47 protein-coding genes (2 of these 47 only partly in view) are annotated in these 57,671 nt (G+C 61.1%); 29 read left to right on the top strand and 18 right to left on the bottom strand.

Features of this window, described 5'->3' with window-relative positions:
* The 5 genes from ACA068_RS03365 to ACA068_RS03345 all read right to left on the bottom strand — a co-directional run.
* Window positions 1-152: the 5' end (the start) of a pilus assembly protein TadG-related protein gene (locus ACA068_RS03365; RefSeq protein WP_497307598.1), read on the bottom strand. 1,690 nt of this gene lie to the left of the window's left edge; the window shows 152 of its 1,842 coding nt (coding positions 1-152); the start codon lies at window positions 150-152; the stop codon falls past the left edge of the window.
* 165 nt (window positions 153-317) lie between these two features.
* Window positions 318-875 carry a DUF4136 domain-containing protein gene (locus tag ACA068_RS03360; protein ID WP_497307596.1) on the bottom strand — a complete coding sequence of 186 codons (558 nt, stop codon included), beginning with the start codon at window positions 873-875 and terminating at the stop codon, window positions 318-320.
* A 54-nt stretch (window positions 876-929) separates the two neighbouring features.
* Window positions 930-1,550 carry a DUF4136 domain-containing protein gene (locus ACA068_RS03355; protein ID WP_497307594.1) on the bottom strand — a complete coding sequence of 207 codons (621 nt, stop codon included), beginning with the start codon at window positions 1,548-1,550 and terminating at the stop codon, window positions 930-932.
* Between the two features lie 12 nt (window positions 1,551-1,562).
* Window positions 1,563-2,312: a methyltransferase domain-containing protein gene (locus tag ACA068_RS03350; protein WP_497307592.1), complete on the bottom strand. Its 750-nt coding sequence runs from the start codon at window positions 2,310-2,312 to the stop codon at window positions 1,563-1,565.
* Complete coding sequence (locus ACA068_RS03345; RefSeq protein ID WP_497307590.1) at window positions 2,312-2,614, bottom strand: MazG-like family protein; 303 nt, start codon at window positions 2,612-2,614, stop codon at window positions 2,312-2,314. The genes ACA068_RS03350 and ACA068_RS03345 overlap by 1 nt, the downstream gene beginning before the upstream one ends.
* Window positions 2,615-2,801: 187 nt before the next feature.
* Between ACA068_RS03345 and ACA068_RS03340 the strand changes: the two genes are divergently transcribed.
* A complete protein-coding gene (locus ACA068_RS03340; protein WP_010463857.1) occupies window positions 2,802-3,095 on the top strand; it encodes a hypothetical protein in 294 nt (97 codons plus the stop codon).
* Window positions 3,096-3,158: 63 nt separating this feature from the next.
* Window positions 3,159-4,508, top strand: coding sequence for an MATE family efflux transporter (locus tag ACA068_RS03335; protein ID WP_497307588.1), 1,350 nt, complete (start codon window positions 3,159-3,161; stop codon window positions 4,506-4,508).
* Here ACA068_RS03335 and ACA068_RS03330 read toward each other — a convergent pair.
* The 7 genes from ACA068_RS03330 to ACA068_RS03300 form a co-directional block, all read right to left on the bottom strand.
* Complete coding sequence (locus ACA068_RS03330) at window positions 4,502-5,377, bottom strand: alpha/beta hydrolase (protein WP_497307586.1); 876 nt, start codon at window positions 5,375-5,377, stop codon at window positions 4,502-4,504. The two genes, ACA068_RS03335 and ACA068_RS03330, sit on opposite strands and share 7 nt — an antisense overlap.
* 18 nt (window positions 5,378-5,395) lie before the next feature.
* The gene (locus ACA068_RS03325) at window positions 5,396-6,193 is read right to left on the bottom strand and encodes a DUF4123 domain-containing protein (RefSeq protein WP_497307584.1); all 798 of its coding nucleotides are present in this window, start codon (window positions 6,191-6,193) and stop codon (window positions 5,396-5,398) included.
* Window positions 6,190-7,512: a type VI secretion system Vgr family protein gene (locus tag ACA068_RS03320; protein ID WP_497307582.1), complete on the bottom strand. Its 1,323-nt coding sequence runs from the start codon at window positions 7,510-7,512 to the stop codon at window positions 6,190-6,192. The genes ACA068_RS03325 and ACA068_RS03320 overlap by 4 nt, the downstream gene beginning before the upstream one ends.
* 232 nt (window positions 7,513-7,744) lie before the next feature.
* On the bottom strand, window positions 7,745-9,658 hold the full coding sequence (gene speA, locus ACA068_RS03315) for an arginine decarboxylase (protein WP_219093800.1): 1,914 nt from the start codon (window positions 9,656-9,658) through the stop codon (window positions 7,745-7,747).
* 223 nt (window positions 9,659-9,881) lie between these two features.
* Window positions 9,882-10,253, bottom strand: a complete 372-nt coding sequence (locus ACA068_RS03310; protein ID WP_497307580.1) for a translation initiation factor Sui1 — start codon at window positions 10,251-10,253, stop codon at window positions 9,882-9,884.
* Window positions 10,254-10,545: 292 nt separating this feature from the next.
* The gene (locus ACA068_RS03305; RefSeq protein WP_497307578.1) at window positions 10,546-11,103 is read right to left on the bottom strand and encodes an NUDIX hydrolase; all 558 of its coding nucleotides are present in this window, start codon (window positions 11,101-11,103) and stop codon (window positions 10,546-10,548) included.
* Between the two features lie 3 nt (window positions 11,104-11,106).
* On the bottom strand, window positions 11,107-12,174 hold the full coding sequence (locus tag ACA068_RS03300; RefSeq protein WP_403102875.1) for a DUF2333 family protein: 1,068 nt from the start codon (window positions 12,172-12,174) through the stop codon (window positions 11,107-11,109).
* A gap of 408 nt (window positions 12,175-12,582) precedes the next feature.
* Here ACA068_RS03300 and gcbA point away from each other — a divergent pair, with 408 nt between their 5' ends.
* The 14 genes from gcbA to ACA068_RS03230 all read left to right on the top strand — a co-directional run bounded on the left by gcbA (window position 12,583) and on the right by ACA068_RS03230 (window position 31,318).
* Window positions 12,583-14,253, top strand: coding sequence for a diguanylate cyclase GcbA (gene gcbA, locus ACA068_RS03295; RefSeq protein WP_497307576.1), 1,671 nt, complete (start codon window positions 12,583-12,585; stop codon window positions 14,251-14,253).
* Between the two features lie 52 nt (window positions 14,254-14,305).
* A complete protein-coding gene (locus tag ACA068_RS03290) occupies window positions 14,306-16,252 on the top strand; it encodes a methyl-accepting chemotaxis protein (RefSeq protein ID WP_497307574.1) in 1,947 nt (648 codons plus the stop codon).
* Between the two features lie 168 nt (window positions 16,253-16,420).
* A complete protein-coding gene (locus tag ACA068_RS03285) occupies window positions 16,421-18,172 on the top strand; it encodes a protein-disulfide reductase DsbD (protein WP_497307572.1) in 1,752 nt (583 codons plus the stop codon).
* Window positions 18,173-18,303: 131 nt separating this feature from the next.
* Window positions 18,304-18,756: a type II 3-dehydroquinate dehydratase gene (gene aroQ, locus ACA068_RS03280; RefSeq protein WP_497307571.1), complete on the top strand. Its 453-nt coding sequence runs from the start codon at window positions 18,304-18,306 to the stop codon at window positions 18,754-18,756.
* Window positions 18,757-18,804: 48 nt separating this feature from the next.
* Window positions 18,805-19,263, top strand: a complete 459-nt coding sequence (accB, locus tag ACA068_RS03275; protein ID WP_497307569.1) for an acetyl-CoA carboxylase biotin carboxyl carrier protein — start codon at window positions 18,805-18,807, stop codon at window positions 19,261-19,263.
* Between the two features lie 17 nt (window positions 19,264-19,280).
* Entirely contained in the window at window positions 19,281-20,639 is a 1,359-nt protein-coding gene (gene accC / locus ACA068_RS03270) for an acetyl-CoA carboxylase biotin carboxylase subunit (RefSeq protein ID WP_008153754.1), read from the top strand.
* Between the two features lie 325 nt (window positions 20,640-20,964).
* On the top strand, window positions 20,965-21,843 hold the full coding sequence (gene prmA / locus ACA068_RS03265) for a 50S ribosomal protein L11 methyltransferase (protein WP_497307567.1): 879 nt from the start codon (window positions 20,965-20,967) through the stop codon (window positions 21,841-21,843).
* Window positions 21,844-21,873: 30 nt separating this feature from the next.
* Entirely contained in the window at window positions 21,874-23,091 is a 1,218-nt protein-coding gene (locus ACA068_RS03260) for a DUF3426 domain-containing protein (protein WP_497307566.1), read from the top strand.
* 185 nt (window positions 23,092-23,276) lie between these two features.
* On the top strand, window positions 23,277-24,287 hold the full coding sequence (gene dusB, locus ACA068_RS03255; protein WP_056746229.1) for a tRNA dihydrouridine synthase DusB: 1,011 nt from the start codon (window positions 23,277-23,279) through the stop codon (window positions 24,285-24,287).
* Complete coding sequence (fis, locus tag ACA068_RS03250) at window positions 24,284-24,604, top strand: DNA-binding transcriptional regulator Fis (RefSeq protein ID WP_007907419.1); 321 nt, start codon at window positions 24,284-24,286, stop codon at window positions 24,602-24,604. Before dusB ends, fis begins: the two co-directional genes overlap by 4 nt.
* Window positions 24,605-24,685: 81 nt before the next feature.
* A complete protein-coding gene (purH, locus tag ACA068_RS03245; RefSeq protein WP_497307565.1) occupies window positions 24,686-26,293 on the top strand; it encodes a bifunctional phosphoribosylaminoimidazolecarboxamide formyltransferase/IMP cyclohydrolase in 1,608 nt (535 codons plus the stop codon).
* 191 nt (window positions 26,294-26,484) lie between these two features.
* On the top strand, window positions 26,485-27,780 hold the full coding sequence (gene purD, locus ACA068_RS03240; protein ID WP_497307564.1) for a phosphoribosylamine--glycine ligase: 1,296 nt from the start codon (window positions 26,485-26,487) through the stop codon (window positions 27,778-27,780).
* Window positions 27,781-27,879: 99 nt separating this feature from the next.
* Window positions 27,880-30,657 carry a hybrid sensor histidine kinase/response regulator gene (locus ACA068_RS03235; RefSeq protein WP_497307563.1) on the top strand — a complete coding sequence of 926 codons (2,778 nt, stop codon included), beginning with the start codon at window positions 27,880-27,882 and terminating at the stop codon, window positions 30,655-30,657.
* Window positions 30,658-30,721: 64 nt separating this feature from the next.
* Window positions 30,722-31,318 carry a MarC family protein gene (locus tag ACA068_RS03230; RefSeq protein WP_007937197.1) on the top strand — a complete coding sequence of 199 codons (597 nt, stop codon included), beginning with the start codon at window positions 30,722-30,724 and terminating at the stop codon, window positions 31,316-31,318.
* Here ACA068_RS03230 and ACA068_RS03225 read toward each other — a convergent pair whose 3' ends face one another.
* The 5 genes from ACA068_RS03225 to cobG all read right to left on the bottom strand — a co-directional run bounded on the left by ACA068_RS03225 (window position 31,319) and on the right by cobG (window position 43,119).
* Window positions 31,319-38,266 (bottom strand): TcdA/TcdB pore-forming domain-containing protein, encoded by a 6,948-nt coding sequence (locus tag ACA068_RS03225; protein WP_497307562.1) that lies wholly within the window; start codon window positions 38,264-38,266, stop codon window positions 31,319-31,321.
* 492 nt (window positions 38,267-38,758) lie between these two features.
* Entirely contained in the window at window positions 38,759-40,462 is a 1,704-nt protein-coding gene (gene cobJ, locus ACA068_RS03220) for a precorrin-3B C(17)-methyltransferase (RefSeq protein ID WP_497307561.1), read from the bottom strand.
* Window positions 40,462-41,193, bottom strand: coding sequence for a precorrin-2 C(20)-methyltransferase (locus ACA068_RS03215; protein WP_219093862.1), 732 nt, complete (start codon window positions 41,191-41,193; stop codon window positions 40,462-40,464). Before ACA068_RS03215 ends, cobJ begins: the two co-directional genes overlap by 1 nt.
* Window positions 41,193-41,819 carry a precorrin-8X methylmutase gene (locus tag ACA068_RS03210; protein ID WP_497307559.1) on the bottom strand — a complete coding sequence of 209 codons (627 nt, stop codon included), beginning with the start codon at window positions 41,817-41,819 and terminating at the stop codon, window positions 41,193-41,195. The genes ACA068_RS03215 and ACA068_RS03210 overlap by 1 nt, the downstream gene beginning before the upstream one ends.
* Entirely contained in the window at window positions 41,812-43,119 is a 1,308-nt protein-coding gene (gene cobG, locus ACA068_RS03205; protein ID WP_497307557.1) for a precorrin-3B synthase, read from the bottom strand. The genes ACA068_RS03210 and cobG overlap by 8 nt, the downstream gene beginning before the upstream one ends.
* 143 nt (window positions 43,120-43,262) lie before the next feature.
* On the opposite strand from cobG, the gene cbiE reads away from it, so the two are divergent.
* From cbiE to ACA068_RS03140, 13 genes are all read left to right on the top strand, one after another.
* Complete coding sequence (gene cbiE, locus ACA068_RS03200) at window positions 43,263-44,474, top strand: precorrin-6y C5,15-methyltransferase (decarboxylating) subunit CbiE (RefSeq protein ID WP_497307555.1); 1,212 nt, start codon at window positions 43,263-43,265, stop codon at window positions 44,472-44,474.
* Window positions 44,467-45,564, top strand: a complete 1,098-nt coding sequence (locus ACA068_RS03195; RefSeq protein ID WP_497307553.1) for a cobalt-precorrin-5B (C(1))-methyltransferase — start codon at window positions 44,467-44,469, stop codon at window positions 45,562-45,564. The genes cbiE and ACA068_RS03195 overlap by 8 nt, the downstream gene beginning before the upstream one ends.
* Window positions 45,561-46,349, top strand: coding sequence for a cobalt-precorrin-6A reductase (locus ACA068_RS03190; RefSeq protein WP_497307551.1), 789 nt, complete (start codon window positions 45,561-45,563; stop codon window positions 46,347-46,349). Before ACA068_RS03195 ends, ACA068_RS03190 begins: the two co-directional genes overlap by 4 nt.
* A 64-nt stretch (window positions 46,350-46,413) precedes the next feature.
* A complete protein-coding gene (locus ACA068_RS03185) occupies window positions 46,414-46,725 on the top strand; it encodes a helix-turn-helix domain-containing transcriptional regulator (protein ID WP_497307549.1) in 312 nt (103 codons plus the stop codon).
* Window positions 46,726-46,773: 48 nt separating this feature from the next.
* Entirely contained in the window at window positions 46,774-47,172 is a 399-nt protein-coding gene (locus ACA068_RS03180; RefSeq protein ID WP_497307547.1) for a DUF2946 domain-containing protein, read from the top strand.
* A 48-nt stretch (window positions 47,173-47,220) separates the two neighbouring features.
* Window positions 47,221-47,700, top strand: coding sequence for a copper chaperone PCu(A)C (locus ACA068_RS03175; RefSeq protein WP_497307545.1), 480 nt, complete (start codon window positions 47,221-47,223; stop codon window positions 47,698-47,700).
* A 21-nt stretch (window positions 47,701-47,721) separates the two neighbouring features.
* On the top strand, window positions 47,722-48,171 hold the full coding sequence (locus tag ACA068_RS03170) for a DUF2946 domain-containing protein (protein ID WP_497307543.1): 450 nt from the start codon (window positions 47,722-47,724) through the stop codon (window positions 48,169-48,171).
* Between the two features lie 223 nt (window positions 48,172-48,394).
* On the top strand, window positions 48,395-50,512 hold the full coding sequence (locus tag ACA068_RS03165) for a TonB-dependent copper receptor (RefSeq protein WP_497307541.1): 2,118 nt from the start codon (window positions 48,395-48,397) through the stop codon (window positions 50,510-50,512).
* 155 nt (window positions 50,513-50,667) lie between these two features.
* On the top strand, window positions 50,668-52,047 hold the full coding sequence (locus tag ACA068_RS03160) for a PepSY-associated TM helix domain-containing protein (RefSeq protein ID WP_497307539.1): 1,380 nt from the start codon (window positions 50,668-50,670) through the stop codon (window positions 52,045-52,047).
* 150 nt (window positions 52,048-52,197) lie between these two features.
* The gene (locus ACA068_RS03155) at window positions 52,198-54,318 is read left to right on the top strand and encodes a TonB-dependent receptor (RefSeq protein ID WP_497307537.1); all 2,121 of its coding nucleotides are present in this window, start codon (window positions 52,198-52,200) and stop codon (window positions 54,316-54,318) included.
* A 125-nt stretch (window positions 54,319-54,443) separates the two neighbouring features.
* Window positions 54,444-55,232 (top strand): ABC transporter ATP-binding protein, encoded by a 789-nt coding sequence (locus ACA068_RS03150; RefSeq protein WP_497307535.1) that lies wholly within the window; start codon window positions 54,444-54,446, stop codon window positions 55,230-55,232.
* Window positions 55,229-56,176 (top strand): ABC transporter substrate-binding protein, encoded by a 948-nt coding sequence (locus tag ACA068_RS03145; protein WP_497307533.1) that lies wholly within the window; start codon window positions 55,229-55,231, stop codon window positions 56,174-56,176. Before ACA068_RS03150 ends, ACA068_RS03145 begins: the two co-directional genes overlap by 4 nt.
* Window positions 56,173-57,183, top strand: coding sequence for a FecCD family ABC transporter permease (locus ACA068_RS03140; RefSeq protein WP_497307531.1), 1,011 nt, complete (start codon window positions 56,173-56,175; stop codon window positions 57,181-57,183). The genes ACA068_RS03145 and ACA068_RS03140 overlap by 4 nt, the downstream gene beginning before the upstream one ends.
* A 58-nt stretch (window positions 57,184-57,241) precedes the next feature.
* Here the strand turns inward: ACA068_RS03140 and ACA068_RS03135 are convergent, their stop codons facing one another.
* A protein-coding gene (locus ACA068_RS03135) for a hypothetical protein (RefSeq protein ID WP_497307529.1) crosses the window boundary here: on the bottom strand, window positions 57,242-57,671 show its 3' end. The gene runs 4,058 nt beyond the window's last position; only the last 430 of its 4,488 coding nucleotides appear in the window; its start codon lies beyond the right edge, outside the window; its stop codon occupies window positions 57,242-57,244.

The raw sequence follows: 57,671 nt of genomic DNA, 5'->3' as shown, positions 1-57,671 counted from the left end.
ACGCGCTGCAGGTTGCGCTTTTCCAGGTAAAGCCGGCCGCTGTCGATCACCACCAGCAAGAACACCAGCGCCAACGCGAATGTCAGCGCCGCCATCAAGCCTATAGCCCCCCGTTGGCGGGACGGGCCGCAAAACTGCAAGCGTGGAGACATCACGCACTCCTTTGCCGGTGAACCGCCGGGGGTTACCTCCATGGGTAAAAAGCAGTGTAGACAAGGCTGGGCAAGACTGCTGGCGACAAGCCACAACGACACACATCAAATGTGGGAGCAGGCTTGCCCGCTCTCACAGAGTTTGTGGTTGGGGCTGGGTGATGGTTAGTGCGGTGGATAGTTGGCGAGGATTCGCCCGACGGTTTCGCGTATCGCATTGCTGCGATCAGAGGGGTTCGTCGTGCGGCTGAGCAGTTGCTCATCGCTGCCGCGCCACACCAGCTTGCCGTCATTGCCATCGAGCAAATCAATCTGGATGGTCGCCACTTTGTAACTGACGCTACGGGTTTCGTTGTACATCGGCGCGCCCCAGTAGCCGTTCCAGGGATTGCCCCAGCCGCCGCCATAGTTGGTGGTCACTTGTTGCTGGCGTTCTTCGATGATCAGGTAGGTCTGAACGTACAAGTTACCCTTGCTGCCGGCGGCGGCCGGGCGCAGGCCACGCTGATCCAGTTGATCGGCCACCGATTGGCGGATGCGCTGTTCGGTCAGGTCGCTCTTGATCCGAGGGTCATCGGGACGATATTGCAGGGCCGGTTCTTTCCAGCTCCAGCTGCGATAGGCGGCGAAGTCGCGGCTGGCATCGAAGTCATTATTGACCTGGTTGGCGGCGCAGGCACTGAGCAGCGCGGCCACAGCCAGTAAAGCGAAACGGCGGACCATGAGCATTCTCCGGTTGAAGACATGAACCTGTGACAGGCTTACCGACGACAGAAGCTAACTCGGAGGATACGCCGACATGGCCTTTTCCACAGCCTCCCGTATCGCATCGGCACGCTCACTCTGGCTGCCCCGATTGCCGGTTTCTGCGCTGGCGCTCCACACCGGTTGACCGCTTTGCGCGTCGAACATGTCCACCCGCACCACCACGACCTGTTCCTGATACGTGCGCACGATCGGCACCGTGTTGTACATCCCGTAGCCGTTGCCGTAGTGGTTGTATCCGCCGCCGTAGTAACCACCGCCGTAACCATAGTCGTCCCGAACCTGGCGCAAACGGGTTTCCAGATGCAGATTGGCGCTCACAAACAGGTCAGCCGGACGGGTGTTGTCGTGCAGCGGGCGCAGGCCGCGCTGATCGAGGGCGTTGCTGACCGCTTCGGCGACCTGGGCCGAGTCTGCCCAGGCGCTGCCCGGTGGCAGTTGCCCGTTGAGCCAGGCCCAGCTGCGATAGCGCCCATAGTCACGCGGCGGTGCCGGGTAGGCGCTGCGGTCGAAGGTATTGGCCGCCTGAGGCGGTGCAGGCGGCAAGGGGTTGGAGGTCGCCACATAAGGGTTGCTGCCCTGGCAGGCCGCCAACCCGAGACAGATCACCAGTAACCCTGAACGACTTTTCATGTTGCGCTCCGATCAGACTGGCCGACAGATCCAATGCAAATAGCGCCCAAGCCCGGCAAAACTTGGGTGACGACGGTGGGCCAGCTCCATTTCGAGCAGGTCCACGAGTTCGGCGCGGGCCTGGAATTCCACCGGCATGTAGTCGTGGAAAACCCGCACCCCACTCTGGGTTTCGACCTGCCACATGCCCTCAAGTTGCGCCGCCAGTTCACGTGGATCAAGGGGCTGCTGCGGGGTCAGGCTCTGCTTCTCGCCGGCCATGTCGTTCTTGCGCATCTTGCGGAAATGGCCTTTGAGCAAGTTGCGGTAGATCAGCGCATCGCGGTTGTAGAAGGCCAGGGAGAGCCAACCCTCCTGTTTGGTCAACTGATGCAGCACCGGCAAGATGGCATGGGGTTCGGCCAGCCATTCGAGGACGGCGTGGCAGAGCACCAGGTCGTAAGGCTCGGTGAGCTGGCCGAGCAAATCCTGCCACGGAGCCTGAATGAACGTGGCGGTCTGCCCGGCGTCGGCGAAACGCTGGCGGGCGCCGTCGAGCATCGGTTCGGCGGGTTCGGCCAGCGTGACGTCATGACCACGCTGGGCCAGCCACAACGACATGTGGCCCAGGCCCGCGCCGATATCCAGCACGCGCAGCGGCCGGTCCGGCAGGGTTTCGGCCAGGTCGGCCTGAAGCACCGCCAGGCGGATCGCACCTTTGGCCCCGCCGTAGATTTTTTCGGCAAACCGGGTCGCCAGTTGATCGAAATGACGATCGCTCATCAGCTGAACCTCCGTTCACTGTCCGCGAGTTTGCTGCGCACCACGTCATTCATGTCCAGCCCCAACTCGCTGCACAGCAGCAGTAGATAGAGCACGATGTCGCCAATTTCCTGGCCGGCGTGGGCCAGTTTGTCCGCCGGCAACTGGCGCGACTGGTCTTCGGTCAGCCACTGGAAAATCTCCACCAGCTCGGACATTTCCACGCTCGCGGCCATGGCCAGGTTTTTCGGGCTGTGAAATTGCCGCCAGTCATTGCGATCACGGATGGCGTGCAGGCGTTCGGTCAGTTCAACAAGGTTCATCGGGCTCTCCTGAAGGCGTATAGCTTCGGGGGGATGATCGGGGATGGCAAGTGGGTAGATTGAGTGTGGGTGCAAGCCCGCTCCCACAGGTGCGATGCAACGCTCTATGCTTGTGGGGAACTCGGCACCGTAATCCATGGCCCAAGTCCGGCAAGCACGCCACCACTTACATCAGGACGTTCACGACATGCAGGTAGAAAGTTTCTTCGAATGGCTCGGCCAGGCACTCGGTTCGGTCATCCGGTTTATCGTTGATGGCCTCAGCGGCTTGTTCAACCTGCTGAGCCATGCCGGCAGCAATTTTGTCGAAGGCTTGTCCAGGGCGCTGGGCATGGACACATCGATCATCAGCATCATTGCGCTGATCCTGGGGTTGATGCTGCTGTGGTCGGCGATCCGGGCGTTCATGAATGCGTCGATCATCATGGGGATCATCTGGTTGGTGCTGGGGCTTTGGTTGCTGAGCTGGATCATCCACTAACACTCCCGCTCCCACATTAGTACGACACCTCCCGCTACAATGCCCGCTCCTCAAGGAGCCTGCATGTCCAACCTGATTGCCGACTGGCGCGACCGCCCTACCCATCGTCGGGTCTGGGCGCTGGCCGCACCGATGATTCTTTCGAACATTTCCGTTCCGCTGGTGGCACTGGTCGACAGCACCGTCATCGGCCACCTGCCCCACGCCCATCAGTTGGGCGCCGTCGCGGTCGGGGCCAGCCTGTATACCTTTCTGGCCTGGGGCATGGGTTTTTTGCGCATGGGCACGACCGGTTTCGCCGCACAGGCTGCCGGGCGCGGGGATGGCGCAGCGTTGCGGCAGATTTTGTTACAGGGTTTGTTGCTGGCGATGGGGCTGGCGATTGTCCTGGGCGCATTGGGCGTCCCGTTGAGCGGCGTCGCGTTGCACTTCATGCAACCCTCGACCGAGCTTGACCAACTCACCCGCGAATTTTTCCACACGCGGTTATTCGGCCTGCCGGCGGCGCTGGCCAGTTATGCATTGGTCGGCTGGTTCCTGGGCACCCAGAACGCCCGGGCGCCGCTGGCGATTCTGCTGAGCACCAACCTGGTGAACATCGCGCTGAACCTGTGGTTCGTGCTCGGGCTGGACTGGGGCGTGGTCGGTGCGGCCCGGGCGTCGGTGATCGCTGAATGGATCGGCGCCCTGATCGGCCTGCTGATGACTCGCAAAGCCCTGCGCGCCTATCCCGGCCACATCGCCTGGGCCGCGCTCGCGCTGTGGCAGAGCTGGCGGCCATTGCTGGCCGTCAACCGCGATATTTTCATCCGCAGCCTGGCGCTGCAATCGGTGTTTTTCCTGATCACCGTACAGGGCGCGCGACTCGGTGATGCCACCGTCGCGGCCAACGCACTGCTGCTCAACGGCTTGCTGCTGACCGCCCACGCGCTGGATGGTTTGGCCCATGCCGTGGAAGCCCTGTGCGGGCATGCCATCGGCGCGCGCGATCGAGAGGCGCTGCGTCGTTCATTGGTGGTGGCCTGCGGCTGGTCGTTGCTGGCGAGCCTGGGTTTTGCCGTGCTGTTTGCGTTCGCCGGGCATCTGTTCATCGAGATGCAGACCGACATCCAGAGTGTGCGCGACACCGCGTTTCTCTACCAGCCCTACCTCGCCGCCCTGCCGCTGATTGCGGTCTGGAGTTACCTGCTCGACGGGCTGTTCATCGGCGCCACGCGTGCCCGGGAAATGCGCAACGGCATGCTGTTGACGGTCATTCTGCTACTGCCGTTCGCTTGGGCGCTGCAAGGCCTGGGCAACCATGGGCTGTGGATAACGTTCTTGTTGTTCATGTTGCTGCGCAGCCTGACCCTCGGCGCTTTGGCCTGGTATTTACGCAAGATCGACGGCTGGTTCGCAGGCAAAGCTCACTGAGTCGGCGTGGATTTAACGAAGGACGTGACCTCATCCAGCACCGGCGCCAAACCCCGCATGGGCCGAGACAGCGCCGCCACCAGCGTGGCGTGGCCGGTGCGGGCAAAATAGAAGTCCTGAACCCGCACCCCGGCCTGGCGCAACTTCAGCGCCAGGCCACCAGTGTTACGCGTCGGGTTGACCACCTCATCGTCGCGCGAAGCCATCAACAAGGCCGGCGGCGCGCCTCGACTGACGTGGTTGATGGGCTGCGACTGGGGCGGTGAATCCGGCCAGTAGAATACCGGCCGCACATCCGGATTCTGGATAGGCAGAAAATCATAAGGCCCGGCCAGACCGATCCAGCCACTCAGATCGTGCGGCGACATCCCCACCGCTCCCAGCAAACCGGGGTCCAGCGCCAGCATGGCGACGTTATAAGCCCCGGAGCTATGACCCATCAGGTACAGCCGCTGCGGGTTACCGGAAAATTGCCGAATGTGTTCGTGAGTCCAGGCCACGGCTTTGGCGCCATCCTGGAGGAACAATGGATAGCGCACCTGTGGATACAGCCGATAGTCCGCCAGCACCGCAACGATCCCTCGCGACGCCAGTGCCTCGCCGACAAAACCGTAATCACTGCGTGAACCGCTGTTCCAGCTGCCGCCGTAGAAAAACACCACCACCGGAGCGCTCTCCAGAGAATGACGAGGCACATACACATCGAGTTTCTGCCGCGGATCATCGCCGTAGGCAATGCCCTCGGTCTTGTCGAACGTGCTGTCGGGGGTCAGGGCATTGAGCATTTTCAGCGGTGAACATGCCGTCACCATGGCCAGCAAAAAGACGCCCATGGTCAGGCCGAACAGCCAGCGGATTTTACTCGGCATCAATGTCGAACCTCGTGTTCAGGGTTGATCGTTCTGCCACAGGTTGCGCAGGCTATCGAGACGCTCCTGCTGAGTGATGCCCGGTAATGGCTGCACGGGCAAAGCGTCGGGATACTGCAAGCGTAGCCATAACCAGCCATCGAGCACCGGGCGTTCGCTGAAACCCAGCGCCAGCCCTTCCTGCACATGGGACCACAGGCTGTTGTAATCGGTCCCGGTGGCTCGGCTCCAATGCCAGATGTGCTGCTCAAGCAGGCAGGTTTGCAAGGTGTCCCGCTGACGAGGCGTCAGGTTTTCTTCGACGGCCAACGGACTGACGGCTAGCCCCGGATTGAACAACTGCTGCCAGCCCTGACTGCCGATGGCCCGGTCAGCCCAGGTTCCACCGAACCAGCGCAACTGGCTGATCGGCCCCAGCCAGCGACTCAGTTCCAGGGCATCGCAGGCATCGAAAAAATAGCTGGCGGTGTGTGGGTTGTAGTAACTCAACAACGCTCGGTGATGCAGGCCAAAGGTGACCGTCAGCATACGGCGCAAATGCTCGAGCAACTGCGACGGCGAAGCCTCACTGACCAGCAACAAACCGCTCCAATTGTGCGGCTCACGCAGGCACAGCTCGGCCAGCGCCGGGCATCCCTTGAGATCGACCAACACCGGACCGTGCTCGCGCAACGGCTGCAACTCGGTGCTATCGAACAGCCAGAACCGTCGGGCCTGCGCAAACTGCTGAATCAGCCTCGCGCCAGCCCGGGGCGTGCCCGGTACGTCGAGCAATAGCCATTGTGCGGTTGAGTCCGGCGCCTGGGCGACGATCATGCCGCACCGCTCTGGCCAAGCTGCGTCGCTGCCCGGCAGGCACAGAAGGATTGTGCACAATGGCTGAAACTGCCCCCGCCGGGCATCAGACACAGCAGCACGACCGGTTCGCTGGATTGCAACAAACGCAACAATCCGTCGACTGACCCATTGTCATCTGTCGTCGCGGTGGGTGGATGCTCGGGCAAACCTGTCGCCTGGGTGAAGGGGGGGCCGGGAAGAAACCCGGTGATTAACGGTTGATCCGGATCGCCTTCGATAAAGCTCACCAGCACCTGGGTGCCTTCATTCAACGGCGTGGCGTGCGCGTCGCCCAACTCCGGCGCCAGCGGCAGCCAGCAATGACTGGGCGCAGCGCCTTCGCCCTGATAGACCCAATCAAATTGCACGGCAACGGGCCTGGATGAATCGGGTTGCGACTCATCGACATCCACCACCCAGGCCCGCTGCAGGCCGTGCATACGGGGGCTCATGACTGAATGAGGCGCCGAGAGCGGTACCGCCCCGGCAACAGCGCGGATCTTGTTGCCATAGGCAAACCCCGGCGTCTGCCCACCCTGATGCTCGACATGGATCAGCAGCCAGAGACGATTCCAATCGGCGCACGGATGGCCGAGTAATGGGACACGCTGGCCACTGCGCAACGGAGTCAGGTTGGTTTGACCTTCGCCGATCTGCGCAGTGCCTTGAACTTTGAACTGCCGCACGCCGGGCTGTTCCGGGTCGGGTGCAAAGACCATCTCGACGCCCTGCTGAAAGGGCCCCTGCCTATCACCCACTACCAGACAGTGCCCGCGCCGGCGATGCTCGAAGTGGTAGTGAAGCCGCTCCTGTGCACACAGCCGCTGGAGGAACTGCAAATCCGATTCCCGGTACTGCGTACAGAAATCACGCGTCGGGTAATCGCCGCTCAAGTCAAAGCGCAGATCGTTGCCGACAATGCCATGCTCCTTGAGCACCTGAGCGAGGATTTCGGGCACTGAACGGTTGCTGAAGATGCGCTGGCTGAAACGCTGGGCCAGGCAGGCCAGTTTCGGCCTCAGACGCACACGACAAAGCCTGGGCGCAGCGCCATGACCTGCCTGGACGAGCTCATGCAACTGCCCGTGAAACCCGTCCCCCGGCGGCCCGAGATGCAAAAAGGCCGGGCGGTACAGCAGGCTTGCCAGGTCCAGTGTCGGGTCATCGATCAGCAGATCCACGTCAAACGCGAAGGGTTCGCTGATCGCTTCACTGCCGGTAAAGGCCAAGACCTCAACGGGGTCGGGCAGACCCTCTACATCCAGACGAAATGACGGCTCGTTGACTGGATCGAACATCGGCGATTCTCTACAGGAGGGGCGGCCGAGGATTCTCTCCGAGAGAGTTGGCCGAGTAGAGTGCCGAAGTACAACTTAGGAAATGACCTACGTGAAAAGAGGACCGCATCGCTTGGATAGCGGAGATGTGAGTCATTTCGCTTGAAATCAGGGAGGCGTCCCACCAGGTCATCTGAAATTTCCGCAGCACACGGAACATTTTCCGACAACCTGATGAGACCAGTGCCTTACCTCAAGAAGATAGGTAAGACGAACGGGTCAGGCCCAGGCGCAGAGCGTCGAGGAACTGGGTGCGCTCGGCAGCGGTGATGCGCGCACTCGCGCACTTGTCGCGGTAGTGGGTCATCAGTTCTTCCGGCGACAAGTGCACGTAACGCAGCATGTCTTCGATGGTGTCGTGGGTTTCGATACCGGCGTGGTACACGCTACCGTCGGCGTTCTGGTAGATGTTCACCGAGTCGGTGTCACCAAACAGGTTGTGCATGTCGCCGAGAATTTCCTGGTAGGCACCGACCAGGAAGATGCCCAGCAGATAGTCCTCGCCCTCGTTCAAACCGTGAACCGGCAGGCTGGTTTCAATACTCTGCTCGTCGACGTATTGCTTGATCTTGCCGTCGGAGTCGCAGGTCAGATCCTGTAGCACGGCACGGCGCAGCGGCTCTTCATCGAGGCGGTGCAACGGCAGGATCGGCAGGACCTGGCCGATGGCCCAGGTGTCCGGCAGGCTCTGGAAGACCGAGAAGTTGCAGATGTACTTGTCGGCCAGCTTGTCGTTGAGTTCGTCGAGCACCTGACGGTGCGAACGCTGACGCGCCTTCAACGAGTTGTGCAGGCGACGGCACACGGCGAAGTAGCATTGCTCGGCCAGGGCTTTCTCGGCCAGGGTCAACTTGCCATCGGCGTACTGGGTCGCGATGTCGCTCATGTAGTGAGTGGCGCGCCAGTAGGTTTCGGTGACCATCTCGATGTCGGTCGGGCCCAGCAGGTCAACCAGCCACTGTACGGTTTCCGGCAGCTCTTCCTTGTTGTCGATCTTCGGCACGTCGTCGTTGTGCTTCTCGACGTCGGTCACCTGCACCACCAGCATGGCGTGGTGAGCGGTCAGCGAGCGGCCGCTTTCGGAGAAGATGTTCGGGTGCGGCAGGCTCTGCGCGTCGCAGAATTCCTTGAGCATCCCGACAACGACACCGGCGTAATCGTCCATGTCGTAGTTGATCGAGCTGGCATTGCGCGAGTGCGTACCGTCGTAGTCGACGCCCAGACCGCCACCGACGTCGATGTGGTCAACCGGCAAGCCGAGGTTGCGCAGTTCGCCGTAGTACCGAATCGCTTCCTTGAAGCCGTGCTGGTAGTCCGCCAGGTTGGCGATCTGCGAGCCCATGTGGAAGTGCAGCAGGCGAATGCCCTGATCCAGGCCGGCCGCGCGAAAGCGCTCGACCACCGACAGCAGCTGCGCCGCCGACAGACCGAACTTGGATTTCTCGCCGCCGGTGTCGGCCCACTTCGACGAAGCGAGGGACGACAGGCGCACGCGCAGGCCGACCTGAGGCTTGACCTTCAGCGAGGCGGCTTCTTCGATCACCAGCTCAACTTCGGATTCTTTCTCGATCACGATGAACACGTTGTGACCAAGCTTCTGGCCCATCAGCGCCAGACGGATGAACTCGCGGTCCTTGTAACCGTTGCAAACGATGGTGCCGCCCTTCGGTGCCAGGGCCAAAACGGCCAGCAGCTCAGGCTTGGAGCCGGCCTCCAGGCCGATGGACACGTCCTGGGTAGCGATGATGTTTTCGATCACCGCTTCCTGCTGGTTCACCTTGATCGGGTAAAGCGCGGTGTACTTGCTCTGGTACTCCAGGCGCTCGATGTTGGCGTCGAAGGCGCCGGTCAGCTGACGCACGCGGTCTTGCAGAATGTCAGGAAAACGTACCAGCAACGGCAAGGACAGGCCGCTTTTACGCAGCTGGTCGACTTGCTCGAAGAGGTCAATAGGCGAACTGGTCGGACCGTTCGGACGAACTTCGACGCGACCGGCGTCATTGATCGCGAAATACCCGGCCCCCCAATGGCGAATCCCGTAAACACTGCGGCTGTCCGCAACTGTCCATTGGCTGCCATCGTCTTTGCGTGTGCGTCTTACGGACATTGAAGTCCCCTATAAAGAAGTCATAGAGCGTCGCCTGGGTTCAGGCCGGCGCAGTCTAAAGAATGAAAATGACGATTAGCCTGCATGCAAGGGCCATAGACCTCACATTCAGCACTGAGTTTAGAAACCGGTCAGAACAGGCTCTGTGAAAACCATGTAGACGACGCCAGGCCAGAGTTGAATCGGGACTGGATCAAGCCGAGGGTGGTTTTCACAGAGGCTGCTAGCCGCCGGACTTCTTCGCTTTGAAACCCAGCTTGATCAGTTCAGCCAAGAGTAGCTCGACATGATCGCCCTGGATTTCGATGATTCCGTCTTTCAACGCTCCCCCGGTACCACAGCGTTTCTTCAACGTGGTGGCCAGGTCCTTGAGCGCTTCTTCCGCCAACGGCACGCCGGTGATGGTGGTCACCGTCTTGCCGCCACGCCCCTTGCTTTCGCGACGTACGCGAGCGATGCCGTCGCCGGCAGGGATAACGGTCTGTTTGCAGATGCAGGAGTCCACCGGTTGACTGCAATCCGGGCAATGACGACCTGCGTCGGTGGAAAATACCAAGCCACCAAGGGCGGCGAAGGATGCGGCTTTTTTGGCCACCGGCAATCCTCTTGGGAGGACAAAGACTGGTCGCGGCAACTTGGGAAGCTGCCATCGACCGCGAAGCCCCACTCAGGCAGGGGCAGCGCTACTGAACCGGTACAGACTTGTAGGAGCGAAGCGTGCTCGCGAAGAACGCAAGGACGATGCATACAATCTGGATGCACGCGTTTTCGTTAACGTCCTTCGCGAGCACGCTTCGCTCCTACAGAGAGCAATGCTGGTTCAGTTTGAAAAGGTCGCGCAGTGTAACGGCAAAAAGCCGACTTGCTAAGAGCCAATCGGCGCCAATTTACAGCTCTTTTGCGACGTCCTCGCCACAGGCACGCAGATAGCGCTTCAACGCGGCCAGGGAGTCCGGGCAATAAGGCTTTTGCTGGATTTCCAGCATGACTTGATCGACGGGGATGAAACGCGCTTCCAGCACTTCTTCCGGTTGCAGGATCAACGGGCCGTCCCACACCGCCGAAAACGCCGAACACCAGAGGCGATTGCCGGTGTCCTCGAAGAAGAAGTGATCGTGGGCGGTCAACTCCACGCCGCTCACGCCCAGCTCTTCTTCCAGTTCACGTGCAGCCGATTCGGCATACGTCTCGGTGGCGAGCACCATGCCGCCCGCCGCCACATCCCAGTAACCGGGGTAAATGGCCTTGCTCAGGGTTCGACGATGAACGCACAGTTCACCGGCCGAGTTGAACAGCATGATGTAGGTGCCACGCCCGATCAGCCCGCGTTCGCGCAGGTCGGAGCGGACCAGGGCGCCGAGCAGGTTGTCCTGCTCGTCGACCCAGGCGATGTGTTCGGCATCCGAGGCCGCGCGATGGGCGGCCTCTTTGGCGTTATCCCCCATGACTCAGCCCTGATTGAGCAATTGACGCAGATCAATCACTGCGGCGTTGGCCCGGGAGATGTAATTGGCCATGACCAGCGAGTGGTTGGCCAGCACACCGAAGCCGCTGCCATTGAGGATCATCGGGCTCCAGACCGGCTCTTGCGAAGCTTCCAGCTCACGAATGATCTGACGCACGCTGACCGTGGCGTTCTTCTTGGCCAGCACATCGGCGAAGTCGACTTCGATGGCGCGCAGCAAGTGCGATAACGCCCAGGCCTGGCCGCGGGCTTCATAGAACACGTTGTCGATCTGCATCCACGGGGTTTCGACGATTTCTTCATCGACCTGCGGCACCTGACCCGGGGCCAGGACTTCGGTTTTCAGTGCGGTATTGAGCTTGACACGGCCGACGCTGGCCGACAGCCGTTGCGACAGCGAACCCAAACGGGTGCCGACATCGCCCAGCCAGTTGTTCAGGTTGTCGGCGCGGGCATAGAACAGTGCGCTTTTTTGACTCGGATCGGACAGACGCGCCTGATAACGGCTCAGGGAATTGATGCCTTCCTGGTATTCGGACTCACTGGAGGGCAGCACCCAGCTCTTGTTGTCGAAGTTGAAACGCGGCTCGGCCTTGGCCAGGTCGGCGTCTTCGGTGGACTGCGACTGGGAACGCGCGAAGTCTTTACGCATTGCACGACTCAGGTCGCGAACCTGGACCAATACGCCATATTCCCAGCTCGGCGTGTTGTCCATCCACAGGCCCGGCGGGAAACGGTCGTTGGAAATATAGCCACCTGGTTTGCTCAGCAACGTACCGGCAACGGTCTTGAGGGTTTCCACCGTGGTGTACCCGATGACCATCTGCTTGCCTTCTTTCTCGGCCGCCACTTGAGCATTCTGTTGAACCGGGAACAGCGCAGGCTCCTGGCTCCAATACCAACCCAGCCCTATCGTCACCAGCAGGTAAAGGCCAATCAACGTGGCCAGCGCCCGGCTGAACAACAGGCCGCCGACGTAACTGCGGGTGGCCGATTTCGGTTCAGCGGCACGTTCAGGCGCGCTGCCCGCGCGATTCTTCCAGTCCAGCATGGCGATATCCTTTCAATCACTTGAGTTCATCGGTTCGACCACAACCCTACGCCATCGTGCCTCGTTTGCCGCGTATTAATCGGGTCGAGGCGCCACTATAAATGAAGCACACACCTTTGTAGCAGCTGGCGTAGCCTGCGTTCGGCTGCGCAGCCGTCGTGAAATCAGGCAATGTGGTGTTTCAGGAATACCTCGCGCTCAGGTTTTACGACTGCTTCGCAGCCGAACGCAGGCTGCGCCAGCTGCTACATGATTGCGCACAGTGGCGAGCCTTTGCGACCAACCAGTCAGGAACTGAATGAGGCCGCTTTGCAGATTATTGACACACGACGCTCATGGGATTGAAAAGAGGTGCTAGCATAGAGCCACCAGTCGATCTCAGCATGCACCCTAACTAGTAGTCAGGATATGACCGAGCCAGAAGACCCCAGCCGTGAGCGCCTCAAGCACCACTTTGCCCAGCGGGTAATTCATCAGGCACGTCAGATTCTTGAGATATGGCAGCGCCTGCAACGCAGCGAGTGGTCCGCCACCGACTTGTCGGAACTGAGCGAGGCCAACCTGCGCCTGCTGCGGTTTGCCGAGCGTTTCGAACAACCGGAGCACACCCAACTGTCGCGCCACATAGGCCTGTCGCTGGAAGCTGTCGACGCCAATCGCGGACGCCTGAGCAGCGGACTGATCACTGACCTCAATCGCTTGATGCAGCGTCTGTCGCGCACTGGCCTGCGTCACGGCGATCAGCTCGAACAGACTTTCCTGCCACCGCTGCGCAAGCCGATCTACGTGATGCTGCAGGATCACGACCGCGCCGAGCGCCTGGCCAAGCAGCTGGAATTTTTCGGGCTCAGCGCCCAATCCCTGGACAGCGTCGCTGCGTTTCGCTCCTCGATGATCGAGCGCCTGCCCGCGGCGATCGTCATGGACGTGGACTTCAGTGGCACCGGTATCGGCCTGAAACTGGCCGCCGAAGCCCAGGTCGGACTGGACGAACCTTTACCGCTGCTGTTCTTCAGCCTGAACGAAACCGACACCCCGACCCGCCTCGCCGCCGTGCGCGCCGGTGGCCAGGAATTTCTCACCGGCACCCTCGAAGCCTCGAGCCTGTTGGAGAAGATCGAAGTCCTGACCTGTGTCGCCCAGTACGAACCTTATAAAGTGCTGATCATCGACGACTCCCGCGCCCAGGCCTTGCACACCGAGCGCCTGCTGAACAGCGCCGGCATTGTCACGCGCACCTTGATCGACCCGATTCAGGCCATGGCCGAACTGGCGGACTTTCAGCCGGACCTGATCATCCTCGACATGTACATGCCGACCTGCACCGGCACGGAACTGGCCAAGGTGATCCGTCACAACGACCGTTACGTCAGCGTGCCGATCATTTACCTGTCGGCCGAAGATGACCTGGACAAGCAACTCGACGCCATGAGCGAAGGCGGCGATGACTTCCTGACCAAACCGATCAAGCCTCGACACCTGATTACCACCGTGCGCAACCGCGCGGCGCGGGCACGCAATCTGAAAGCGCGGATGGTGCGCGACAGCCTGACCGGTTTGTACAACCACACCCACATCCTGCAATTGCTCGAAGACTGCAGCTTCCGCGCCCGCCGCGAGAGCAAGCCGTTGAGTTTTGCGATGCTCGACATCGACCACTTCAAACGGGTCAACGACAGCCACGGCCATCCCATGGGCGACCGGGTGATCAAGAGCCTGGCGCTGTTCCTCAAGCAGCGGCTGCGCAAGACCGATTTCATCGGCCGCTATGGCGGCGAAGAATTCGCCATTGTCATGCCGGACACCGATCTCGAAGCGGCCCACAAAGTGCTCGATGAGATCCGTCAGCGCTTTGCCGAAATCCACTACCCGGCCCAACCCCAGGACCTTTGGTGCACGTTCAGCGCCGGGGTGGTGGAGCTGTGCGAACACTCCGACAGCCTGATGATGGCCAGCCAGGCCGACGAAGCGCTGTACCGCGCCAAGGACGGTGGACGTAACCGCGTGCAGGCCGCGCGGACGTCAAAGCAAAGTGCCACTTTTTCATCGGAATGGACCCATTCGGTCATAACCCTGTAACAGAAACGCAATAACTTCAGGCACTTACCATTCTGCCGTTGGTACACCCGCGATGCGCCTGAAGCTGCTGACCAATCTCAACACCCTCCTTTTAGTCGCCGTGTGCGTGGCCCTTGGCGCGACGCTCTGGTGGTCACAAAAAGCCCTCGAACGCCCTTATCTGCTGATGGAGCGTTACCTCGGTTTGTCTCAGCAATTTCAAAATGAAGTGGCGCGCAACGTCGAGGATTACCTCGCCAGCGGCGATGCCCTGCGCCTGAGCAGCGCCAGCCAGGCTGTCGACGGCCTGCAAAAGGAACTCGCTGAGTTGCCGCCGGCCCTGGCCGACACCTTGCGTCCGAGCCTGTCGAACCTGAGTGAATTCAGCAAAACCGACCTGCTGGCTGCCGGAAAACTCGCCGGTGATCCTCAGGCGCTGCTGCTGCAAGCCGAACGCGAACTCGGCGCCAGCCTCGACCAGTTGAGCCAATACGCCAGCGGTAACGCGGCCTACCTCGCGCCCTTGCTCGCTGCGTCCCAGCACTTGGGCAAACTGTCGCTGGCCCGGGACAAACTGGTCAGCAGCGGCCGCAGTGAACTGGCCGCCGATGTCGAGCGCGAAGTCGCCAGCATCCGCGCGCAGGCTGACCTGATCGGCGCCTTGCCGCTGCTCGGGGTGGCCGCCAGCAGCGAATCCGGCACGGATGATTTCGCCGCAATGATGGGGCTGGAGAACACCGAAAAAGCCGTCGCCGAAGATGCCGGGGTCGGTCTCAAACGGGAACTCAACAGCCTGCTGACGCGTTACCCCGCTGAACTGGCGCGCACTCGCGAGCAGATCCAGAAACGCACCGACCTCAGCGCCGCGACACACCTGAAAATCGCCGACGTGCAGCAGGCCATTGCAGGCCTGGAGCCAGTGGTCCGCGCCCAGCACGGGCAGATCCAGGGCGAAGTGCGCTTGATGCAAGGCGTGATGATCGGCCTGATTCTGCTGATTGCCTTGTTGATCGACACCTTGCAACGGAAACTGGCCCGGACACTGACCAACCTCGCCCCAGCCCTTTCGACCTGGGCCGAAGGCGACTTCAGCCAGGACATTCAATTGGGCAAAACCAATCGCGAACTGCACGACATTGAAGCCTCGCTCAATCGCTTGCGCGCCTATCTGGTGGACCTGGTGGGGACCATTCGCCTCAATGCCGAGCAGGTGGCCTGCAGCAGCCGCACCCTGGCCGAGTTGAGCAACGACTTGCACAGCGGTGCCGAACACCAGGCGGGCGATACCGCGCTGATCCGTGATTCGCTGGGTGAACTGGAAGCAACGATTCAACAAGTTGCCGGCGATGCCAGCCAGGCCGCCGACGCCAGTCGTCACGCCGGATTGGCGGTCGAGCATGGTCAGCAAGTCATCGGCTTGAGCCTCACTGGCCTGCATGCGCTGGTAGGTGAAGTGCAAGGCAATGCGCAGATGATCGAGCACCTGGCTGAAGAGTCGGCGACCATCGGCGGCGTGCTGACGGTGATCCGCTCGATTGCCGACCAGACCAACCTGCTGGCCCTGAACGCAGCCATCGAAGCCGCCCGCGCCGGGGAGATGGGTCGTGGATTTGCGGTGGTGGCGGAGGAGGTTCGCTCACTGGCGCAACGCACCGCCGGGGCCACGGCAGAGATCCAGACCTTGATCGCCGGCCTGCAAGCCGCCGCGCGGCAATCGGTGGAAGGCATGCGCGCCCAGGTCGAACACGCCGAAGCCACGGCCAATCAAGCGCAAGCGGCCGACGGTGCCCTGGATAAAATCGTCGGGGCGATCCAGACCATTTCCGACACTGCCGTGCGCATTGCCGATGTCACTGCGCAGCAGAGTGGCGCCGTCAGTGAGATCCGCGATCACAGTGAGCGGATTCACCAGTTGGGTGGGGATAACTTGTTGCGCATCGGCGAGGGACGCGTGCAAGGGGAGAATTTGTTGGTGTTGGGTGGGCGACTGCATACAGCCGTTCAGGCCTTCCGCGTCTGACACACCCCAGCCCCCCGTAGGAGCGAGGCTTGCCCGCGAACCATACGATGCGGTCATTCGGACAAACCGCGTAATCGTTCTTCGCGGGCAAGCCTCGCTCCTACAGGGGCGGGGCAATCCGCGCGACTGTCCGCTATCATGCCCTCACTTTCGATACGCGAGATTGTCATGCGCCGCTTGCTCTGCCTGCTGCTTTTAGTGCTCGCCCTGCCGGCCACCGCCGCCGGGTTGCTGGAGAGTCGGCCCAGTTCCACCCTGGGCTCGATCAACAACAGCGCCGACTTCCTGCCGGTGCGCGAGGCGTTTCAGCTGCGTCTGGTCGACAGCACGCCGCAATCGATCAAGCTGCGGTTTGTCGCGACCGAGGGTTACTACCTCTATCGGCATCGCTTTCAGTTTCGCGCCGATCCTGCCGAAGTTGGCTTAGGCGCGGCGCAATTGCCCAAGGGCGAACAGAAGCACGATGAGTACTTTGGCGACGTCGAGGTCTATCACGGCGTGCTCGACGTCGAAGTGCCGCGCACCGATCCGCGCGCCTTCACGCTGGTCGTGACCTATCAGGGCTGCGCCGACAAAGGCCTGTGTTATCCGCCCGAAACCGAACGACTGAACATTGACGGCATTGGCGCACCGACGCCCGCCACCGCCCAGACCTGGACCTGGCGCGAGCTCGCCTTGTTCTTTCTTGCGGGTCTGGGGTTGACCTTCACCCCGTGCGTGTTGCCGATGCTGCCGATCCTCTCCGGCGTGGTATTGCGCGGCCAGGTCGGCGGGTTGCGCGGTTTCAATCTGTCGCTCGCTTACGTGCTGCCAATGGCTGCCTGTTTCGCCCTGCTGGGGGCATTGATGGGCCTGTTCGGCGCCCAGCTCAACCTTCAGGCGCGCCTGCAATCGGCGTGGGTGCTGGTGCCGTTCGCGATGTTTTTTGCGGTGTTTGCCCTCGCGATGTTCGGCGTGTTCGAACTCAAGTTGCCCCACGCCATCAGCAGTCGCCTGGACCGGATCGCCGGGCGCACCGAAGGCGGTTCGCTATGGGGCGCAGCGGTCCTGGGCGTGGTATCCAGCCTGCTGGTGTCGCCCTGCGTGTCGGCGCCGCTGGCCGGCGCGCTGCTTTACATCAGCGCCAGCGGCGATGCGCTGGGGGGTGGTTTGAAACTGTTCATGCTCGGCCTCGGCATGGGCGCGCCGCTGTTGCTTGTGGCCACCGGCGGCGCAGCCTGGCTGCCGAAAAGCGGGCCGTGGCTGGTCTATGTGAAAAATGCGATTGGCGTATTGCTGCTGGGGCTGGCGATCGGACTGGTCAGTCGCGTGTTGCCAGGGCAAATCACCTTGCTGCTGATCGGCTTGCTGGCCGGCGGCGTCGGCTTGTTCATGGGCGCGCTGGAGTTCGTCTACAAACCGCCGCGAAAACGCCTCGGCCAACTGCTCGGGATGTTCCTGCTGTTTTACGCACTGGCCTGTTGGTTCGGAGCGTTCAGCGGGCAGACCGACCCGCTCAACCCGATTGGCTCACCACGCATCATTGCCGGCAATGAACAGCCGCAAAACACCGGCGCCTGGCAAACCATCAGCACCCCGGCGGACCTGGATCGCGTCCTCGCCGACGCCCGATCCGCCGGCACCCCGCTGCTGCTCGACTGGTACGCCGACTGGTGCATCAGCTGCAAAGTCATCGAACGCGAAGTGCTCAACGACGCCACCGTCGTCGAACGACTGAAAGGCTATCGTCTCGTGCGCTTCGACATCACCGCCAGCAATGCCGAGCAACGCGCCTTGCTCGATCGCTACAAACTGTTCGGCCCTCCGGCCCTGATGTTTTTCGGCAAAGACGGTGTCGAACGGACCGATGTGCGAGTGATAGGCGAGATCAACGCGGCAGACTTCGCCGAACGTGTTGCGAAAGCAAATGACCGGATTTAACAAGCCGGTCACATATTTCGCGCAAACATCGGCTATCGTGCTGGCTATTGCATAGAACTGGACAGTCACAAAGGCTTTGCGGCATAGTCGCCGAGTTCTGACAACTGCACACAGATAACAAGGAACAGCAGATGGCGACGTTATTGGTTCTGCACGGCCCCAACCTGAACTTGCTCGGCACCCGCGAACCGGGTACCTACGGCGCTACGACACTGGCGCAGATCAACCAGGACCTGGAACGCCGTGCCCGTGAAGCCGGCCATCATTTGCTTTACCTGCAAAGCAACGCCGAGTACGAATTGATTGACCGCATCCACGCTGCCCGTGGCGAAGGTGTGGACTTCATTCTGATCAATCCAGCAGCTTTTACACACACAAGTGTCGCATTACGTGACGCGCTGCTGGCGGTGAGCATCCCATTCATCGAAGTGCATTTGTCTAACGTGCACAAACGCGAACCTTTCCGCCATCACTCTTACTTCTCCGACGTAGCGGTGGGAGTGATCTGCGGCCTTGGCGCCAGCGGTTATCGACTGGCCCTGGAGGCCGCACTAGAGCAGCTTGAAAGACAGGCAACGACTTGAACAACAAGCGTTAAACGCCCCTGACCGACCCTTGGGAGTTGATGATTCATGGATATCCGTAAAGTTAAGAAACTGATCGAACTGCTGGAAGAGTCCGGCATCGACGAGCTCGAGATCAAGGAAGGCGAAGAGTCCGTACGCATCAGCCGTCATAGCAAAACCCCGGCTCAGCAGTTCTACGCACCGGCTCCGATGCAACAGGCGCCTGCGCCAGTGGCTGCTGCTCCGGTCGCCGCTGCAGCGCCTGCTGCTCCGGCCGCGCCAGTGCTGAACGGCACCGTTGCCCGTTCGCCGATGGTCGGCACCTTCTATCGCAAATCTTCGCCAGGCTCGCCGTCCTTCGTTGAAGTCGGCCAGACCGTGAAGAAAGGCGACACTCTGTGCATCGTCGAAGCCATGAAGATGATGAACCACATCGAAGCTGAAACCAGCGGTGTGATCGAATCCATCCTCGTCGAAGACGGCCAGCCGGTTGAGTACGACCAACCGCTGTTCACCATCGTTTGAACCGCGGAGAGACTTTGATGACTGCGAAGTTGGAAAAAGTTCTGATCGCCAACCGCGGTGAGATCGCCCTGCGGATCCTGCGCGCCTGCAAAGAGATGGGCATCAAGACTGTCGCCGTTTACTCCAAGGCCGACAAAGAGCTGATGCACCTGGGCCTGGCAGACGAATCCGTCTGCATCGGTCCGGCCTCGGCCGCCCACTCTTACCTGCACATTCCGGCCATCATCGCCGCGGCTGAAGTGACCGGCGCCACCGCCATTCACCCAGGCTACGGTTTCCTTGCGGAAAACGCTGATTTCGCTGAACAGGTCGAGAACTCCGGCTTCGCGTTCATTGGCCCGAAAGCCGACACCATTCGCCTGATGGGCGACAAGGTATCGGCCAAGCACGCCATGATCGCGGCTGGCGTTCCAACTGTTCCGGGTTCCGACGGCCCACTGCCGGAAGACGAAGAAACCGCTCTGCGCATCGGTCGCGAAGTCGGTTACCCGGTGATCATCAAAGCCGCTGGCGGCGGTGGTGGTCGCGGCATGCGCGTTGTGCATAAAGAAGAAGACCTGATCTCCTTCGCCAAACTGACCCGCACCGAAGCAGGCGCTGCCTTTGGCAACCCGATGGTCTATCTGGAAAAATTCCTGACCAACCCACGTCACGTGGAAGTCCAGGTGCTTTCCGATGGCCAGGGCCACGCCATCCATCTGGGCGACCGCGATTGCTCACTGCAACGTCGTCACCAGAAGGTTCTCGAAGAAGCGCCAGCACCGGGCATCGACGAGAAGGCTCGTGCTGAAGTCCTCGCCCGCTGCGTCAAGGCGTGCATCGACATCAACTACCGTGGCGCGGGCACGTTCGAGTTCCTGTACGAGAACGGCGCGTTCTATTTCATCGAAATGAACACCCGCGTTCAGGTTGAACACCCGGTTTCGGAAATGGTCACCGGCATCGACATCGTCAAGGAGATGCTCAGCATCGCCGCTGGCAACAAGCTGTCGTACACCCAGGAAGACGTGGTTATCCGCGGTCATGCACTGGAATGCCGGATCAACGCCGAAGACCCGAAAACCTTCATGCCAAGCCCAGGCACGGTCAAGCATTTCCACGCTCCAGGCGGCAACGGCGTTCGCGTCGATTCGCACCTGTACAGCGGTTATGCCGTTCCGCCGAACTACGATTCGTTGATCGGCAAGCTGATCACCTACGGCGCAACCCGTGACGAAGCGTTGGCGCGCATGCGCAATGCGCTGGACGAAATCGTTGTCGACGGGATCAAGACCAACATCCCGCTGCACCGTGACCTGGTCCGCGATGAAGGCTTCTGCAAAGGTGGGATCAACATCCACTACCTGGAACACAAGCTGGCTGGCGAAAAGCACTAAGCTTTAGCCCGATCAACAAAGCCGCCCTAGGGCGGCTTTGTTGTTTCTGGAGATTGCTACGCACAGAAACCCTGTGGCGAGGGAGCTTGCTCCCGCTCGGCTGCGCAGCAACCGCAAACCATTCAACTTCGCTTTATCAGACTGATCCGACCTTGCCATTTTGGGAGCGCTTCGCGCTCCAGCGGGAGCAAGCTCCCTCGCCACAGGTGATTTGTTAACCGCTGAACCCTGGCAACCCGGTCGTCTTCTGTCGCGCGCTCGCGTAAACTTGCGCGCTTCTCGCAGCCCGCTAGGCTGCAATCAATATTTTTCAAAGGTGCCCGCCATGCCTTGGCTGCAAGTCCGTCTCGCCATCAGCCCAGAACAAGCCGAAACCTACGAAGACGCTTTCCTTGAAGTGGGCGCCGTATCGGTGACGTTCATGGACGCCGAAGACCAGCCGATCTTCGAGCCGGAACTCAATACCACGCCGCTGTGGTCGCACACGCACCTGCTGGCCCTGTTCGAAGGCGGCACCGAAGCGGCCAGCGTGCTGGCTCATCTTGAGTTGCTGACCGGCAGCCCGCTGCCCGAGCATCACAGCGAAGTCATCGAAGACCAGGACTGGGAACGCAGCTGGATGGACGATTTTCAGCCAATGCGCTTCGGCCAACGCCTGTGGATCGTTCCAAGCTGGCACGCTGCCCCTGAACCCGACGCCGTGAACATTCTGCTGGACCCGGGCCTGGCGTTCGGCACCGGCACCCACCCGACCACAGCACTGTGCCTGGAGTGGCTCGACGGTCAGGACCTCAAAGACTGCAACGTCCTCGACTTCGGTTGCGGTTCGGGGATTCTGGCGATTGCCGCCCTGCTGCTGGGTGCCAAGGAAGCCGTCGGCACCGACATCGACGTCCAGGCGCTGGAAGCTTCCCGCGACAACGCCGGGCGCAACAACATTGCCGACGCGCTCTTCCCGCTGTATCTGCCGGAAGATCTGCCACAGGTTCAGGCCGACGTGCTGGTGGCCAACATTCTGGCCGGACCGCTGGTTTCCCTGGCGCCGCAATTGTCCAGCCTGGTCAAGCCCGGTGGTCGTCTGGCGTTGTCGGGCATCCTCGCCGAGCAAGGCGAAGAAGTCGCCAAAGCCTACGCTCAAGACTTCGATCTGGACCCGATCGCCAATCGCGATGGCTGGGTGCGCATCACTGGCCGTCGGCGCTAGAATGAGCGCCTGCATAAACCGGATCGCCGCATGACCGACAGCTTCGTCACCCAGTGCCCGCATTGCCAAACCAGCTTCCGCGTCAACCATGCTCAATTGAGCGTGGCCCGTGGAGTGGTTCGTTGCGGCTCGTGCTTGCAGGTATTCAACGCCGCCAAGCAGCTGCTTGAGCAACGGGCCGGCAAGGAAGCGATCAAACCGGTCGCCCCGGCCATTGTCGAACCGCCAGCACAGCGTGCCATCAGCCAAAAGCAATGGACCGCTGCCGAAATGGATCTGGACAGCCTGGACCTGGACGAAGAACTCGCCCGGCTCGAACAACGGGAAATCCAGCCGACCACGGAATTCGGCCGGCACCGCGAAGACGGTCTCAGCGCTCGGCGCGACTCTGTGGAGCACGACGAAGAGCCCTGGTCAGACAGCCTCTTCAGCGAATCGGCGGCCGATCGCGCCCAGGCGGTCGAAGCCGACCAACGGGAAACGCAGACAGAACCGGGCAAGCACTCGCGCACTGAACCTTCGTTCTCGCTGGAACCGGTTGATCTGGACGACGAGCCCCAGGTGCCGCAACTGCGCCTGAATGATCCACTCGACGTGCCCCTGCACCATGATCGTCTATCGGCAACCGATGTACCTGACGACGACCGGCCCCCAATTGTCCCTTTGCGCAAGCGACACGAACGCAGCGAGTCGACCGAACGTGCCGACGCCTTGCAGGACTTGACCGACGACCCGCTGCAACTGGATTGGCAACAACGTCGCTCCCCCTGGGGCCGACGGCTTTTCTGGCTGCTGCTGGTCCTGCTCGGTACCGCCGCTCTCGCCGGCCAATACATCGCTTACCACTTCGACGAACTGGCGCGCCAGGATCAGTACCGTCCGTGGTTTCAGCAACTGTGCCCGCAAGTCGGCTGCACGGTGCCATCGAAAGTTGATATCGCGAAAATCAAAAGCAGCAACCTGGTGGTCCGCAGCCACCCTGAATTCAACGGTGCCTTGGTGGTCGATGCAATCATCTACAACCGTGCGCCCTTCTCCCAGCCCTTCCCGCTGCTGGAACTGCGTTTCGCCGACCTTAACGGCCACCTGATCGCCAGCCGTCGCTTCAAGCCCGGCGAGTACCTCAACGGCGACCTCGAAGGCCTGGCAGAGATGCCGCCGCAAACGCCGATCCACATCGCACTGGATATCCTCGATCCAGGCTCCAAAGCGGTGAATTACAGCCTGAGCTTCCACTCACCCGAGTGAAACGCTTCAGTGTTACCGCTTTGGCGGCATATTTCTGACTTTGACCGCTCAGCCCAAACCGCTGGCGATAACAGAATTACTGTTCAGATTTTGTTCAATTCAGCCTTTATCCAGTCATCGAGAGCGGGTATCATGCCAACCCTTTTTCGAACTCTCATGATCCGGCCCCACAACAGGGAAGTCCTATGTCGGCGGTACGCATCGGTCCATATACATTGCACAACGGCTTGATTCTCGCCCCCATGGCGGGCGTCACCGACCAGCCCTTTCGTCAGCTGTGCAAGCGACTGGGCGCAGGGCTTGTAGTCTCGGAAATGGTCACCAGCGACATGAGCTTGTGGAACACCCGCAAATCGCGGATGCGCATGATCCACGAAGGTGATCCCGAGCCCCGCTCGGTCCAGATCGCCGGTGGTGATGCACAGATGCTGGCGGATGCGGCCCGGGCCAACGTCGAACTGGGCGCACAGATTATTGACATCAACATGGGCTGTCCGGCGAAGAAGGTCTGCAACAAGGCCGCGGGTTCCGCCCTGTTGAAGGATGAGGCACTGGTGACCGAGATCCTGCAGGCCGTCGTGGCTGCGGTTGATGTGCCGGTCACCTTGAAGATCCGTACCGGCTGGGACCGGGACAACAAGAACGGTCTGACGGTGGCGAAGATCGCCGAGCAGGCAGGCATTACGGCGCTGGCGGTCCATGGTCGCACCCGTGCCGACCTGTACACCGGTGAAGCCGAGTACGACACCATTGCCGCGATCAAGCAGGCGGTGTCGATTCCGGTCTTTGCCAACGGCGATATCGATTCGCCCGAGAAGGCCCGGTACGTGCTCGACGCGACCGGTGCCGATGGCCTGCTGGTAGGCCGGGCCGCCCAGGGGCGGCCGTGGATTTTTCGTGAGATCGATCATTTCCTGCGTACCGGCGAAAAACTCCCGGCGCTGGAATTGATCGAGGTGGAACGCATTCTGCTAGAGCATCTGGCTGCGCTGCACGTCTTCTATGGAGACGTGATGGGCGTCCGTATCGCTCGAAAGCATGTGGGCTGGTATCTCGCAACCTTGCCGGGCGCCAGGGAGTTTCGCGCCCACTTCAATCGTTTGGAAGATACGGAAGCACAATGCGCCAACGTTCAGGGCTTCTTCGCCGAACGTTACAAGAGCCTGACAGGGGACGGAGAAGGGGTGGCCGCATGACGATGATGACCGAGACTTTAGTGAGTGGAACAACACCCGTGAGCGACAACGTGAATTTGAAACAGCACCTCAATACGCCGAGCGAAGAAGGTCAGACCCTTCGCGGGAGTGTCGAGAAGGCGCTGCACAATTATTTCGCCCACCTTGAGGGCGCTGCCGTCACGGATGTGTACAACCTGGTGCTCTCCGAAGTCGAGGCGCCCCTGCTCGAGTGCGTGATGAACTACGTCAAGGGCAACCAGACCAAGGCCAGCGAGCTGCTCGGTCTGAACCGAGGCACGCTGCGCAAGAAACTCAAGCAGTACGATTTGCTGTAAGCATTCAATCAAACCAGAAAGGCGCCCGCGTAAAAACGGTCGCCTTTTTTGCTGACTCCTTTGCTTTTGATGGAAATTGAAATGACCGACCAGACTACCCGCCTGCCGATCCGCCGCGCCTTGATCAGCGTTTCCGACAAGACCGGGATCCTCGAATTCGCCAAAGAGCTTGAAGCCCTGGGCGTCGAGATCCTCTCCACCGGCGGAACGTTCAAGCTGCTGCGCGACAACGGTGTTGCCGCAGTGGAAGTCGCGGATTACACCGGTTTCGCAGAAATGATGGACGGTCGGGTGAAAACCCTGCACCCGAAAATCCACGGCGGGATCCTCGGTCGTCGCGGTATCGATGACGCCATCATGAACGAGCACGGCATCAAGCCGATCGATCTGGTCGCGGTCAACCTGTACCCGTTCGAAGCCACCATCAACAAGCCAGGCTGCGACCTGCCGACCGCTGTCGAAAACATCGACATCGGCGGCCCGACCATGGTCCGTTCGGCAGCCAAAAACCATAAAGACGTGGCCATCGTGGTGAACGCCAGCGATTACGCCAACGTACTGGAAAGCCTGAAGGCCGGCGGCCTGACCTACGCTCAGCGTTTCGACCTGATGCTCAAGGCTTTCGAACACACCGCCGCCTATGACGGCATGATCGCCAACTACATGGGCACCGTGAACCAGGCCGCTGAGACCCTCAGCACCGAAGGTCGCAGCGAGTTCCCGCGCACCTTCAACAGCCAGTTCGTCAAGGCTCAGGAAATGCGCTACGGCGAGAACCCGCACCAGAGCGCGGCGTTCTACGTTGAAACCAAGCCTGCGGAAGTCGGTATCGCCACCGCGACCCAACTGCAAGGCAAAGAACTGTCATACAACAACGTGGCCGACACCGACGCCGCGCTGGAATGCGTGAAGAGCTTCGTCAAGCCAGCCTGCGTGATCGTCAAGCACGCCAACCCGTGCGGCGTGGCTGTGAGCCCGGACGCCGAAGGCGGCATCCGCCAGGCCTATGAACTGGCCTACGCCACCGACACCGAGTCGGCGTTCGGCGGCATCATCGCGTTCAACCGCGAGCTGGATGCTGAAACCGCCAAGGCCATCGTCGAGCGTCAGTTCGTCGAAGTGATCATCGCCCCAAGCGTCAGCGAAGAAGCCCGCGCCATCGTGGCGGCAAAAGCCAACGTGCGCCTGCTGGCCTGCGGCGAGTGGTCGGCTGATCGCGCCGCTGCCTGGGACTACAAACGCGTCAACGGTGGTCTGCTGGTGCAGAGCCGCGACATCGGCATGATCGGCGCCGATGACCTGAAAGTCGTGACCAAGCGCGCCCCGACCGAACAGGAAATCCACGACCTGATCTTCGCCTGGAAAGTTGCCAAGTACGTTAAGTCCAACGCCATCGTCTACGCCAAGAACCGTCAGACCATCGGTGTCGGCGCTGGCCAGATGAGCCGCGTGAACTCTGCGCGTATCGCCGCGATCAAGGCTGAACACGCCGGTTTGCAGGTGGCAGGCTCGGTGATGGCCTCCGACGCGTTCTTCCCGTTCCGCGACGGCTTGGATAACGCGGCCAAGGTTGGCATCACTGCGGTGATCCAGCCAGGCGGCTCGATGCGTGATGCGGAAGTGATTGCTGCTGCTGATGAAGCCGGCATAGCCATGGTATTCACCGGCATGCGCCACTTCCGTCACTGATTTTTGCTCTTTGCTTCTGTAGGAGCGAGGCTTGCCCGCGAAGAGGACGCTGCGGTGCAACTGCAATACCGAGGTGAGGCCTTCGCGGGCAAGCCTCGCTCCTACAGGTTCGGTGCACGGCGGATACCGCGCATCGTTAGCCAGGCAGCTGAGGCTGCTCCACAGAATTAGCGTCATCCGAGGTTTTTGAAATGAATGTTTTGATCATTGGCAGCGGTGGCCGTGAACACGCACTGGCCTGGAAAGTGGCTCAGGATCCGCGCGTGCAGAAAGTGTTCGTTGCCCCGGGCAACGCCGGCACCGCCATTGAAGCCAAGTGCGAGAACGTCGCTATCGACGTGCTGGCCCTTGAGCAACTGGCCGATTTTGCCGAGAAGAACGTCTCCCTGACCATCGTTGGCCCGGAAGTGCCTCTGGTCGCTGGCGTCGTCGATCTGTTCCGCTCCCGTGGCCTGGATTGCTTCGGTCCGACGGCCGGTGCGGCCCAGTTGGAAGGTTCAAAAGCCTTCACCAAGGACTTCCTGGCGCGCCACAAGATCCCGACAGCCGACTATCAGAACTTCACCGAGATCGAGCCGGCCCTGGCTTATCTGCGTGAAAAAGGTGCACCGATCGTGATCAAGGCCGATGGCCTGGCCGCCGGTAAAGGCGTGATCGTTGCCATGACCCTGGCCGAAGCCGAAGACGCCGTGCGCGACATGCTCGCGGGCAACGCATTCGGCGACGCCGGTTCGCGGGTCGTGATCGAAGAATTCCTGGATGGCGAAGAGGCCAGCTTCATCGTCATGGTCGACGGCAAGAACGTGCTGCCGATGGCTACCAGCCAGGACCACAAACGCGTCGGCGACGGCGACACCGGCCCGAACACCGGCGGCATGGGTGCCTACTCCCCTGCCCCGGTCGTGACCGCTGAAGTCCACAAGCGCGTCATGGACCTGGTGATCTGGCCGACCGTGCGCGGCATGGCCGATGAAGGTAACGTCTACACCGGTTTCCTGTATGCCGGCCTGATGATCGACAAGGCTGGTAACCCAAAAGTTATCGAGTTCAACTGCCGTTTCGGTGATCCTGAGACCCAACCGGTGATGCTGCGTTTGCAGTCGAGCCTGGTGTTGCTGGTCGAAGCGGCCCTGGCGCAAGCCCTGGACAAGGTCGAAGCGCAATGGGATCCACGTCCGAGCGTCGGTATCGTGCTGGCGGCTGGCGGTTATCCTGGCGACTACGCTAAAGGCGTCGCCATCAACGGCCTGGATGCAGCCTCCGCACTGGAAGGCAAAGTCTTCCACGCCGGCACTGCGCTCAAGGACGGTCAAGTGGTGACCGCCGGTGGTCGCGTGCTTTGCGCTACCGCCATGGGCGCCAGCGTTGATGCTGCCCAGCAACAGGCTTACAAACTGGCGGCAAAGATTGATTGGGAAGGCTGTTTCTATCGCAAGGACATTGGCTACCGTGCCATTGCCCGCGAGCGTGGCGAAAATCAGGAATAAGCGATCCGTTCGGCAGGGCTTGGGCTTCAAGCCCTTGCCGGACTGTTCCGACGCCGCGCATAGTTATAATCTGGCATCAACCTACGAAGGGATTTCGCCGTGCGCTGGCTCAGGATTGCCATAGGTTTTACTGTCACGCTGCTGACCTTGCTCTGCATGCTCCCGGCACAGGCCGCGCAAGGCAGTGGCTGGGCGGTATTGCTTGACGAACAGGGCGACCTGCAGCTGAGCGACATCCGTTCCGCGCGCTACACCAATCAATTCAGCCCCATCGAACTCGACCGCCTCACCGCGGCCGAGCCCGAAGGTGCATTGTGGCTACGCTTTCGGCTGGCGCCCGGCAAGCACGAACAATTGCTGCGAGTGTTCGCCCCCGACCTGTCGCGCCTCAATCTGTATGTGCTCGACGGCGACACGCTGATCGATCAACTGAACACCGGCACCGGGCAGCCCCAGGCTGACCGTCCCCTGCCCAGCAGCGATTTCATGTTGCCGCTGCCGCAAAGCGACAAACCTCTCGACGTCTACCTGCGGCTGGTGTCAGAACACCAGTTACGGCCGTACATCACCCTGCAATCGGCGATCATGACCGCGGCCAATCAGAACCAGATGCTGATTTACGGCCTGCTGTTCGGTTGCATCGGCATGCTGATCCTGCACAACCTCGTCCGCTATGCCTATACCCGCTCACGCAGCAGCCTCTGGCTGGCCGGATGCGAAGCGTTGTTGATGCTCAGCCTGTTGCTGTTACTGAATCTGGCAGGACCATGGCTACCCAACTGGCACGCGGTGCAGACGCCCGGCGCTTATCTCGCCTTGCTGCTGACGGCGCCGTGCGGCCTGATGTTCGCCTATCGTTTCTTCGCCCCGCTCGGGTCGCACCCGCTGAACAAGCTGCTGCTGGGGGACATTCTGTTCATCGTGGCCTGCGGCTTGCTGCTGTTGTTCGTCAACACGCTGCCGCTGAACATCATTACCTACGCCCTGGTCGCCCTGGCGGGCCTGAGCATGTTGTTCGTCGGTGCCTACCATTGGCAAAAAGGCTATCGCCCGGCGCGCCTGTTTGTGGCGGCGATGGTGGTGTTCAACATCGGCACGCTGATCATGTTGCCCGCCCTGTTGGGGCTGACGCTGGTCGCGCCGCAGGGCTTGATCATGACGCTGCTGGCGTTCATCTGCATCAGCGGCCTGTTGATGAGCATTGCGTTGGGCGAACGTCAGCGCAGCATCACCGAAGATCGTTTCAGCGTCAGCCGCGACCTGGCGGCCAGCAACGCCGAGATCAACGCCAAGGCCGAGTTCCTGGCGAAGATCAGCCACGAAATCCGTACCCCGATGAACGGCGTACTGGGCATGACCGAATTGCTGTTGGGGACGCCACTGTCGGTCAAGCAGCGTGACTATGTGCAGACCATCCATAGCGCCGGTAACGAACTGCTGACCCTGATCAACGAGATTCTCGACATCTCCAAGCTCGAGTCCGGGCAAATCGAACTGGACGACGTTCAATTCGATCTCAATGCCCTGATCGAAGACTGCCTGAGCATCTTCCGCGCCAAGGCCGAACAGCAGAACGTCGAGCTGATAAGCTTCATCCAGCCGCAAGTGCCGCGGGTCATCAGCGGTGACCCGACGCGTTTGCGCCAGACCTTGCTGAGCCTGCTGGAAAACGCCCTGAAGAAAACCGAAGAAGGCGAGATCCTGATCGTCGTCGCCCTCGATGAACGCAGCGCCAAACCGCGCCTGCGCATCGCCGTGCAAGACAGTGGCGTGCCGATGGAGGCCGAAGAACGCGACGCCCTGATGCACGCCGAACTGCACAGCAAGCACTTCCTCTCGGCGACCAGCCTGGGCGGCAACCTGGGGCTGGTGATTGCGCGTCAGTTGATCCGTTTGATGCAAGGGGAATTCGGCATCAAGAGCGGCGCCAATCAGGGCAGCACCTTGTGGCTGACCCTGCCCCTGGACCCTGATCGTCTCGAACACCCGACCTCAGACCTCGACGGACCGCTGCAAGGTGCGCGTGTGCTGGTTGTGGACGATAACGACACCTGTCGCAAAGTATTGGTGCAGCAGTGCAGCGCCTGGGGCCTGAATGTCAGCGCCGTGCCGTCCGGCAAAGAGGCACTGGCGTTGCTGCGCACCAAGGCTCACCTGCGCGATTATTTCGACGTGGTCCTGCTTGACCAGAACATGCCCGGCATGACCGGCATGCAACTGGCGGCCAAGATCAAGGAAGACCCGAGCCTGAACCACGACATTCTGCTGATCATGCTCACCGGTATCAGCAACGCGCCGAGCAAGATCATCGCGCGCAATTGCGGGATAAAACGCATCCTCGCCAAACCGGTGGCCGGCTACACCCTCAAGACCACTCTGGCGGACGAACTGAATCAGCGCAACAAGGGCCCGGCCGTCTCGCCGCACCTGCCCTCCGGTCCGACGCTTCCGGTCAAGGTCCCGAGTGATTTCCGCATTCTGGTGGCCGAAGATAACAACATCTCGACCAAGGTGATTCGCGGCATGCTCGGCAAACTCAACCTGCAACCGGACACCGCCAGCAATGGCGAAGAAGCCTTGCAGGCGATGAAAGCCCAGCGCTACGACCTGGTCCTGATGGATTGTGAGATGCCGATCCTCGATGGCTTCTCTGCTACCCAGCAGTTACGTGCCTGGGAAGTCGGCAACCAGCGGATTCGCACCCCGGTGGTGGCGTTGACCGCGCACATCCTTGCCGAGCACAAAGAGCGCGCGCGCCAGGCCGGCATGGACGGGCACATGGCCAAACCGGTCGAACTGTCGCAATTGCGCGATTTGATCGAGCATTGGGTTGCACAACGGGATCAGCAGAACCGGGCGACGGCACCGGCCTCTTGAGCCGACAGACCTTGTAACGCCTGATAGACTCCTCCTCGACCTTCCCAGACTGTGAGCCTGCACCATGCTCCATGTGTTATTCAGCGTTTACCTGAAGATGCTGGTGCTCTACAGCCCGTTCTTCGTGTTGTCCTGCTTCATCAGCCTGACCCGCGGTTATTCACGCAAGGAACAGCGTCGGTTGGCCTGGAAAGTGGCCACCGCGACGCTGGTGTCCAGCGTCTTGCTGTACTTGTTCGGACGGGTGATTTTCAGTGTCTTCGGCATCACCGTGGACGCGTTCCGCATCGGCGCCGGCAGCGTGCTGTTTATCTCGGCACTGGGCATGGCCCAAGGCAAGTCGGCGGTGCAAACCGACAATGTGCAGCAGGACGTGACGATCGTCCCGCTGACGATTCCATTGACGGTCGGCCCCGGCACCATCGGTGCCTTGTTGGTGATGGGCGTGAGCCAGCCGCATTGGGACGACAAACTCACGGCCATTCTCAGCATTGCCCTGGCCAGTTTTACGGTTGGCGTGGTCCTTTATTTGTCCAACCGCATCGAACGGATTCTCGGAGACCAGGGCTTGCAGATTGTCAGCCGGCTGATGGGATTGTTTGTGTGCGCACTGGCCGCACAGATTATCTTCACAGGCGTGAAAGGTTACCTGGTGCCCTGATCAGCCAGGGAGCGCAACGTCCTGAATAGCCGGTTCTGCGACCACCTCGACCTGAGAGGTCGACATCAGCTCCGCTAACGTTGCGCTGCCGGAAACGCCTTTTCGCCTCAGTAACTCGGTCACAATTTCCGAAACCGCACGTGATCGATAGCCATTGAGCGAAAGGAACACGTCACCTCGCAACGCCACATCCGCGGAGTAAACACCGCGAAAAATCAGGCTACGCCCGCTGTCCAGGCCGTTCATCACCAAGTGTTCATCGACCAGACTGACCCATAACTGATCCATGATTGAAGCGTCCAGAATCAGTTTCCCCGGAATCAACGGTGGGCGCTCAAGCGGATAACGACAATCGACGATGACCGAGTCAAGTTTCAACCAGGCCGCTCGGGTCAGTCGGCTTGTCGTGGCCCCCTGACCCATTTTGAGCACCAGAATGCTGACATCATCGGCAATCAACGGCAGAAGGTCATGGGTCGTCTTCGGCCCCTCGACCACCAGTACTTCGGCGTTTCGCTGGACATAGTCGAGCGGCCCGACCGTGCTTTTTTGCGGATAGGTGCGCAATAAACCATCTTCGCTTTCGTGCAACATCACGCTGGTTTGATCCCGGGTGCCCACCAGCGTGTAGTGCGCAGTAACGGTGGCTTTCGGAACCCGGATCAATCGACCGCTGCGGACCACATACCATTGAAGGTTGTCAGGGTCTTTGACGGACAGGAAATCGGCGCAGCGATATTCGTTCGCCAGCGCCGCCAGCGCCTCACTCAATGAACCTTCCAATGCTGCGACCCAGCGGCTGCCCACACCCGTTATCCGTACCGGGGCGTTGTGCTGTAAATCCACTTCCAGACCATCAAGCGTTGTTGCCCTCAGGCCAGCGCCCTCCACTTTCACGTCGGTAAAGGTCCAGGGCGCCCACTCCTGCATCGGAACGGGCAATGCTTCGGCTTGCAAAAGCCGGGTTCCCTGGCCGAATGCGGCGTTCAAGTGTGTCGTTTCGATAAAGCGCTGGCTGAAAATCTTGCCCGTTGAAAGATCGAATAACCAAGCGGCCTGATTGTCCGGAACAATACTCAGCAACCGCACTTCTTTGCCATGGCCAAGGTCCGCGAGCAACAGCCGATCTTCCAGGTACCAAGCGCACAAACCGGCGGCCCCCGTAAAGAGGGTCAACCCAAGGAGGGCGAAACTCGACACCGGATATTGCGTCGACACCGCCGGCAGTTCGGACCACCACTGGGCTCGATCCTTGAACCAGGTTTCGGTCAATCCGCCCAAGTGCAAATAGCCGTCCGACGTCAGATTGAAAAACAGGCCCGAGTCGGTCACAGCGAGATGACCCTGCTCAACCGCGACAACATTTTTCAGCCCTGTGGGGGCAATTTCTGTGGAAGACCATTGCACGCGCCCCTCGACCATCGATCTTTGCTGTCGCACGAGGCTTTGAATGTCCTTGTCATATGTAACGAAGACCTCGCCCTCGGCACCGTAGGGAGCGATAAGTAAAAGGGTGTTCAAGGCCTTGATCGAATCCTTCCAACCCCGCACATGGTGACGCCGGGCAGGTGCACGGATGATCAACCCGTCAACATCGCGGACCCAGACCAGATCACGGGACTTGTCTTCGCGCTGCCAACAGATCGAAGCCAGCGCACCAAGGCGCCAATCCACGGTATCGATGGACGCTGCCGGCACCACATAATTGCCCAGTACCTGTTTCCAGTCCGTCAGCGTGTCAGCCTCTAAAACAGCCTGCAGCGCTGGATCCTGACCAAGGGTGATCGAGCTGAGCAACACGGCTTGCCCATGGATCAGGAAAGTCAGTTCATCGCGCTGACCGTCCTTTGGAACGGACTGCTGCACAATTTGAATACCGCCGTTGGCCACGGCCTCACAGCGGGCAATGCTCAAGCCATCCTTGGCCAGCAGACGATAGCGCCGAATCAGCGTACCGGTGGTCGCGTCGACCTGCCAGATATCGAAACTCTCGGGGTGATAGAAATAGGCCGAACCCTCGACCACGGCGCCCAGCACGGCCTCATCGGCCAGCAGGACATTCGGGTCGCGGATATACAGAAAGCGATCCTGAGCCGAGTCGTAATACGCAGCCACCGTCCTCGGTTCGTCCGGCTTTTCAAACGGCACCACGAAGTTGTGAACCGGGGTGTACGGCATGGCCAGTCGATGTTCTCGGGCCAATGACTTGAAGTGATCCAGCAGCGCCTGCTCCCCGAGCGCCGGATCGGCCTCTTCCTCGACCACCTCCAATTTCAGGCCCACAAGATCAACGCGCACGATGGTGTTACCCGCAAGCTTGAGCAACACATCGTGAACGCCGCCGCCACTGAACTTCACACCCAACGTGCCCGAATCGAGCCTGCCGCCAGGTGCTATCCGCAGGTCTGCCTCCGCCAGCCAGGGAGCCTGCAGCACCCAGCGCATGGCCGTGTGACCGGGCGCCTCGAGGACAAGGTTCACCCCGGGGTTGAGCAGAACGGAACACTGGGCACCGGCACCTTCTATGCGATAGGAAACCAGGCCATGCCAGGCCTTCGGCAGGGCCGGCACCACCAGCGAGCGTTCGATGTTGTCGAGACGCACGTTGAATACCGTTGGCTTGTAGACAGGGTTCAGCCGGTTGACCACGTACTCGCCGGGAAACGAGTAAAACGAAAACAGAAACTGCCATTGCCCCTGCTCATTTTTTTTCTCCAGCCGACGGGCCGTATCGAAGCCACCGGCATGACGAAACGTGACAAACGGCAGCAACTTGTAGTCATAGCCGTACCAGGTTTTGGGTGTGCCGGGCAAAACGATCGACTGCCCGGGCTGCGGCGAGAAAGGCGCCGAGTCGGGTAACCCAAGGCCCCGGCGGATATCGATGGCGCGGACGTAATCGACATCGAAATCAGGTACCCCGAAATGGTCTCGAAGCGGGAACAGTTTCGGGCTGTCAAAACGGACCGTCGATGCGCGCAAATCAAGCTCGGCGAATACCGGCAAGGGATGCGCAATCCAGGCATTCGAGGCCTTGTCCAGATGATAGCCGCCCTGTAGATAAGCCTTTTCCAGCCCCTCAAAAAACAGGGCGACCTCCTTGGCTTCCTCGGCAATGGTGGCAAACCCTTCGGCCAGCGCAGCGACGCCCACCGCCAACCCGCCCAGAATCACCCCGGCACCGCCCAGCACCGCCGCCACGGTACCCGCCCCGGCCAATGCCGCACCCAGCCCGGCGGCGCCCAACACAGCGCTCGCGGAGTCGAACGCCAATTGCGTCCCGAACTGCGCCTTCTCAATGTCATTGGTGGCACGGCTCAACTGGTAAATATCAAACCCGACATTCACCATCCCCAGCACCGTACCGACGCCTTCATTGGCGACATGCCCCAACGCCTTTTGCACCAACGGCGCGCTGGTGCGGGCGATCAGCTTTTCATCGTCCAGTGCCTGACGCACCAGTGTCACAACGCCGACCACATCCACCACGTTGCCGTGGACCAATTGGGCGTAATTGACGTAGGCATGCAAGCGAATGGCCGTGGTCAGTGCCTTGTCACCCCCGCTGGCCGCGCCTTCGTGATGACGCAGTGCGTTCATCAAGGCTTGCACGGTGAAACCGGCATTGAGCGTATGGACGCTGCTGGCCTCCGTGGGGTCAGACAAGCTGGCCGAATCATGCGGTTGCGCTGCCAGCGTATGGAAGGTCTCCGAGAGGTAGTTCTTGATCCTCAGGAATCGCGGATCATCGGTGGTGACGCGCACAACGGTCCGCGCTGGATCGGTATCGACCAGGCTGATTTTGTACTCGCCTGCCGGGGTGATCTCCAGCGTATCGAACAACGCAACGGCGCCGGACGACAGCCCGTGTTGTGCCTGCAACTGCCGTGTCGCCTGCGCGATCTGTCTACCCCACCAGTGCGCGTCCAGCTCCAGTAACGAACTGCCCAGCACCCCATTGTTGACCAGAGACTGCCCTCGCGCGCTGGCCAGCCGCTGCCTGACCCGAGGCGCCTGTTCTGGCAGGCTGCCCGAATCGGAAAGACTCGACACCCGGACACCCGATGACAACACCTTTGCATTGAGGCGGCCAGCGTCGAGCTCAATCAAGTCAAAGGCTGGACGACTGGGTTCTCCATAAGCGGCGTATGGCACGGCCATCTCTTGGCTAACGAAAAAATGGGTCAGCGCTACGCTGAGCGCTGGCGCGGTATCGAACTCGAAAACACCAAAGTTCGGATCGTAGAAATGATAGGTACTGCGCTCGCCCGCAACACTTTTGGCCAGCAGCATCGAGTGGTTATCCGAGTTGAGCATCAACGTGCTGCTGCCGGTTTTCGCTTCAAGCGTCGCGATCACCTCTGCCAGATCCGAGCGCATCACCGGCCCGCCGAGGTCATGGACGTCAACGTCTCGAAGCTCTTCGATAACGTTCATGAATGCATTCGAATCGCTGGTACCGGGTTCAATGACCGCCAGGTAAAAACGCTCACGAAGGATGTTGCCCGCTTCACTCCCCTTGCTGATCGCCGCCGCCATGGCCAAGGCCAACGGATAGCAACGCCCAGCGATCCGGTCACCGGCGCCCTGCAGCAACAAGTCCTGCGGCACCAGTTTGAAGGTGCCTTGGTCGAAGCTTTCCAGCACATCGGTCATGCGCTCGCTGATGCGGTCACGGAATTCGAGTTTTGCGACCTGCTGAATCCGGGCAACCTGGCGCCCCCATTGCACCAAGGTCAGCGACTGCTCCAGCGCCTGCTTTTTCAGCTCTATGCTGGTCTCGGACAGCGCGACGGAAGGTGTCAAAGCGCTGGCCAAACCGTCAACGAACGCGGGATGGTTTTCTTTGAACAACTCCCGCTCAATGGCCCCGTAGCGGTGTGACACGCCCAATTCAGACACGCTGTTGGCGAGGTTTTCCAGGCGCACGCGCAGCTGATCAAAATTGCGTTGATCCATGGCCCGCGCGCCGAGCAACGAACCGATCAGCAACCGCTGCCGGGGGTCAAGCTGCTCAATCTGCAAGGTCCCTCGGCCAATTCGGTGAAGCAATTCATCCAGAGCCAAATCCGCAGTGGCCGGCTCACCGACCAACGAAGGCGGTAGCACGATCTCCTGCGCAAGGATGGATTGACGCTCATCAAAACTCAGCTGCAACGGCAGGTCGAAAGTCACCTCACCGGTGGTCCGCTGACTCATCGTTAGCAAAAAGGGTTCGCCAAGCTGCTGCGCCAGGGATTGCAGCAATTCAGTCGACAACACATGTCGCCCTTCAATGACTGGCCAGCCATGGTCGAAATGAATCGTCTGCCCCTTTAGCAACTGATCCACTTTACCCACGTAACGCGCCTTGAATTGCCCGGCTTCCCACCGTTGTTTTTCGTTCTTGAGCCACGCCTCGGTGTCACTTTCATTTTCTTTCCAGGAGTGGTCCAGCTCCTCCTCCGTGGCCCGGTTCACCGTTGCGGTGGGGTCAATCGCCACATCCGTTCGCCAGGCACCTGCTGCGCGAGGGGTGAAATGCCTGTTTGCGTAATCCGCGAGCGCATCGCGCATCGCAGCGGGCCCGGTCAGATAGATGGTCTCTTCGCTTTGTGGGCGAATGCCGTCGCTGTAGTAAAAGGTCGCAGCTTTTGCCAGAAAGTACAGGGCGAGCTCTACATCCATTGGCAGTGTTTGTAACGTACCGAATTTTTTTTCGACGACCTCCAGCGCAATACGACCTACCGCCTCATCATCGCTAGAGGCCTGCCTCTCCATGGCCAAGCGGGCCGTGGCATCAACGATTTCATAGTTGAGTTTGAAGCGATCGATCACGGCGTTGACCATCGCTGACCCGGCATGAGCCATCAGAAACGCATTACTCAGGCTGCTCCCTTCGGCAACCGCTCGCAGTCCGTCCGCCCGAACAAGACGTTCTACGGGTGCGCGAAAAACACTGTTCAACAGCGGACGACTTTTGGCGAACCGTTCCAGCTCCGCGCGATGCTCTTCAGGGATGCGCTCAAAGTAACTTGTGTACTTGCTTCTTGATGCCTCACGACCCGGCATCCACTCAGGGTTCTGATCCAGCAACAATTGCAATACACCCACGCGTGCATCCGTTCTGAATTGACGAATGTCGACATCGCCCAGACTCTCCTGCAGCGGCGGCAGGTTATCGACATCTGCATAACTACCGCCTTCAGCCATCAAGGCCTCAATGCGCACCACATCGGAAGCCGCGGCAAAGTTGCCTCGCAGACTGATTTCCCGCTCGTAAATGGCCTGCAAGTGCATCGGTGTTTCATTCGTTGCAATATTACGAAGTTCCAAACCACCCTCGGCCATGGCCGAGATACTCTGGTTATTCTTGTCCCGCAAGGCTTTCAAGTTCGTTTCATTCTGGCCATACCCACGAACCAGAAGATCAATGCGTGCCTCATCCGCATTAACACCGAGCGCTACCGCTTTGTTGATATGAGCGAACATCTGTTTTTTTAGAACAATGGCCCGTGCCTCATACTTATCAACAAGATCAAGATACGATTCGCTGCCATGTCCGCCATTAACCATCGCATCGGCCTTCGCGGCTTCGACAATGATCCGGTTGGTTTCATAGGCCAGGAGTGCATCGCTGTCGTACCAGAGTTTCACGGTATAGCCCTGCCCGGCCAACACCTTGAGCCAGACATTAATATAGTCGCGCTGGATAGCACCCAAACCACCGCCAAGCCAGACGAAGTGCAGGTTTTTTGGCACTTCGGTGGCCGCGACGCTCAACTGTTCAATGCTATTGGACAGGCGCGAGTGAAAGCCTTCGACCCTGTCGCGGATCTCGCTCAGCCCCGGGGCTACGTCAACCGGCTGTGCCGTTGGCAATTCGGTGCCCGCAGCGCGTCGACGCCGGCGCTTTGGCTCAACAAAAGACCCGAGGGCCTCGCGCAGCAATCCCAGCGGTGCGAGCATCCTCGGAAAATCGAGCACTGCGATACAAGCAAAGTAATATCGAAATACCGCGTCGTATTCATCTGTGCCTTTATGTTCCTGTAACGCTTGCTCAAGATCAGACAGTTTGAATAGATCAATAAAATTGACGTAGCCGTTTACATGACGAGCTGTTTGTTCACCCATAAAGATACTTCCCTGTAAAAATAAAAGCGGGTTACCCACCAGGACGGAGAACCCCACCCCGTTATAAAACAACACTAACCGAACGATTTTCATCCTCAAAGAAGAAAACAAACAATTGATGACCAGCCGAACATTCAGAAACTTTAAACATTAAAAAACAACAGATAAAAGGCGAGAAAAAGCACAACCATCAACAAATTCGACAGTACCTTACACTTGAGTAAAACATCGACTTACATCAAGACATCGAACGGCCTGCCGCAATGACTTCCTGTTCATTAACAACAGACCGTTATAAAAGCGGCCTCAGAACGAGGCCGCCGACACTCACGAAGAGGGCTTGTCGCCATACCACCGAGGCGTATACACCCACTGGCCACCCTCGGCACGCGGGAACACGCAGGTGGTGGAAGAGCCGACCAGCACCATGGTGCGCATGTCGACCTGATCCGGGGTCAGATCACCCAGCGTGGTGACACGCAGTGTCTGGCCCGGACGACCGATGTCCCGCCCCAACACCACCGGCGTTTCAGCGGTGCGGTGCTGCGCGACAATCTCCAGTGCCCGACCCAGTTGCCAGGGACGCGACCGCGAAATCGGGTTGTAGAACGCCAGCGCCAGGTCGGCCTGAGCTGCCAGGTCCAGCCGCTGCTCGATGATCGACCATGGCTTGAGGTTGTCCGACAGGGACATCACACAGAAGTCATGCCCCAGCGGTGCGCCGGCCTGAGCGGCCGTTGCCAGGGACGCGGAGACGCCCGGCAGAATCTCCAGATCAACGCTGTGCCAGCCCGGCTCACTCGACTCGTGCAGCGCTTCGAGCACGGCGGCCGCCATGGCGAATACGCCCGGATCCCCCGACGAAACCACCACCACCGACCGCCCCTGGGCCGCCAGTTCAAAGGCGTGGCGAGCGCGCTGCATTTCCTCGCGATTGTCGGTGCAATGCAGCACTTGATCCTCGCGAAACGGCCCGGCCATGCGCACGTAGGTTTCATAACCCAGCACATCATTGGCGCGCGCCAGTTCGGCCTTCACCGCCGGCACCATCAATTCGGCGGCGCCAGGGCCCAGGCCGATCACGGCCAGACGACCGCGTGCACGCCCGATCTGTGCAACCTCCAGTGGCTGACTGGCTACCGCGATCGCGATGCCGCTATCCGCCGACACGACGGCAGCGTTCGGCACGGTGTGGCGGGCCAGTTCGCTGACGTCACCACTGGCCGTGGCAAACCGCAGCGGCACGCCCAGCTCAAGCGCCGCTTCACGCAACGCAGGGTTGGCCATGTGCAGATCGCTGGCCAGCAGACACGCCAGCGATTGCATGGCGATGTTTGCCTGATGCAGCGCCGCGCGAATCGCGTTCGGCAGATCCGCCACCTCGGCGTTCACCGCCACCAGCACGTTGCGTGGGTAGATCAGCAACTCATTGGCCGCCGGCGTGCGCTCGGCACTGCCAACATGAATCGATAACGGCGCCTGCGGGTCTTCCGGCAACTGCGCTTGCGCCAGCCACGGCGCGGTGCCTTCGATGCGCACACTTTGGCCGGCGAGCAGATCCGAGACAAAGCGTTTGCCCAGTTCCAGATCGCCGAGGGCATAGCCGCTGGGTGGATTGAGCAGGCAGGTACCGAAGCGCAGTTCACCGCTGGTGGTGATCGCCGGCGCCACTTCGAGACCGGCAGCAATCTCCCGCGCCATGACGTTCACGCCACCGAGACCGCCCAGCAGCGGCACCACGGCGCTGCCGTCTTCGGCCACGGCCAGCACTGGCGGCTCGGCGCCCTTCTCAAGCAACAACGGCGCCAGCGTGCGGATCACAATCCCGGCCGCGCACAAGGCAATGATCGGCGTGTCCTGCTGATAGAACTCGCGCACGGTCGCGCCGAACTCGTGATAGACACAGTCCGCGCCTTCAACCCGTCCGGCCAGGCCATGAATCAAGGCGCCGGGGAAAACCTGCTGGATCTTGCGCGCGGTCGCGAGGCTGCCATTGCCAAGAATGACAATCGCCGGAGCTGGACGGGCCATCAACCTTGCCACCGTTCGCCGGGAACGATGATCAACGAGAAGTACGGCGAGGACATCGGCTCGACCTGATCCAGCGGCACGATCTTCTGATTGGCCATGGTCGCGCGCTCGACGTACAGCGCCCGCTCCGCCAGACCCAGTTCTTCGAGCACCTGACGGACCTTGGGAAAGTTGCGTCCCAGCTTCATGATCACCGCCGCATCGGCATCGGCCAGACGACGTTTGAGGTCCTCGTGCGGCAATACGCCGGAAAGCACCGACAGGCTCTGATTGCGATACACCAACGGCGCGCCCAGCACCGAAGCACCGCCCAGCATCGAGCACACGCCCGGCACGACTTCGGCTTCGTAGCGGTCGGCCAGGCGATCGTGCAGGTACATGTAGGAGCCGTAGAAGAACGGATCACCCTCGCAGATCACCGCCACGTCACGACCGGCATCCAGATGCGCGGCGAGTTCCTCGCCCGCCGCATCGTAGAAATCGCTGATCACTTGCTCATACGACAGCGGCGCCGGCAGCGCTTCGGTGGTCACCGGATACACCAGCGGCAGCAGTGTTTGTGCGTCCTGCAAATGCGCTTCGATGATGCCGAAGGCGTTGCCCTTTTTACCCTTGGCGACGAAGTACGCCACCACAGGCGACTCGCGCAGCAAGCGCAGGGCTTTGACCGTAATCAGTTCCGGGTCACCGGGGCCGACACCCAGGCCGATCAAGCGTCCAGGCTGCTGCATCATTCGATCTCCGTGGCGAGGGCATTGACGGCCGCAGCGGCCATGGCGCTACCGCCCAGCCGGCCTTGCATGATGACAAACGGCACGCCGCGACTGTCGGCCGCCAGCGCAGCCTTGGATTCGGCGGCGCCTACGAAGCCGACCGGGAAGCCGAGGATCAGCGCCGGTTTCGGTGCGCCGGCATCGAGCATTTCCAACAGATAAAACAATGCGGTCGGCGCGTTACCGATCACCACCACGCTGCCTTCCAGATGCGGGCGCCACAGCTCCAGCGCGGCGGCGGAACGGGTGTTGCCCAACTCACGGGCCAGTTCCGGAACGCTTTCATCGCGCAGGGTGCAGATCACGGGGTTGTTGGCCGGCAACCGCGTGCGGGTCACGCCTTCGCTGACCATCCGCGCGTCGCACAGGATGGGCGCACCGGCGGCCAGCGCCTCACGCCCGGCCTTGCCCGCGCCTTCGGAAAATTGCAGGCCGTCGATGGCGTCGACCATGCCGCAGGCGTGGATCACCCGCACCGCGAGTTTTTCCAGATCGGCCGGAATTCGCTCGAGGTTGGCCTCGGCACGAATGATCGCGAAGGAGTCGCGATAGATCTCCTGACCGTCGCGGATGTAATCAAGCATCTAAAGGGCTCCGTGAGCGGGCGTCGAGCAAGGCCGCGACCGCTTCAATAGTAAGATTGCGTGCGTGCAGCGCGCCGAAACCCGGCTGCGCTGCATCGCGAAAATAGAGGTCGTAATGACCGGGAGAAACCGCCAGCAACGTGACCGGCGCGATGTGCGCCGCCGCACAGGAACGCGGGCAGCCGGACAGGTGCACGTTCAGCGTCTGGCCGTGACGTTGCAACAGCGCCGCCAGTTGTCGGGCATCGCCCTTGGTGTCAGCCAGGCCTTTGCCGCAGCCGGTCGAGCCGGTGCAGGCGATGAGATGCGCCAGGGCATCGTCGGCCGAGCAGCGCAGGCCGAGGTGTTCAAGGCTGTGGATAACGTGAGGCGCCTGGTTGTCATGGACCCCGGGCACCAAGAGGCTTTGCCAAGGCGTGAAACGCAGCGTGCCGTTGCCCCGTTCGCGGGCCAGTTGTGCGGCGCCTCGGAGCATCGCCGGACCCAGGCGGCCCAGCGGCGGCACTGCGCCGATGTACACGCGGCCGCTGTCACGCTGTGGATGAGCGCCGATGTGCAGGGCACTTGGCGTTGCCTCGCGCTGCCACCCCTCGATGGGCATCAACGGCACACGCTCGGCGAGACGCGCGAGAAACCTTTCGAGCGAACATTCGGCAAGCAGGTGTCGCATGCGGGTCTGGTCGGGGCGCGCCAGTTCCAGGAACAACTCCAGCACCGCGACCACCAGCCCATGGCCCTGCTCCAGCGACACCGCGCCGGCGGGCAGGTCGACAAGGCAACCCGCCAGGCCGAAGACAAACACTCGCTCACCGTCTCGCTCAGCAGCGGACAACCAAAGATCATGCGAGTGTTCGAGCATTGCCAGCCCTTCGCCGCCATCCAGTTGCACGGCGAACTTGGCGCTGAGGTCGTGAAAGCGTTCATCGCTTTGCAGCGTGGCGAGGATCTGTTCGGCCAATGGGCGCGTATCGATCAGCATCCGCTGATCAATGCCGGCGCCGGGGCTGAGCATCAGATTGCGCACGTCATCGCCCGCTGCGCTGGTCGGGCCGAGTCCGGCCGCCATCAGGCTGTCGATCAAGGCACCGTGCTCACTGCCGATCCCACGAATCTGCAGGTTGGCGCGGTTGGTGGCCTCGATCACCCCGCCAGCGAAACGCTCGGCCGCATCGGCCACCGCTTCGGCCTGAGCCGCGCTGATCGAGCCGCCAGTCAATTTGATCCGGCAGATGCCGCCATCCAGTGCCTGGACAATACGCAGCAACCCCGGGCAGGCCGAGGGGCGTAAGGCTGAGGACATCGGGCGTTCGTTCAAGGGGGCGACCGGCAATGGGGAAAGACGCTTCGCGGGCGAAGGCGCGGTATTATGCCTGCTTTGTCAGGCGGCATGAAAAGCCTGCCCGTCGGAACAGCGCGTTTGAAGACTATTTTTGAGGGCTACAGATGTCACCCTGGCTGACAGTAGTAGGAATCGGTGAAGACGGCTTCAAGGGCCTGGGTAAAAATGCCCGGCACGCCCTGTTGCGCGCTTCGCGGATCATTGGCGGCCAGCGACAACTGGATTTGCTGCCCGCCTGCATCTGTGGCGAGCGGCAGCTGTGGCCCAGTCCTTTCTCCCTCGAACCCGTTCTGGCGCTGCGTGGCGAACCGGTCTGTGTGCTGGCCAGCGGTGATCCAATGCTCTTCGGCGTCGGCGCCAGCCTTGCCCGGCAAGTGCCCAACGCCGAAATGCTGATCCTGCCCGCGCCCTCCTCCTGCTCGCTCGCGGCAGCGCGAATGGGCTGGCCGTTGCAGGAGGTGGTGACGCTTTCGGTGGTTGCCCGGCCCCTCGCCGCGTTGAACGCGCAGTTGTTCAGCGGCGTGCGTTTGCTGGTACTGAGCAACGATGGCCAAAGCCCGGCCGCCATTGCCGCACTGCTGCGTGAACGCGGTTTCGGTCCGAGCCGTCTCAGCGTGCTGGAACATCTGGGCGGCGCAGACGAACGGCGCATCGATGGGCTGGCCAAAGACTGGAAGGATCCAGCGGTCGCCGATCTGAACCTGATCGCCATCGAGTGCATCGCCGCGCCGGACACACCGCGTCTCTCGCGACTGGCCGGCCTGCCAGACTCGGCCTTCCAGCACGACGGTCAACTGACCAAACGCGACGTCCGCGCGATCACCCTTGCTCGCCTGGCCCCGGTGCCCGGCGAACTGCTGTGGGATGTTGGCGCCGGCAGCGGCTCGATCGGCATCGAATGGATGCGCGCTCACTCCAGTTGCCGCGCGCTGGCGATCGAAGCCGATGAAGGTCGGCAACGGCTGATCGAACACAACCGCGACGTCCTCGGCGTACCCGGATTGCAGCTGATTCGCGGCAGTGCGCCGCAAGCCCTTGACGGGCTCGAACCCCCGGAGGCGATCTTCATCGGCGGCGGGGTCACCCGAGAGGGTGTGCTCGACACCTGCTGGGCACAGCTCAAACCCGGTGGCCGACTGATCGCCAACGCCGTCACGTTGCAAAGCGAAGTGACCCTGATGGCCTGGCGCGAACGCCATGGCGGTGAGCTGACCCGCATTCACGTCGCCCAGGCCCAGCCGCTGGGGGAGTTCGACACCTGGCGCCAGGCGCTGCCGATTACCTTGCTGGACGTGACGAAGCCCTTCGATGCGTGACGAAACCGCCGAACAACCCGCCCCCCTGCGCAGCGGCCTGACCACGGGCAGCTGCGCCACCGCGACCAGCGTCGCCGCGGCCCGTTTGCTATTGGGGGGCATCAGTGCTGACGCCGTGGAGATCGTGCTGCCCAAGGGCAAGCAGGTGCAGATGCGCCTGGAGTTCTGCCGCCTGATCGACGATGGCGCCGAAGCCGGGACGATCAAGGATGCCGGGGATGACCCCGACGTGACCCATGGCGCGTTGCTGTATTCCCAGGTGCGACTGAGCCGCGAGCCGGGTATCCGTTTCAGCGCCGGGCGTGGCGTCGGCACGGTCACCCGCCCGGGGCTGGTGCTGGGCGTCGGCGAGCCGGCGATCAACCCAGTGCCGCGCAAAATGATCACCGAGCACCTGACGTTGTTGGCCGAAGAACTCGGCTACAGCGGCGGCTTTGAGGTGACGGTCAACGTAGAGGACGGCGAGGCGCTGGCCTTGAAAACCATGAACCCGCGCCTCGGCATTCTGGGTGGGTTGTCGATTCTCGGCACCAGCGGCATCGTCCGGCCGTTTTCCTGCGCGGCCTACATCGCCTCGATCCACCAGGGCATCGACGTCGCCAAAACCAACGGTTACCTGCACATCGCCGCGTGTACCGGCAACGCCAGCGAAGACACCATGCGCCGCGTCTACGACCTGCCGGAAATCGCCCTGATCGAAATGGGCGACTTCGTCGGCGCCGTGCTCAAACACGTGCGCAAAGTGCCGGTGGATAAACTCAGCCTGTGCGGCGGGTTCGGCAAGATCAGCAAACTGGCAGCCGGGCACATGGATTTGCACAGCCGGCATTCCAGCATCGACCTGCCGCAACTGGCGGGATGGGCCGCCGCGATGGGCGCCGACGAGGCGTTGCAACAAGGCATTCGCGAGGCCAACACCAGCCAGCAAGCCTTGGCGATGGCCAGCGCGGCGGGCATCGCCCTCGGTGATGCGGTGTGTCAGCACGCACTGGACTTCGCCCGCAGCGTGGTGCCAGCGCAGGTTCAGGTTGAAGTCTTTGCCATCGATCGCCAGGGCGGGATTGTCGGCCATGCAGGCGCTTTTCAATGAAACGCATTTTGCTGCTGGGCGGCGTGACCGAAGCCTTGGCCATCGCCCGCACCCTCGGGCCAGAACACATCTACAGCCTCGCCGGTGTCGGGCGCGTGCCGACGGACCTGACCTGCCAGGTGCGCGTCGGCGGCTACGGCGGTGCCGAAGGCCTGGCGCAATTCATTCGCGATGAAGGGATCGATCTGCTGCTGGACGCGACCCACCCCTACGCCGCACAAATCAGCCACAACGCCACGACCGCCGCGCAGCTGAGCGGCATTGCATGCTGGGCGTTACGCCGTCCTGCCTGGCAACCACAGGCCGGGGATGACTGGCGGGACGTTAGCGATTGGGCCGAACTGATCGAAGCCCTGAAACCCTTCCGCCGACCGCTGTTCACCCTCGGCCGCGAACCCTTGCAGCACCTGCACGAAATCCCGCCGGAGCAATTCTGGACCTTGCGCGCCCTGGACGTTTACCCCGGCAATGCACGCTGCGAAGTCATCGGCGCACGCGGGCCGTTTCTGATCGAGGATGAACGGGCGCTGTTTGAACGTCGGCAGATTGATGTGCTGATCAGCAAGAACAGCGGCAGCACCGCGACCGAACCGAAACTGGAAGTGGCGCGGGAGCGTGGGGTGCCGGTGATTGTGTTGCAGCGGCCGGAGTTGCCGGGGGTGGATCGGGAGTTTGGGTCGGTGACAGATGTGCTGGCAGCCCTGACCGCAGAATCCACCACAGGAAATGCGCAACGCCCTACATCTCTATCGGACCGCACACACAGCATCACCCAATTCGGCTGACTAGTCGGGTCGTAACCCCACCCCTATATTTCCGAGCATCATCAATGTCGCGCTCGGAATACGAATGACTGAAAAATTCTCTCGTTTCGATATTGCGGAGTTTCTCCGTACACCTGCCGATATGTGGAACTACCTCAAGGCTAGTGAAGAGGAGGATTCGGGAGACGGACGTTTCATCCGTTTGGCGTTCAGGGACGTCAAACACACCATCCGTGCACGAATTCAAAGTGACCCACATTTTGCTCAGGCAATCCGAATCGAAGTCGCTACACTCTTTCATAATGGCGAAGCGGAAATGGCTCACAGGCTGTTGCTTCTGTTAACTCTGGCACTGCGACACCACACCGCACGCCGCTTTTTTACTTATCGGCCCTGATCAGGCTAAATAGCCGCGCCTGATCGCCCACCCAACGGATTTTGTCCCATGTCCCGACAACGGCTCGCAATTGCCTGGATCGCCTGCTTCGCAGTGCTGTTCAACATGCTCGCCATGCCGATGACCGGAGCCATGGCGCAGTCGGCGAAATCATCCGCCGAGCAATTGTTGTGGGGCAGTTTCTGTACGTCCAGCGGCACGAAGATGGTGGCGATTTCCCTGGGCGACCTTGAGCAGAAAGCGCCACAGAACGACGATCACTCCAACATGCAGCATTGCTGGTGCTGTTCAGGCTCCGCCCCGCTGGTGGCGTTGCCGGGGCATGTGCCGCAGCTGTATTTCGCCCGTTTCGAGGCCAATCGAAGCGTGCCTGCCACCTCTCTCGACACCCCCACTCCACGCCAGCAATGGCCGAGTCTCAACCCCCGCGCGTCCCCTCTGGTGTGATTCCTTCTCGCAATTGAACTGCGTTTTGAATCGCTCTGGAGAACTGCCATGTTGAACAAACTCATCGTAATGGCTGCGTTGCTGCTGCCTGCCTGCTTTGCCAATGCCCACGAATACAAGGCCGGGGAGCTGGAGATCGCTCACCCGTGGTCGCAGGAGTTGCCGCCCAATGCGCCAACCGTAGCGGCCTATTTTGTCATTCAGAACCCAGGCAAAACGGCCGACCGCTTGCTCAGCGTCGACTCGCCGATTGCCGGTGAAGCGCAATTGCATGAGCACATCATGCAAAACGACCTGATGAAAATGCAGCAGGTGCCGAGCGTCGAGATTCCTGCCGGTGGCAACGTCACGTTTGCGCCAATGGCCTATCACGTGATGCTGGTGAATCTGAAAGACCGCAGCCTGCTGAGCGACGGCAAGCGTTTTCCGCTGACGATGCACTTTGAAAAGGCCGGTGATGTGACCGTCGAAGTCGCCGTGCAGAAGAAGCCGCCGGAAGACATGCAGAAGCACGCCCACGGCCAGTAATCGACTGAGCTGAACACGCCCATGCGCCCGCTTAGCGCCAGGTCATCCGCACACCGTCGTCAGTCGTTATGCCTGACGCGCGGCAGCTGGATCAGCCTGTTCGCCATGCTGATGATCTTTATCGGCCCGCTGATTTCTCAGTCGATGCCGATGGATCAACGCGCCTCGTCGATGTCGATGAGCATGTCGATGGACATGAGCATGGACATGTCGGCCATGGAGCACGCCGACCACGACGCACAACCCGCCGCCGAACATTGCCCGCCCAAAGCCTCGCACCACGCCCTTTGGGAAAAATGCGGCTATTGCAGCCTGCTGTTCAATTGCCCGGCGCTGACCGGCGGCCAGACCTTCGTCGCGTTCGATACACCACCAGCCACCTCCTTCACCGCTCCCTCCCCTCGCCTGGGCCATGCCCGGCACACCGTCTTCCCCGGCGCCCGCACCCGCGCCCCGCCCATCGTCGCGTAAACACCCACCTCTGATTTCACACGGTTTCGAAGACAACCAAAGCAACTTGTGGCGGTGGACTAGTGTGGCGAGGGAGCTTGCTCCCGCTTGAGTGCGCAGCACTCACAAAAGGGGCCGCTACGCAGCCCAGCGCGAGCAAGCTCGCTCCCCACACAAGCTCGCTCCCACAAGGATTGCGCCGGTTTCCGGCCGTGTCGTTTACGACTGTTCGATGGAAATTGTCATGTCCAGGTTTGCTGCTGACACACGCTTGAGCCCTGCCCAAGCTTCTTTTGCCCCGAACGGATCGAGTATTCGTTTCAGGCACGCCACCGCCGTCCTTTGCGGCGCATTGCTGACACCCACGGTGTTGGCCAACGAACACGCGGGCCACAGTGAAGAACTGAGCCCGACGGTCATCACCGCCATTGCGCCGAGTTCGCCGCTGACCATCGTTACCAACCCCAAGGACCCGCGCCAACCCGTTCCAGCCAGCGACGGTGGCGACTACCTGAAAACCATCCCCGGCTTCGCCCTGGTGCGCAACGGTGGCACCAACGGAGATCCGGTGCTGCGCGGCATGTTCGGCTCGCGGCTGAACATCCTCACCAACGGCGGCCAATTGCTCGGCGCCTGCCCCGGCCGGATGGACGCGCCCACCTCCTACATCTCGCCGGAAACCTACGACAAACTCACCGTGATCAAAGGCCCGCAAACCGTGCTGTGGGGACCGGGCGCATCAGCGGGCACCGTCCTTTTCGAGCGTGAGCCGGAGAGCTTCGGCGAACTCGGTACGCGTGTGAACGCCAGCGTATTGGCCGGCTCCAACGGCCGCTTTGACAAAGTGGTGGACGCCGCTGCCGGCGGTCCGCTGGGTTACGTGCGCGTGATCGGCAACACCGCGCACGCCGACGACTACAAGGACGGCAACAACGACACCGTGCCGTCGCGCTACGACAAATGGAACGGTGACGTGGCGCTCGGCTGGACGCCGGACGCCGACACCCTGCTGGAGCTGACCGCCGGCAAGGGCGATGGCGAGGCGCGTTACGCCGGGCGCGGCATGGACGGCTCGCAGTTCAAGCGTGAAAGCCTGGGCCTGCGGTTCGAAAAATCGAACATCGGCGAGGTGCTGGACAAGGTCGAAGCGCAGATCTACTACAACTACGCCGACCACGTGATGGACAACTACACGCTGCGCACGCCGTCCGGCACCGGGATGATGGCCGGCCCGATGGCCTCCAACGTCGACCGCCGCACCCTCGGCGCACGAATCAAGGCCACCTGGCGCTGGGCCGATGTGCAGTTGATCAGCGGCATCGATGCGCAGACCAACGAGCATCGCCAACGCGGCAGCATGGGTGTCGACACCTACAAAAACCTGCCGTACACCAAGGATGCCGACTTCCACAACTACGGCGTGTTCAGCGAATTGACCTGGTACGCCGCCGACCGTGACCGGTTGATTACCGGCGCACGTCTGGACCGTGCCTCGGCCAAGGATTATCGGCAGACCACCGGTTCCGGGATGATGACTCGCCCCAATCCGACCGCCGACGACACCCGCGCCGACACGTTGCCAAGCGGTTTCGTGCGCTACGAGCATGACCTCGCCGACAGCCCGACCACGCTCTACGCCGGCCTCGGTCACACCCAGCGTTTCCCGGATTACTGGGAACTGTTTTCGCCCAAGTCCGGCCCCGCTGGATCGGTGAACGCTTTCGATTCGATCAAGCCTGAAAAAACCACCCAGCTCGACTTCGGCCTGCAATACAAGACCGAAGACCTCGAAGCCTGGGCCTCGGGTTACGTCGGCCAGGTGCGCGATTACATCCTGTTCGATTACCCCCCTACGACGATGGGCACCACGTCCCAGGCCCAGAACATCGACGCGCGAATCATGGGCGGCGAACTCGGTGCAGCCTACCAACTGACTTCAAACTGGAAAGCCGACGCGACCCTGGCCTACGCCTGGGGCAAGAACAGCAGCGATGGCAACGCGTTGCCGCAAATGCCGCCGCTGGACACGCGTTTCGGCCTGACCTACAGCGAAGACAACTGGAGCGCCGGGGCCTTGTGGCGCGTGGTCGCGGCGCAAAACCGCATCGACCGGAACAAGGGCAACGTGGTCGGCAAGGACTTCGACAAGACCCCCGGTTTTGGCGTGTTCTCGCTCAATGGCGCCTACCGCATCAACAAAAACTGGAAGGTCAGCAGTGGCGTCGACAACCTGTTCGGCAAGGCTTACGCCGAGCATTTGAACCTGGCCGGCAACGCCGGTTTTGGCTACCCGGCCAATGACCCGCAGGCCATTAAAGAACCGGGGCGAACGCTCTGGACCAAGGTGGATATGAGCTTTTAAGAGCTTCGCGGGCAAGCCTCGCCCCTACATTATTCGCGTCGATCACAAACGATGCGAATAACACAACTCCTGTAGGAGCGAGGCTTGCCCGCGAATGACTGCGCAGCAGTCACCAGACAACAACAAAAGAACCAAGCCAAAGCGGAGCACACATGATGAAACAGCCCAAAGTGAATTTCTACAATCTGGCCTGGCGCTGGCATTTCTATGCCGGTCTGTTCGTCGCGCCATTCATGGTGATGCTGGCCCTGACCGGCGTCATTTACCTGTTCAAGCCGCAACTCGATCCCTTGATGTACGGCAGCCTGATGAACGTACCGGCCGGGCATCACAGCGTCCCGGCCGACGATCTGCTCAAGCGGGTGAAACAAGCGTATCCACAAGCCACGATCAAACAGTACCTGCCACCGGTCAACGCCGAGCGCAGCGCTCAGTTTGTCGTGATCGATGGCGGCACCGAGCTCAACGTATTCGTTGATCCCTACCAGGGCGACATCCTCGGCGAGCAAGACGCCAAGATGAATCTGCAAGCAGTGGCGCGAGCGATTCACGGCGAATTGATGATCGGCACCGTCGGTGATCGATTGGTCGAACTGGCCGCCGGCTGGGGCGTCGTGCTGGTGGTTTCCGGCGTGTTCCTGTGGTGGCCGCGTGGCCAGGCGGCCGGCATTCTGTGGCCGCGGTTGAGCAGTCGTGGTCGGGTGCTGTGGCGTGATTTGCATGCCGTGACCGGTTTCTGGGGCGCATCGTTGCTGCTGGTGATGCTGCTCAGCGGCATGACCTGGACCGGGTTCTGGGGTGAGAAATACGCACAGGTGTGGAACGTGTTTCCGGCGGCGATGTGGGACAACGTGCCCAAGTCCGACGTCGAGGCCCGCAGCCTCAACACCGCCACGAGCCAGACCGTGCCTTGGGCGATGGAAAACACACCGATGCCGATGTCCGGCGACCATGCCGAACACATGGCTCACGAAGGCGCCAATGCAGGGCCCGCGGCGCCGACCATCAGCTTGCAAGATGTGCAGAACATCGCCGTGCAGCGCAAGGTCGAACCGGGTTACAGCATCACCTTCCCGAAAACTGCGACTGGCGTGTTCACCATCGCCGTGTTCGCGGACGACCCGCGCAACGACGCCACCTTGCATGTCGATCAGTACACCGGCGACGTACTCGCCGACGTGCGCTACGAGCAATACGGCACGGTCGCCCGCGCCACAGAAATCGGCGTGATGTTGCATGAAGGCAAGATGTTCGGCGTGTTCAACCAGATCATCGTGCTGCTGATCTGCCTGATGATTTTGCTCAGCGCCGTCAGCGGCGTGGTGATCTGGTGGAAACGTCGTCCGCAAGGCAAGTTCGGTGTTCCACCGCTGCGCCACGACCTGCCGAAATGGAAAACCGCGATGGTCATCATGTTCGCCCTGGCCGTGGCGTTTCCGCTGGTGGGTGCTTCGCTGGTGGTGGTGTGGGTGCTGGATCGCGTGCTGTTTTCGCGATTCACCCGGCAAACTGAATCGGCTTCATCTTCATCATGAAGCAGGCGAGATGCGCGGTTTAGAGGGATCTGTAGACTTTCAGCGCTTATCTCCCGGTGAATTTTAGTGTTACTGCATAACTCTAAATGCACCGCCTGACCCGCAGCCCTGGCTGCGGGTTTTCTTTTGAAGAAGTGATTCACCGTCACGATGAACAAGTACCTCTTGTCCGGCCTCTGCCTGCTCACCATGAACCACAGCGCCCACGCACAACCGTTGACGCTGCCCACCGGCACCATCACCGCCGAGGCCGATGACGACGAAACCGTCAGCCTCAACACCCCGACCACCGCCGGTTCGCGCCTGAACCTCACGGCAATGGAAACCCCCGCCAGCGTCGAAAGCCTGACCGGTGAGCAAATCCGCGCGCGCGGTGATCGCAGCGTGCAGGATGCGGTGTCGCGCAGCACCGGCATCAGCCGCACCGGTACGCCGGGCGATGGCGGCACGTCGTTGTCGGCGCGGGGTTTTACCGGGCAGAGTTCGGTGATGCAGTTGTATGACGGCAACCGCATGTACACCGGCATGGGTACTGTCACCTTCCCGGTCGACACCTGGTCGGTGGAGCGCGTCGATGTGCTGCGCGGCCCCGCGTCAGTGCTGTACGGCGAAGGCGCGACCGGGGCGGTGGTCAACGTGATTCCGAAAAAGCCGTTTGCCGGCGAGATCGAAAACCACGTGCGCCTTGGCTACGGCTCCTACGACAGCCAGCAAGAGGCGTTCGACAGCGGCGGTTCTCTGAGTGACACCTTGAGCTACCGCTTGAATCTCAATCGCCTGCGCAGCAATGGCTGGGTCGATCGTGGTGACTCGTCCAGTGACTTCGTCAGCGCCGCATTGCGCTGGCAGGCGACCGACGATCTCGCGTTCACCCTCGCCCACGATTACGGCGATCAGAAGCCGATGAATTATTTCGGCACGCCGCTGATCAATGGCCGCTTCAAAGAAAGCCTGCGGGACAAGAACTACAACGTCAGCAACGACAAGCAGCACTACAACGATCAATGGACCCGGCTGACCAGCAACTGGCAGATCTCCGAGAATGTCAGTTCGAGCAACGAACTGTATTACCTCAAGGCCCAGCGCCGCTGGCAGAACGCCGAGAACTACAACTTTAACGGCAACACCCAACAACTGAGCCGCAGCGGTTATTTCGGCATCGGCCACAAACAGGAACAGGTCGGCGACCGTCAGACGTTCACCTTCAAACACACGTTGTTCGGCCTCGACAGCCAGACCTTGACCGGCGTCGACTACAACCGCATCCGCTTCCAGCTCGACAGCAATTCGCCGTTCAATGATGTGTTGCCGAACGGTCAACCTGTAGATCTGTATCACCCAAAAACGGGTCGATTTGAAAGTGCCGATCCGTACCGAGATCAGTTTCAGAGCACCACCAGACAAATGTCGGCCTTCGCCGAAAACCGCACGCAACTGAGCGAGCGCTGGTCGCTGGTGACCGGTGTGCGCCGTGACTACGTGCATGTGGATCGCGACAACCTGGTCGATGGCAGCCAAAGCGACAAGACCCTGACCGGCAACAACTGGAAGGCCGGGCTGGTGTTTGCGCTGACGCCAGACACTTCGTTTTACGGCCAGTACGCCACCAGCACTGACGGAGTCGGCGGCTTGATTTCCCTGAGCCCGAGCCAGCAGCAATATGACCTGGCGACGGCGAAGCAAACCGAGATCGGCGTGAAGCAGATGTTCTGGGATCAGCGCGGCGAGTGGACGCTGGCGGCGTATCGCATCGTCAAAAATAAGCTGCTGACCGACGATCCGGGCAACCCGACGCTCAAGCAGCAAGTCGGCCAGCAATCGTCCAATGGCCTGGAAGCCAGCCTCGATCTGCAACTGCCGCATGCCTGGCAACTGCAAGCCAACGCCGCCATCGTCAAAGCCAAGTACGACGATTTCGAAGAAGTAGTCAGCGGTGTTCCGGTGTCGCGCAACGGCAACCGCCCTGTGGACGTGCCACGGCGCACGGCGAATCTGTGGTTGAGCAAGGCGATCAATGATGACGTGAAGGCCGGCGCCGGAGTGCGGTACGTCGATGCCCGTTATGCGGACATGGCCAACCGCAACGAGCTGCCGAGTTACACCGTGGTGGATGCCACGCTATCGTGGAAGGCGCTACGTGATACGACGCTGGGGTTGCAGGTGAACAATCTGTTTGACCGGCAGTACGCGCAAAGCCAATACAATGAGGGGCAGCAGTGGATCCTTGGCGAGCCGCGGTCGTTTTTCGTCACTGCTGATTATATGTTTTAAGCATCTGGCCTCTTCGCGGGCGAGCCTCGCTCCTACAGTACTTATGTCGATCACAAAAATCGCGTACGACACAAATCCTGTAGGAGCGAGGCTTGCCCGCGAAGGCGTCCTCAAAGAGACCACGCATGACCTCGCTGAACCTCACACACCTCGCCTGGACGCCCCTGGGCCACGGCCACTGCCATCACCAGTTCCAGCTGCGTGATGCGTCCTTGCAGGTGGCCGCCGGTGAGTTCGTCGGGTTGATCGGCCCCAACGGCAGCGGCAAGACCAGCCTGCTGCGTTGCGCTTATCGCTTCAGCAAGCCCGAGAGCGGCGAAGTCCGGCTCGACCACCACAACGTCTGGAAGCAATCCTCGCGCTGGTGTGCGCAACGCATCGCCGTGGTGTTGCAGGAGTTCCCCGACGCCTTTGGCCTGACCGTCGACGAGGTGGTCGCCATGGGCCGCACGCCGCACAAAGGCCTGTTCGACGGCGACACCCTCGAAGACCGGAATATCGCGACTCAAGCATTGGCGTCCGTCGGCCTCAGAGGCTTCGAAGACCACGCCTTCGCCACCCTCTCCGGCGGAGAAAAACAACGTGTGATCCTCGCCCGCGCCCTGGCCCAACAACCGCAATTGCTGATCCTCGACGAACCGACCAACCACCTCGACCCGCGCTATCAGCTGGAACTGTTGCAACTGGTCAAACGCTTGAAAATCGGCACCCTGGCGAGCATCCACGACCTCAATCTGGCGGCCGCTTTCTGTGATCGTTTGTACGTGATCAATCACGGTCGCATCGTCGCCAGCGGCACACCGAAAGAAGTCCTGACCGCCCCGCTACTGCGCGACGTGTTCGGCGTCGAAGCGCTGATCGATGAACATCCGTTGCACGGCTACCCACGAATCACCTGGATAACCCAACCATGACTTTGCGTTCCCTGCTTTGCTTCACGCTGTTGCTGGGCAGTGCCCACGCGCTGGCCGAGGCCACGAAATACCCGTTGACGATCCAGAGCTGCAACCGTGAAGTGACCTTCACGCAGGCGCCGAAACACGCGGTCAGCCACGACATCAACATGACCCAGATGATGCTCGCCCTGGGCCTCAAACCGCGCATGGCCGGCTACAGTGGCGTGACCGGCTGGAAGTCAGTCACGCCCCAGATGCAGACCATCCTCGACGGTTTGCCAGAGCTGGCAGCCAAATACCCGTCGGTGGAAACCCTGCTCAATGCCAACGTCGATTTCTTCTTCGCAGGATGGGATTACGGCATGCGCGTGGGCGGCGACCTCACGCCTCAAACGTTGCAACCGCTGGGCATCAATGTCTACGAGCTGACCGAGTCCTGCGCGTTTGTCATGAAGCGTCCACCGGCCAGCCTGGAAGACACCTACAACGACCTGCGCAACCTCGGCAAAATCTTCGACGTGCAGGACCGCGCCGATGCACTGATCGGCGACATGCAGGCGCACGTCGCCGAGGTGCGCAAGGATCTGCCCGCCGACAAACCGCGGGTGTTCCTCTACGACAGCGGCGAAGACCGCGCCATGACTTCCGGTCGCCTCGGCATGCCGCAGGCGCTGATTGATGCCGCGGGCGGGCGTAACATTCTGGAGGACGTCGAGGCGAGCTGGACCCGCGTCAACTGGGAAAACGTGGTCGAGCGCAACCCGCAGGTGATCGTGATCGTCGACTACGGCGAAGTCACCGCCGAACAGAAGGAGCAATTCCTGCGCAGCAACAAGGCGCTGCAATCGGTGGACGCAATCAAGAACCAGCGCTTCATCGTGATTCCGTATGTGCAGGCCACGCCGGGCATCGACAACGTGCTGGCGGTTGAAACCTTGGCCAAAGGTTTCCACGGCGAATGATGGATCGTCGCTATGCCTCGCTGCTGGTGATGCTCAGTGCGCTGTTGCTGGTGTCGTGTGTGGTGTCGCTGGGCTTCGGCCCGGCGCGGGTGCCCTTAGACGTGGTGTGGCGCATCTTGCTGCACAAGGTGTTGGGGGTCGGCGTTCCGGACTGGGCCGCCGGGCAGGAACACATCGTGTGGTTGATCCGTGTGCCGCGCATGCTTTTAGGTGCGCTAGTGGGGGCTGGCCTGGCGCTGATCGGCGCGGTGTTGCAAGCGGTGACGCGCAATCCATTGGCCGACCCGCACCTGCTGGGGGTCACGTCTGGCGCGACCCTTGGCGCGGTGATTGTGGTGCTGCACGTGGGTGAAATCGTCGGCCTGCTGACCTTGCCAATCGCGGCGTTTATCGGCGCGCTGCTGAGCATGCTGATCGTGCTGATGATCGCCAATCGCAACGGTCGTCTGGACAGTGACCGGCTACTGCTGTGCGGCGTGGCGGTGTCGTTCGTGATGATGGCGATTGCCAATTTGCTGCTGTTCCTCGGCGACCACCGGGCGAGTTCGGCGGTGATGTTCTGGATGCTCGGCGGGCTCGGGTTGGCGCGCTGGGAGTTGCTTGCAGTGCCGGCCGTCAGTGTGTTGTCGGGCCTGGTGTTGTTGCTCGGCATGGCCCGCCCGTTGAATGCGCTGATGGCCGGCGAACAGACTGCCGTCACCCTCGGCTTGAATGCGCGGACCGTGCGCCTGCGGGTGTTTCTGATTGCGTCGCTGATGACCGGCGTATTGGTGTCGATCAGCGGGTCGATCGGGTTTGTCGGGCTGATGGTGCCGCACATTGCCCGTCGATTGGTCGGGGCCGAACATCGGCGGTTGTTGCCGGTGTGCGCACTGTTGGGCAGTGCGTTTCTGGTGTGGGTCGATGTCGCCGCGCGCACCCTGATCGCCCCCGAGGACTTGCCGATTGGCGTGGCCACGGCGGCGATTGGCGGGTTGTTTTTCATCGGTCTTATGCGACGCCGCTGAGCCGTGCCAGCCCGGAAGGCACGGCTCATCAGACGCTCAGATCAATGAACGCTGCGCCTCACAGTTCGTCACGATCGGGCTTCGCCGCCGGTTGCACAGGTGGCTGCCACGTCGAATTCAGTCGACCGCGACGTTGCCAGTAACCATCGGTGTCCAGTACCTCAAGCAGGCCGACACCGGCAAGTGCGGCGAGGTAGGCCGCGACCCCGTCCTTCGCCTCCTCGTTGAACAAGGCCGTTTCCTGCGGCGAGAAGCTGGGGGTGAATTTGAACAGGGCGCCGCCACGACCGGTGAAATAGCAACTGCCCCCGGAGACGCCGCTCTTTTTCACAACGTCTCTGCAGAACCACAGGTCGGCCAGGGCCAGGTTATCCATCAGTAATCGATCAGACGCATTGGGGTCCTTCACGAACAGATTGAAGCGCTTGTAGAACTGATGAACAGCCGCCCATTTGTAGCCCTGAGGAAAAACCGGCAACGGCAAAGGC

The sequence above is a fragment of the Pseudomonas sp. LBUM1660 genome, from assembly GCF_059695935.1.
Note: the sequence above shows the minus strand (reverse complement) of the source record. Positions and strands in the feature narration are given on the sequence as shown.

Excerpts from the sequence above, each read along its gene's own strand:
- ACA068_RS03360 (WP_497307596.1), bottom strand. The coding sequence starts at position 875 with ATGGTCCGCCGTTTCGCTTTACTGGCTGTGGCCGCGCTGCTCAGTGCC.
- ACA068_RS03355 (WP_497307594.1), bottom strand. The coding sequence starts at position 1,550 with ATGAAAAGTCGTTCAGGGTTACTGGTGATCTGTCTCGGGTTGGCGGCC.
- ACA068_RS03350 (WP_497307592.1), bottom strand. The coding sequence starts at position 2,312 with ATGAGCGATCGTCATTTCGATCAACTGGCGACCCGGTTTGCCGAAAAA.
- ACA068_RS03345 (WP_497307590.1), bottom strand. The coding sequence starts at position 2,614 with ATGAACCTTGTTGAACTGACCGAACGCCTGCACGCCATCCGTGATCGC.
- ACA068_RS03340 (WP_010463857.1), top strand. The coding sequence starts at position 2,802 with ATGCAGGTAGAAAGTTTCTTCGAATGGCTCGGCCAGGCACTCGGTTCG.
- ACA068_RS03335 (WP_497307588.1), top strand. The coding sequence starts at position 3,159 with ATGTCCAACCTGATTGCCGACTGGCGCGACCGCCCTACCCATCGTCGG.
- ACA068_RS03330 (WP_497307586.1), bottom strand. The coding sequence starts at position 5,377 with ATGCCGAGTAAAATCCGCTGGCTGTTCGGCCTGACCATGGGCGTCTTT.
- ACA068_RS03325 (WP_497307584.1), bottom strand. The coding sequence starts at position 6,193 with ATGATCGTCGCCCAGGCGCCGGACTCAACCGCACAATGGCTATTGCTC.
- ACA068_RS03320 (WP_497307582.1), bottom strand. The coding sequence starts at position 7,512 with ATGTTCGATCCAGTCAACGAGCCGTCATTTCGTCTGGATGTAGAGGGT.
- speA (WP_219093800.1), bottom strand. The coding sequence starts at position 9,658 with ATGTCCGTAAGACGCACACGCAAAGACGATGGCAGCCAATGGACAGTT.
- ACA068_RS03305 (WP_497307578.1), bottom strand. The coding sequence starts at position 11,103 with ATGGGGGATAACGCCAAAGAGGCCGCCCATCGCGCGGCCTCGGATGCC.
- ACA068_RS03300 (WP_403102875.1), bottom strand. The coding sequence starts at position 12,174 with ATGCTGGACTGGAAGAATCGCGCGGGCAGCGCGCCTGAACGTGCCGCT.
- gcbA (WP_497307576.1), top strand. The coding sequence starts at position 12,583 with ATGACCGAGCCAGAAGACCCCAGCCGTGAGCGCCTCAAGCACCACTTT.
- ACA068_RS03290 (WP_497307574.1), top strand. The coding sequence starts at position 14,306 with ATGCGCCTGAAGCTGCTGACCAATCTCAACACCCTCCTTTTAGTCGCC.
- ACA068_RS03285 (WP_497307572.1), top strand. The coding sequence starts at position 16,421 with ATGCGCCGCTTGCTCTGCCTGCTGCTTTTAGTGCTCGCCCTGCCGGCC.
- aroQ (WP_497307571.1), top strand. The coding sequence starts at position 18,304 with ATGGCGACGTTATTGGTTCTGCACGGCCCCAACCTGAACTTGCTCGGC.
- accB (WP_497307569.1), top strand. The coding sequence starts at position 18,805 with ATGGATATCCGTAAAGTTAAGAAACTGATCGAACTGCTGGAAGAGTCC.
- accC (WP_008153754.1), top strand. The coding sequence starts at position 19,281 with ATGACTGCGAAGTTGGAAAAAGTTCTGATCGCCAACCGCGGTGAGATC.
- prmA (WP_497307567.1), top strand. The coding sequence starts at position 20,965 with ATGCCTTGGCTGCAAGTCCGTCTCGCCATCAGCCCAGAACAAGCCGAA.
- ACA068_RS03260 (WP_497307566.1), top strand. The coding sequence starts at position 21,874 with ATGACCGACAGCTTCGTCACCCAGTGCCCGCATTGCCAAACCAGCTTC.
- dusB (WP_056746229.1), top strand. The coding sequence starts at position 23,277 with ATGTCGGCGGTACGCATCGGTCCATATACATTGCACAACGGCTTGATT.
- fis (WP_007907419.1), top strand. The coding sequence starts at position 24,284 with ATGACGATGATGACCGAGACTTTAGTGAGTGGAACAACACCCGTGAGC.
- purH (WP_497307565.1), top strand. The coding sequence starts at position 24,686 with ATGACCGACCAGACTACCCGCCTGCCGATCCGCCGCGCCTTGATCAGC.
- purD (WP_497307564.1), top strand. The coding sequence starts at position 26,485 with ATGAATGTTTTGATCATTGGCAGCGGTGGCCGTGAACACGCACTGGCC.
- ACA068_RS03230 (WP_007937197.1), top strand. The coding sequence starts at position 30,722 with ATGCTCCATGTGTTATTCAGCGTTTACCTGAAGATGCTGGTGCTCTAC.
- ACA068_RS03225 (WP_497307562.1), bottom strand. The coding sequence starts at position 38,266 with ATGCTCGCACCGCTGGGATTGCTGCGCGAGGCCCTCGGGTCTTTTGTT.
- cobJ (WP_497307561.1), bottom strand. The coding sequence starts at position 40,462 with ATGGCCCGTCCAGCTCCGGCGATTGTCATTCTTGGCAATGGCAGCCTC.
- ACA068_RS03215 (WP_219093862.1), bottom strand. The coding sequence starts at position 41,193 with ATGCAGCAGCCTGGACGCTTGATCGGCCTGGGTGTCGGCCCCGGTGAC.
- ACA068_RS03210 (WP_497307559.1), bottom strand. The coding sequence starts at position 41,819 with ATGCTTGATTACATCCGCGACGGTCAGGAGATCTATCGCGACTCCTTC.
- cobG (WP_497307557.1), bottom strand. The coding sequence starts at position 43,119 with ATGTCCTCAGCCTTACGCCCCTCGGCCTGCCCGGGGTTGCTGCGTATT.
- cbiE (WP_497307555.1), top strand. The coding sequence starts at position 43,263 with ATGTCACCCTGGCTGACAGTAGTAGGAATCGGTGAAGACGGCTTCAAG.
- ACA068_RS03195 (WP_497307553.1), top strand. The coding sequence starts at position 44,467 with ATGCGTGACGAAACCGCCGAACAACCCGCCCCCCTGCGCAGCGGCCTG.
- ACA068_RS03190 (WP_497307551.1), top strand. The coding sequence starts at position 45,561 with ATGAAACGCATTTTGCTGCTGGGCGGCGTGACCGAAGCCTTGGCCATC.
- ACA068_RS03185 (WP_497307549.1), top strand. The coding sequence starts at position 46,414 with ATGACTGAAAAATTCTCTCGTTTCGATATTGCGGAGTTTCTCCGTACA.
- ACA068_RS03180 (WP_497307547.1), top strand. The coding sequence starts at position 46,774 with ATGTCCCGACAACGGCTCGCAATTGCCTGGATCGCCTGCTTCGCAGTG.
- ACA068_RS03175 (WP_497307545.1), top strand. The coding sequence starts at position 47,221 with ATGTTGAACAAACTCATCGTAATGGCTGCGTTGCTGCTGCCTGCCTGC.
- ACA068_RS03170 (WP_497307543.1), top strand. The coding sequence starts at position 47,722 with ATGCGCCCGCTTAGCGCCAGGTCATCCGCACACCGTCGTCAGTCGTTA.
- ACA068_RS03165 (WP_497307541.1), top strand. The coding sequence starts at position 48,395 with ATGTCCAGGTTTGCTGCTGACACACGCTTGAGCCCTGCCCAAGCTTCT.
- ACA068_RS03160 (WP_497307539.1), top strand. The coding sequence starts at position 50,668 with ATGAAACAGCCCAAAGTGAATTTCTACAATCTGGCCTGGCGCTGGCAT.
- ACA068_RS03155 (WP_497307537.1), top strand. The coding sequence starts at position 52,198 with ATGAACAAGTACCTCTTGTCCGGCCTCTGCCTGCTCACCATGAACCAC.
- ACA068_RS03150 (WP_497307535.1), top strand. The coding sequence starts at position 54,444 with ATGACCTCGCTGAACCTCACACACCTCGCCTGGACGCCCCTGGGCCAC.
- ACA068_RS03145 (WP_497307533.1), top strand. The coding sequence starts at position 55,229 with ATGACTTTGCGTTCCCTGCTTTGCTTCACGCTGTTGCTGGGCAGTGCC.
- ACA068_RS03140 (WP_497307531.1), top strand. The coding sequence starts at position 56,173 with ATGATGGATCGTCGCTATGCCTCGCTGCTGGTGATGCTCAGTGCGCTG.